This window comes from Streptomyces sp. NPDC003635, assembly GCF_053587635.1.
The window spans coordinates 57,672-114,484 of record NZ_JBSFOK010000009.1 but is presented as its reverse complement, the minus strand read 5'-3'; the positions used below and the strand labels follow the sequence as shown (position 1 = coordinate 114,484).

Genomic DNA, 56,813 nt, shown 5'->3' with positions numbered 1-56,813 from the left:
GCGCCGCAGGAAGCCGCGGTACGCCGGGGGCGTGGACCGCCCCGTGCGCCGGCTGCTGCCGCAGGCGCTGGTCGTCGCGTTCCTCGCGGGCGGCACCTCCGCCTTCGTCGCCAAGGACAAGGCGATCGAGCTCAGTGTCGACGGCCGGCCGCGCACCCTGCACACCTTCGCCGACGACGTGACCGAGCTGCTCGCGCAGGAAGGCGTGGAGGTGGGGGCGCACGACGTGGTCACGCCCGCCCCCGGTACGGAGCTCACCAGCGGCGACGAGATCGAGGTGCGGTACGGGCGCCCGGTCCGGCTCACCCTCGACGGTCAGCGCCACGAGGTGTGGACGACGGGGCGCACGGTGGAGGAGGCGCTCGCGCAGTGGGGGGTGCGCGCGGAGGGGGCGTACCTGTCCGCCGCGCGCTCCCTGCGGATCGGGCGCGCCGGTATCGCGCTGGACGTGCGGACCGAGCGCTCGGTGACGGTCATGGCGGACGGCAGGGCCCGCACCGTGCGCACGAACGCGGCGACCGTGGGAGAGGTGGTCGAGGAGGCCGGGATCACCCTGCGCGGGCAGGACACCACCTCCGTCCCGGCCGACAGCTTCCCGCGGGACGGACAGACGGTCACCGTGCTGCGGATCACCGGCACCGAGGAGGTCCGCGAGGAGGAGATCCCCTTCGACGTCTCGCGCACCGAGGATCCCTCGCTGTTCCGGGGCACGGAGGTCGTCGAGCGCGCCGGACAGTCCGGGCTGCGCCGGATCACCTACTCCCTGGTCACGGTCAACGGCGTCCGGCAGAAGCCGCGGCGGATCCGGACGGAGGTCGTGCGCGAGCCGCGCGCCCAGGTGGTGAAGGTGGGCACGAAGCCCATGCCGACCTCCGTGCAGGGCGCCGACCATCTGGACTGGCAGGGGCTCGCGGCATGCGAGTCGGGCGGCCGCCCCGGCGCGGTGGACCCCTCGGGGACGTACGGCGGCCTCTACCAGTTCGACACGCAGACCTGGCGGAGCCTCGGCGGAAGCGGTCGCCCCCAGGACGCCCCGCCCGCGGAGCAGACCCTCCGCGCGAAGAAGCTGTACGTGCAGCGGGGAGCGAGCCCCTGGCCGCACTGCGGGACGCGGCTGGACGGGTGAGGGGCGCCCGCCCGCGGCCCGTACCCTTGTCCCGTGAGCACCAGCCCCGCCCCCGACGCCCTTCTGGGCCCCGCCGACGTCCGTGAGCTCGCGGAGGTGCTCGGTGTACGGCCCACCAAGCAGCGCGGCCAGAACTTCGTGATCGACGCGAACACCGTGCGGCGCATCGTCCGTACCGCTGACGTGCGGCCCGAGGACGTCGTCGTGGAGGTCGGACCTGGGCTCGGCTCGCTCACCCTCGCGCTGCTGGAGGTGGCCGACCGGGTCACCGCCGTCGAGATCGATGACGTCCTGGCGGGCGCCCTGCCCGCCACCGTCGCGGCCCGGATGCCGGAGCGCGCCGAGCGGTTCGCGCTGGTCCACTCCGACGCCATGCACGTGACCGAGCTGCCGGGCCCCGCCCCGACCGCCCTGGTGGCGAACCTGCCGTACAACGTCGCCGTACCGGTGCTGCTGCACATGCTCGCCACCTTCCCCAGCATCGAGCGCACGCTCGTGATGGTGCAGGCCGAGGTCGCCGACCGGCTCGCCGCTGCGCCCGGCTCGAAGGTGTACGGCGTGCCGTCCGTGAAGGCGAACTGGTACGCCGAGGTCAAGCGGGCCGGCGCCATCGGCCGCAATGTCTTCTGGCCGGCGCCGAACGTCGACAGCGGTCTGGTGTCCCTGGTCCGCCGGACCGAGCCGATCAACACCACCGCCTCCAAGCAGGAGGTGTTCGCCGTCGTCGACGCCGCGTTCGCGCAGCGGCGCAAGACGCTCAGGGCCGCGCTCGCCGGGTGGGCCGGTTCCGCCCCGGCCGCCGAGGCGGCGCTCGTCGCGGCGGGCGTCTCGCCGCAGGCACGCGGGGAGTCCCTGACGGTCGAGGAGTTCGCGCGGATCGCGGAGCACAAGGAGACCGGTCAGTGAGCGTCACCGTACGCGTCCCCGCCAAGGTGAACGTCCAGCTCGGGGTGGGCGCGGCCCGCCCCGACGGCTTCCACGACCTGGCCAACGTCTTCCTCGCGGTCGGCCTGTACGACGAGGTCACCGCGACCACGTCGGCGGGCGGCCCGCGGGTCACCTGCGAGGGGCCCGACGCCGCCCAGGTCCCCCTCGACGGCACGAACCTCGCCGTGCGCGCCGCCGAGGCGCTCGCCGCGCGGTACGGCATCAGCGCGGACGTGCATCTGCACATCAGCAAGGACATCCCCGTCGCCGGCGGCATGGCGGGCGGCAGCGCGGACGGCGCGGGCGCCCTGCTCGCCTGCGACACGCTGTGGGGCACACGGGCCTCCCGAGAGGAACTGCTCGACATCTGTGCCGAGCTGGGCAGCGACGTGCCGTTCAGCCTGGTGGGCGGGGCCGCGCTCGGCACCGGGCGGGGCGAGAAGCTGCGCGCGCTGGAGACCGGCGGGGCCTTCCACTGGGTGTTCGCGATGGCCTCCCGCGGGCTGTCGACGCCCGCCGTGTTCCGTGAGTTCGACCGGCTGGCCGAGGGGCTGGACATCCCCGAACCCGTCGCCTCCGAGGAACTCCTCGGGGCGCTGGCCGAGGGCGACCCGGACGCGCTCGCCGCGGCCGTCTCCAACGACCTCCAGCCCGCCGCGCTCTCCCTCTTCCCCGAGCTGGCCGACACCCTCGCCGCCGGGCGGGCGGCCGGGGCGCTCGCCGGACTGGTCTCCGGTTCCGGACCGACGACGGCGTTCCTGGCGCGGGACCCGGAGTCGGCGGCCAAGGTGGCCGAGGCGCTGCGCTCGTCCGGCACCTGCCGTGCCGTACGCGTGGCCACGGGGCCCGCGCCGGGCGCCACCGTGATCTCCGCCTGAGGGCGTCGCCGGACACCGCGTCCGCGGCCCGCGCCCGCCGACTACCCTGGAGGGTCGATCGATCCCCCTGGGCAGGAGAGAAATGGCCGTCAATCTGGTCAATGTCGAGAACGTCAGCAAGGTGTACGGCACCCGTGCCCTGCTCGACGGTGTCTCCCTCGGCGTCTCCGAAGGGGATCGGATCGGGGTGGTCGGCCGCAACGGCGACGGCAAGACGACCCTGATCCGGATGCTCGCCAAGCAGGAGGAGGCCGACACCGGCCGGGTCACGCACTCCGGCGGACTGCGCCTCGGCGTCCTCACCCAGCACGACTCCCTGGACCCGGCCGCGACCGTGCGGCACGAGGTCATCCGGGACATGGCCGACCACGAGTGGGCGGGCAACGCCAAGATCAGGGATGTGCTGACCGGCCTCTTCGGCGGCCTCGACCTGCCCGGCTTCCCGCAGGGCCTGGACACCGTCATCGCCCCGCTCTCCGGCGGTGAGCGCCGCCGTATCGCGCTCGCCAAGCTGCTCATCGAGGAGCAGGACCTGATCGTCCTCGACGAGCCGACCAACCACCTCGACGTCGAGGGCATCTCCTGGCTCGCCCAGCACCTGCGCGAGCGCCGCTCCGCGCTGGTCTGCGTGACCCACGACCGCTGGTTCCTGGACCAGGTCTGCACGCGGATGTGGGACGTGCAGAAGGGCGACGTCTACGAATACGAGGGCGGTTACTCCGACTACGTCTTCGCCCGCGCGGAGCGGGAGCGGATCGCGGCCACCGAGGAGACCAAGCGGCAGAACCTCGTCCGCAAGGAGCTGGCCTGGCTGCGCCGCGGCGCCCCCGCGCGGACGTCGAAGCCGCGCTTCCGCGTGGAGGCCGCCAACGAGCTGATCAAGGACGTGCCGCCGCCCCGGGACAGCAGCGAGCTGATGAAGTTCGCCTCGTCCCGGCTCGGCAAGACGGTCTTCGACCTGGAGGACGTGACCGTCCAGGCGGGGCCCAAGGTGCTGCTCAAGCACGTCACCTGGCAGCTCGGCCCGGGCGACCGCATCGGCCTCGTCGGCGTCAACGGCGCGGGCAAGACCTCCCTGCTGCGGGCGATGGCCGAGGCGGCGCGTACGGAGGGCGAGGCGCAGCCCGTGGGGGGCCGGATCGGTGTGGGCAGGACCGTCAAGCTCGCCTATCTCTCCCAGGAGGTCGGCGAACTCGACCCGAACCTGCGGGTCCTGGAGGCCGTGCAGCGGGTGCGGGAGCGCGTCGACCTCGGCAAGGGGCGCGAGATGACGGCCGGACAGCTGTGCGAGACGTTCGGCTTCAACAAGGAGAAGCAGTGGACGCCGGTCGGTGACCTGTCCGGTGGTGAGCGCCGCCGGCTCCAGCTGCTGCGTCTGCTCATGGACGAGCCGAACGTGCTCTTCCTCGACGAGCCCACCAACGACCTCGACATCGAGACCCTGACCCAGCTGGAGGACCTGCTCGACGGCTGGCCCGGCTCGATGATCGTGATCTCCCACGACCGGTTCTTCGTGGAGCGGACGACGGACCGGGTCTTCGCCCTGCTCGGCGACGCCACCCTGCGGATGCTCCCGCGCGGGATCGACGAGTACATCGAGCGGCGCCACCGCATGGAGGAGGCGGCGGCCGCCGCCGCGGCCCCGGCCGTCGACAAGACCTCCGAGCGGACCGAGAAGAGCGCCGCCGACCAGCGCGCCGCCAAGAAGGAGCTGCAGAAGATCGAGCGTCAGCTGGACAAGGTCTCCGAGAAGGAGACCAAGCTGCACGCCCAAATCGCCGAGAACGCCACAGACTTCGCGAAGGTCGCGGAACTGGACGCGGAGCTGCGCGAGTTGGCGGGCCAGCGCGAGGAACTGGAGCTGCGCTGGCTGGAACTGGCGGAGGACGCGTAAGCGGTGGTGAAGGGCGCGTGAAGGCGCGTAACAGCGGTATCACGGGCCGGTCGTCCCTTGGGAACAGGGGTTGACCGGCCCGGTGGGTTGTCGGCCCCGAGTGATAGAAAGGGCCGTCTGAGAACCGTCTGAGAACAACGGGTGTGGCGGAAACGCAGCGCCACCGAGCGCGGCGCCACATCGGTCACAAGGGGGAAACCGCTGATGAGCCAGCCGCCCAACCAGCCGCCGAACGGCGGCTTCGGCGCGCCGCAGGACCCGCCGCCGCAGGGAGGTTTCGGCGCACCGCAGCCGCCGCAACAGCCCCCGGCCCAGCCGCCTCAGGCACCCCCACAGCCCCCACAGACCCCGCCGGCCGGCGCCCCGCAGCCCGGGTACGGCTACCCGCAGCAGCAGCCGGGCCCGTACGCCCAGCCCGGCCCGTACGGTGCCCAGCCCGGCCCCTACGGCGCACCGGCCGCCCCCGGCCCCTACGGCCAGACCCCGCAGCCCGGCCCGTACGGCCAGCAGCCCGGTTATGGATACCCGACGCAGCCGCAGTACCCCGGCCAGCCCCAGTACCCGGGCGCGCCCACCCCGCCGTCCGGTTCGCGCAACCCCTTCAAGGGCAAGCCCGCGCTGGTCATCGGTGCCGCGGTGGCGGCGCTGCTCGTCATAGGCGGCACGGTGTTCGCGGTGGCCGGCGGTGACGACGACGGCGGCAAGAAGAAGAAGCCGGTCGCGCAGAAGAGCGACGACCCCAAGGCCTCCGACGACCCGGTCAACCCCGGCGACGGCAGCGGCGACGGCGGCGAGGACCCGGAGAACCTCAACGAGGGCCGCAAGGCCGGCGAGGCGAAGGTGCTCTGGTACAAGTCGGCGCCCGACGCGCCCGGTTCCGGCGCCGACGCACCCGGCATGTGGATCACCGACAAGACGGCGGTGAAGGCGGCGTACAAGCAGGTCTTCGCCTACAGCGTCGGCGACGGCACCCCGGCCTGGGACGCGCTCACGCTCCCGCAGAAGATCTGCGCGGTCACCCCGCAGAAGACGGCCGACGACAAGGTCGTCATCGCGTACATGAGCGGCAGCAGCGACCGCGCCGAGTGCAACCAGCTCCAGGAACTCGACCTGAACACGGGCGAGAAGGGCTGGACGGCCGAGGTCGCCGACGGCGAACTCTTCGACTCCACGCTCCAGATCGAACTGTCCATCACGGGCGACACGCTGATGGTGGGCCGCTCGCAGTCCGGGACGGCGTACGACGTCGGCACCGGCAAGAAGAAGTGGGACAAGAAGAAGTACGGCGACTCCTGCTTCCCGGCCGGATTCGCGGGCGGCGAGAAGCTGGTCGCCGTGTCGTCCTGCGGCGCGGGCGGCAACAACGAGCACGACGAGGTCCAGGAACTCGACCCGAAGACCGGCAAGGTCAAGTGGACCTGGAAGCCCGACAAGGGCTGGCGGGTCGGGAAGATCTACTCCCTGAACCCGGTCGTGGTCTACAGCACCAACGAGGACAAGAACGCGTGGAACATCTCCACGCTGGGCTCCGGCGGCACCATCGCCTCGCAGGTCGACGTCGACGAGAGCTTCTCCCCGGAGTGCGGTTGGGCCGTCCTCCAGCGTGACCTCCGGGGCTGCACCGGCGTGGCCTCCGACGGCAAGACGCTCTACCTGCCCACCGAGGCCACCACCGGCGCCAACGAGATCGTCGCGATCAGCCTGGCGAACGGCAAGGAGAAGTGGCGGGTGAAGTCGCCGCTCGAGGAGTCGATGATGCCGCTGAAGGTCGAGGGCGGAAAGCTCATCGCCTACGTCAAGCCGGGCTGGGAGACGGGCGGCCAGGTCGTGTCGATCGCGACCACGGGCAGCGACCACAAGCCGGTGAAGCTCCTTCAGAACCCGGCGGGCACCGCCGACATCGAGGACAGCTTCTACTCCGGGGCCTACGACTGGGTCGACGGCCGCTTCTACCTGTCGACCACGCGGCTGTCCGGCAGCGACGAGACGAAGGAGAAGCTGATGCTCGCCTTCGGCAAGTAGCCGGCCAAGTGAGCCACTCCCCGGTCCCGTTCGTCCCGAGCCGTCCCCCCTCCGAGGTATTCACTCCATGACCACCCCTCCGCCTCCGCCCAACCAGCCCCCGCCCGGGGGAGGTTTCGGCCCGCCTCCGGGCCAGCCGCAGGACCAGCCCCAGCAGCCGCCCCAGCAGCCCGGCTTCGGCGCGCCCCAGCCGCCCGCCCAGCAGGGAGGTTTCGGCGCCCCCCAGGCACCGCAGCAGCCCCCGCAGCCCCCACAGGGCTACGGCTACCCGCAGACGCCCCCGCAGCAGCCCGCGGGCTACGGCTACCCCCAGGCGCCGCAGCCGCCCCAGCCGCCGCAGGGCTACGGCTACCCGGGTCAGCCGCCCACGCTGCCGTACGGCCAGCAGCCCGGCTACGGCTACCCGCAGCAGCCCCAGTACCCCGGTCAGCCGCAGGCGGGTCAGCCCGGCGGAGGCCGGAAGATCAACGCCCAGCTGGCGATCATCGTGGCGGCCGTCGTGGCCATCGCCCTGATCGTCGGCGGCGGCATCTGGTACGCCGGTTCCAGTGACGACGGCGGCAAGGACGACACCGCGAACTCCAGCGGCGGCACCGGCGGCGACAAGGGCGGCGACACCGGGGGCACCGGCGGCGGCACCGGCGGCACCACCTCCGGCAAGGCCGTGGAGAAGGCGCCCGCCGACCCCAACTCCGAGGTCCTCTTCCAGGTCCCGGCGCCCAAGGTCAAGGACGGCACGACCGTCCCCACGGTCGGCTCCTGGCTCACGGACAAGGTGTACGCCAAGACCGGCGTCGCCGAGATCGTCGGCTACGACGTCGACAAGGGCACCGAGCTGTGGACGATCAAGCTCCCCGGCCCGGTCTGCCAGGGCAGCAACCACGCCACCGCCGACGGCAGGACGGCGGTCACGTACCAGCCGAAGATGCCCACGAAGGCCAACCCCTCCTACGGCTGCAGCCAGGTCGCGGGGATCGACCTCGCGACGGGCAAGAAGCTGTGGACCAAGACCGTCGACAGCGGCACCCAGCCGATCAGCTTCGACAACGTCACCGTCAGCGCGAACACCGTGGCCGTCGGCAGCACCAGCGGCGGCGCCGCGTTCGACATCGCCTCCGGCAAGCAGCTGTGGGCGCCGAAGCCGACCGACACCTGCTACGACGCCGGCTACGGCGGCGGCCCCAAGCTGGTCGCGGTGCGCAAGTGCGGTCAGTACGGCGAGCGCCAGCTGCACATCCAGACCATCGACCCGAAGTCCGGGAAGGTGATCTCGGAGTACAAGATGGGCAGCGGCATCGAGTACGCCAGCGTGATCTCCACCGAGCCGCTGGTCGTGGCCGCCGACGTCGGTGACTCCGCCGGGGACGGCAGCGGGGTCTCCGACTTCTTCTCCATCGACAACAAGACCGGCAAGCTGCGCACCCGGATCTCCGCCCCGGGCGAGCAGTACGGCGCGACCTGCGACGGCATCACCAAGGTCGAGGAGTGCCGGCTGATCGCGGTGGGCAACGACCGGATCTACCTGCCCACCGAGAAGCACGAGGGCACCGGCGAGTACAGCGACACCAACGAGATCATCGCCATCGACCTGGCCACCGGCAAGCAGACCGGCCAGCGGGCCGACGCGGGCGACGACTACCAGCTCGTGCCGCTGCGCATGGACGGCCCGAACCTGATCGCGTACAAGCGCGGACCCTACGACAAGGGCGGCCAGGTCGTGTCCATCGACGGGAGCTCCTTCAAGGAGACGAAGCTGATGGAGAACCCCGCCACGGAGTCCGTCATGGACGTGGAGCGGAGCATGCTGCCGGAGTACGCGGAGATCCTGTACGGCCAGGGCCGGCTGTTCATGTCCGACGTCTACGCAAGCGAGATCGGCAGCCTCGGCGAGGAGGAGTACCTCGTGATCGCCTTCGGCGCGAAGTAGCCGTTCGAACGCCTGTGGCCACGGCCCCGTCCCTGTTCAGGGGCGGGGCCGTGCACTTACCGCTCATCACCCTCGAATGAGAGGATTTTCGGTGATCCGGGGCAGTTCTCTCCTGTAGGGGGAGCGCAACGTCGAACAAGCGTGTAGCTTCCGGGGGCATCCACGGGGTGCGCCTCGGTGATGTTGTGGGGATCCATTGGGGGGACTGGGGGGTTGCTCGATGGGAGTGCGGCTCATGGTGGTCGACGACCACCGATTGCTCGCCGAGGCGTTGGCCTCGGCGCTGAAGCTGAGGGGGCACCGGGTGCTGGCCGCGGCGGCACCGGCCGCGGGGGCGGCCGAGCTGGTGATCACGAGGGCGCCGGAGGTGTGTCTGCTGGGGACGGCGACACCGGCCGAGCCGGGGATGTTCGACCCGGTGGTGAAGATCAAGCGGGAGCGTCCGCAGGTGGCGGTGCTGGTGCTCGGTCCCGTGCCGAGCCCGCGGGGGATCGCGGCGGCGTTCGCGGCGGGGGCGTCCGGCTATGTCCGGCACGACGAGCGCATCGAGGGGGTGGAGCGCGCGATCATGAAGGCGCGGGCGGGCGAGGCGGCGGTGGCCCCGCAACTGCTCCAGGGGGCCTTCAGCGAACTGCTCAACCCGGCGGCCCAGCCGGACGACGAGGGCCAGCGGTTGCTGCACATGCTGACGCCCCGGGAGGTGGAGGTCCTGGTCCGGGTCGCCGACGGGGAGGACACCCGGCTGATCGCGGCCGGCATGGGCATCGCCCCCTCCACGGCCCGGACCCATGTGCAGCGGGTGCTGATGAAGCTGGGCGTCGGCTCCCGCCTGGAGGCGGCGGCCCTGGCGGCGCGCACCGGCCTGCTGGACCGGGCGGGACCGGTTCCGCAGGAGCCGCGCGGGCCGGAGTCCTGAACCGGGTCAGCCCAGGACGGCCATGCCCGCGTAGAAGAGCAGGCCGAAGGCCGTGAACCCGGCCGCGACGAGCAGGAAGAGGAACACCACGATCGTGAGGAGCAGCCACGAGCACCCCTTGCCCGGCGGCCGCTCCTCCGCGTCCCAGTCCTCGCCGATCACGCGCCCTCCCCGGCGTCGCCCCGCCGGCCCCGCTCGGCCAGCCGGAGGCCGAGGTCGCTGACCTCGTCCACGTGGCCGAGCTTGTCGGGGTTGACGACGGAGTGGATCGCCCGGACGCGGCCGTCGACGATGTCGAGGGCCATGACGCCGACCAGGCGGCCCTCGGCGTCGTAGGCCATGGCGCCAGGCTGGCCGTTGACCTCGGCGCGTCGGAGCCGCACGCCGAGCCGGGCGGTGGTGGACATGCCGTGCGCGAAGGTGCGGGCCACCTGTGCCGCGCCGCTGATCACACGGCCCCAGGCCGGCACCCGGCCGCCGCCGTCGCCGTGCAGCGTGACGTCCTCGGTCAGCAGTGCCTCCAGGGCCGCGAGGTCGCCCCGCTCGGCGGCGGCGAAGAAGCGCTGGGCGAGTTCGTCCCGTCGGCGCTTGGAGGCGTGATAGCGCGGGCGCCGGTCGTGGAGCCGGCCGCGGGCCCGGGAGACCAGGTGCCGGGCGCTGTCCACATCGGTGTCGAGGATCTCGGCGACCTGCGGATACGGGTAGTCGAAGACCTCGCGCAGCAGGAACGCGGCCCGCTGGTGCGGTGACAGACTCTCCAGCAGGAGCAGGAAGGCCAGCGACAGGGAGTCGGCGGTCTCGGCCTTGTCGGCCGGGGTCGGACCGGTGACCAGGGGCTCGGGCAGCCACTCACCGACGTAGCTCTCCCGTCGTACCCGCGCCGAGCGGAGCTGGTCGATGGCGAGCCGGGTGGTGAGGGTGGCGAGGTACGCCCGGGGCGAGGCGATCGGCTCGTGGCGCTGCAGCGTCTGGTGCATCCGCAGGAACGCCTCCTGCACCACGTCCTCGGCCTCGCTGACGCTGCCGAGCATCCGGTAGGCGATCGCGAAGGCGCGCGGGCGCAGCTCGCCGTACAGGTCCGACACAGACATCGCGGGCTAGTCCATTCCCTCGGTGAAACCGGTGCGCCAGCTCGGATACCGAGGGGTCCAGTCCAGCTCGCGCTTGGCCTTCTCGCTGGAGATCCCCGGGGCCCGCGTCATCATATTCACCGCCGCCTTTCCGGCCAGCGCCCCGACCAGCCAGCCCGGGACATGACGGGGCGGCTTCGCGCCGAGTGCGCGGGCCAGGTACGGCAGCCACTCGTGCACGGGGGCCGGGTCGTCGTCGCCGACGTGGTAGATCCCGGGCCTGCCCCGCTCGATCGCCGCGACCGTGGCCGAGGCGGCATCGACGATGTGGATCATCGACCAGACGCCGTTGCCGTTGCCGATGACCGGGAACCTCCGTCCCCGGATCTGCTCGCTCATCACCGCGTCCGGCGCGGAGCTGATGCCGGTGCCGGGCCCGTAGAAGCAGCCGTAGCGCAGGACGATGCCGTCGGCCCAGGTGATGCCGGTGACCGAGTCCTCGACGTGCCGCAGCGCGGCCACCCCGTCCACCACGTCCTTCGGCGGGTTCGGTTCGAGCCCGCAGCTCTCGTCGACGACCATCGGGCCCCCGCGTGCCATCCACAGCGCGTTGCTCTGCGCCACGAACCGGCGGACGCCGACCGCGCGGGCCGCGGCGAGGAGGTGGTCGGTGCCCTCGGTGCGCAGCCGGTTGGTGGCGGCGGCCATGGCCTTGACGTTCTTGAACTTCAGCGGTCCGCTCAGCGCGGTGAGCTGGTGGACGACCACCTCGGGTTCGGCCTTGGCGACCGCGTCGGCCACCGACTCGGGGTCGAGCGCGTCGACGACGGCGGGCTCGGCGCCGAGGGCGCGCAGGGCGTCGGCCCTGGCGGCCGAGCGGGTCGTGCCGACGACCTCGTGGCCGTGCGCGAGGAGCCGGCTGACGAGGTGGGTGCCGATGGCGCCGGACGCCCCGGCGACGAAGATCTTCATGGTGTCTCCCTTCCTCGAGGGCCGCGGGGTGCGGCGCTCACAAGAGAGACGAGGTGCCCCCGCACCGCATGAACGGCTGTGAGTCAGGTCACAGTGCGGGGGCCTGGTTCACTCCCCGCGCTTCTCCTCCGCCAGGGCCTGCGTGGCCGGCGGGGTGGGCGGCGGCGTCGGCCGCAGCTTCAGCCAGACCAGGAAGAAGATGCCGAGCAGCAGCATGCCGATGCCCGTCCACAGGTTGATGTAGACGCCCTCCGCCTTGTCCAGGTCCTCCTCGGAGGGGGAGATGCCGGCGATCGCGACGATCACGCCGTAGACGACGAACAACGCGCCGATGATGCGCCGCAGGTCGAAGATGCGGGCCGCGGTGGCGGACTTGGCCTGTAGTTCGCTGACTTCCCGCTGGACGTCCTCGTCGGAGTATCCGTGGTGTTCAGACATGGTCTCTCCATCCTCCCGCGGCTAGAACGAGAACGGGATGTAGCAGGCGGCGGCCAGGATGATCGCGCCCCAGCCCAGCAGGGCGGGTTTGCGGTACCAGGCCTCGTCGCCGGGGGCCGGTGCCTCGGACATGCCGGGGGAGCGGGTGCCGTAGACCAGGCCCTGGAGCTCCGCGGCCGGCTTCGGCGCGGTGAACATCGACACGGCGAACATGACGACCGCGCCGGCCACGAAGCCCACGATCGCGGAGACGAAGTTGGCGCCCTGGTCGGTGGGGATGTCGATGATGCCCTGCTTGTAGATCCAGAAGTAGTTGAGCATCGCCGCCACCGTGCCCGCGAGCAGGCCCCAGAAGCCGGACACCGCCGAGGCCCGCTTCCAGAACATGCCGATGATGAAGACGACGAACATCGGCACGTTGAAGAAGGAGAACAGCGTCTGGAGGTAGCTCATGATGTTCGAGAAGCTCGACGCCAGGAACGCCGTGCCCACCGAGGCGCAGACGCCGATCACGGTGATCAGGCGGCCGAACCGCACGTAGTACTCGTCCTCGCGGCCCTTGACGACGTACCGCCCCCAGATGTCGTTGGTGAACACGGTGTTGAAGGACGAGACGTTGGCCGCCATGCCGGCCATGAAGGCCGCGAGCAGACCGGTGACCGCGATGCCGAGGACGCCGTTGGGCAGCAGTTGCTCCATCAGGTACGGGATGGCGTCGTTGTACTGGTAGCCCGACTCCTCGGTGCCGAAGCCGGGAATCAGCGCCGCGGCCGTCAGGCCCGGGATCATCACCAGGAAGACGATGAAGATCTTCGGGTACGCGGCGATCAGCGGGGTGCGCTGGGCGGCGCTGAGGTTCTTCGCCGACAGGGCGCGCTGGACCTCCGCGAAGTTCGTCGTCCAGTACCCGAAGGACAGCACGAAGCCCAGGCCCAGCACGATGGTCAGCCAGTTGGCGCCGAGCGGGTTGTCGCTGCCGATGCCCGTACCGCCCCAGGCGGTGGTGAAGTCGGCACCCTGTGTCTTCGTGAGCGAGTCTGTGAGGCCGTCCCAGCCGCCGACCTTCTTCAGGCCGAGCACCACGATCGGGATGAGGGCGGCGAGGATCACGAAGAACTGCAGGACCTCGTTGTAGATCGCGGAGGACAGGCCGCCGAGGGTGATGTACGCCAGCACGAAGGCGCCCGCCACCACGATCGCCACCCACTGCGGCCAGCCCAGCAGCGCCTCGACGACGATCGCGAGGGCGTACAGGTTCACCCCGGAGATCAGGATGGCCGCGAAGGCGAACAGCGCCGAACTCAGCAGGTGCGCCCCCTTGTCGAAGCGCAGCAGCAGCATCTCGGGGACCGAGCGCACCTTCGACGAGTAGTAGAAGGGCATCATCACCAGGCCCAGGAAGACCATCGCCGGGATGGCGCCGATCCAGTACCAGTGCACGGTGTAGACGCCGTACTGCGCGCTGTTGGCGGCCATGCCGAGGATCTCGGTGGCGGCCAGGTTGGCGGAGATGAACGCGAGGCCGGTGATCCAGGCCGGCAGCGACCGCCCCGAGAGGAAGAAGTCCAGGCTCGTCTTCACCGAGCGGCGCGCGGCGAAGCCGATGCCCAGGACGACGACGAAGTAGATGCCCAGGATCGTGTAGTCGAGCCAGTTGGTGGGGAGCCGTAGCTCGGCGGCCAGGAATGCGCCGTTCGTGGGGGTTTGCATTCCGTCATTGAACCCTTCTGGTGATGGGCTTTGTTGGATTCCGGTGTTGACTTGCTCTGTCGAGTTATGGTTACTTGTGTTTGGTTATGTTTGAGTGAAGGAGCCTGGCGTGAAGAAGACCTCGACCCGGCTCGCCGACGGTCGCGAGCTGATCTACTTCGACCTGCGCGACGACGGCGTGCGGGACGCGGTCGACCGGCGGCCGCTGGAGCCCACCGTCACCACCTCCGAGGTCCGTCGGGATCCACTGCTCGGCGACTCGGTCGCCATCGCCTCGCACCGGCAGGGGCGCACCTACCACCCCCCGGCCGACGAGTGCCCGCTGTGCCCCTCGCGGGGCGAGCGGCTGAGCGAGGTCCCGGACTCCTCCTACGACGTCGTGGTCTTCGAGAACCGTTTCCCCTCGCTGGCCGGTGGCTCCGGGCGCTGCGAGGTGGTCTGCTTCACCTCCGACCACGACGCCTCCTTCGCCGATCTGACCGAGGAACAGGCCCGGCTGGTGCTGGACGCCTGGACCGACCGCACCTCCGAGCTCTCCCATCTGCCCTCCGTGGAGCAGGTGTTCTGCTTCGAGAACCGCGGCGCCGAGATCGGTGTGACCCTCGGACATCCGCACGGGCAGATCTACGCCTACCCCTTCACCACCCCGCGCACCGCGCTGATGCTGCGGCAACTCGCGCAACACAAGGAGGCCACCGGCGGCGGGAACCTCTTCGACGCCGTCCTGGAGCGTGAACTCGCCGATGAGCGGGTCGTCCTCGCGAGTGAACACTGGGTCGCGTTCGTTCCCCACGCCGCGCACTGGCCGTACGAGGTCCACCTGTACCCGCGCCGCCGGGTGCCGGATCTGCTCGCCCTCGACGAGGACGCGCGCTCAGAATTCCCCCAGGTTTATCTGGAACTCTTGAAGCGCTTCGACCGGATCTTCGGTGAAGGGGAACCGCCCACGCCCTACATCGCCGCCTGGCACCAGGCGCCGTTCGGGGCGCTGGAGGAGTTCGACGGCGTGGTCCGGGACGACTTCGCGCTCCACCTCGAGCTTTTCACCATTCGCCGCACCTCCGGCAAGCTGAAGTTTCTCGCGGGTTCCGAGTCCGGCATGAGCGTGTTCATCAACGACGTGCCGCCGGAGCGCGCGGCCGAGCGACTGCGAGAGGTAGCGAGTTCATGAAGTACCTGGTGACAGGCGGGGCGGGTTACGTCGGCAGTGTGGTCGCCCAGCATCTGCTGGAGGCGGGGCACGAGGTCACCGTGCTCGACAACCTCTCCACCGGCTTCCGCGAGGGCGTCCCCACGGGCGCGGTCCTCGTCGAGGGCGACATCCGCGACGCGGCGAAGTGGCTGGACTCCTCCTACGAGGCCGTGCTGCACTTCGCCGCCTCCTCCCAGGTCGGCGAGTCGGTGGTCAACCCCGAGAAGTACTGGGACAACAACGTCGGCGGCACGATGGCGCTGCTCGCCGCCATGCGCGAGGCGGGCGTGCGCAGGCTGGTCTTCTCCTCCACGGCGGCCACCTACGGCGAGCCCGAGCAGGTCCCGATCAAGGAGAGCGCGCCGACCCGGCCCACCAACCCCTACGGCGCCTCCAAGCTCGCCGTCGACCACATGATCACCGGCGAGGCGAAGGCCCACGGCCTGGGCGCGGTGTCGCTGCGCTACTTCAACGTGGCCGGCGCCTACGGCGAGTTCGGTGAGCGCCACGACCCCGAGTCGCACCTCATCCCGCTGGTCCTCCAGGTCGCGCAGGGCCGCCGGGACGCCATCTCGGTGTTCGGTGACGACTACCCGACGCCGGACGGCACCTGCGTCCGCGACTACATCCACGTCGCGGACCTGGCCGAGGCCCACCTGCTCGCGGTCCGGGCGGCCACGCCGGGCGAGCACCTGATCTGCAACCTCGGCAACGGCAACGGCTTCTCGGTGCGCGAGGTCGTCGAGACGGTCCGCGAGGTGACGGGGCATCCGATCCCCGAGGTCGTGGCCCCGCGCCGGGGCGGCGATCCGGCGGTCCTGGTGGCCTCCGCCGACGCGGCCCGCGAGAAGCTGGGCTGGAACCCGTCGCGCGCCGACCTCGCGGGGATCGTCGCGGACGCCTGGGAGTTCGCGCAGCGGCGCGACAAGTAGCACGCAGAAAGGTCAGGGTCAGGGGATGAGCGAGGCTGTCGCCGAGCGGTTCGAGGAGCTGTACGGGGTGGAGCCGGACGGGGTGTGGGCGGCTCCCGGCCGGGTCAACCTCATCGGTGAGCACACCGACTACAACGACGGCTTCGTCATGCCCTTCGCGCTGCCGCACACCGCGGTCGCCGCGGTGGCGCGGCGCGCCGACGGCGTGCTGCGGCTGCACTCGGCCGACGTCGGGGGCGGGGTCGCCGAACTGCGCCTGGACGAGCTGGCCCCCGAGACGGCCAAGGGCTGGACGGCGTACCCGGCGGGCGTGGTGTGGGCGCTGCGCGAGGCCGGGCACCCGGTGACCGGCGCCGACATCCACCTGGCCTCGACGGTCCCGGCGGGCGCGGGTCTGTCCTCCTCGGCCGCGCTGGAGGTCGTCGTCGCTCTCGCCCTGAACGACCTGTTCGACCTGGGTCTCAAGCGCTGGCAGCTGGCCCGGCTGTGCCAGCGCGCGGAGAACGTCTACGTCGGCGCGCCCGTCGGCATCATGGACCAGACCGCCTCCGCCTGCTGCGAGGAGGGCCACGCGCTCTTCCTCGACACCCGGGACCTGTCCCAGAAGCAGATCCCCTTCGACCTCGCCGCCGAGGGCATGCGCCTGCTCGTCGTCGACACACAGGTCAAGCACTCGCACAGCGAGGGCGAGTACGGCAAGCGCCGCGCGGGCTGCGAGAAGGGCGCCGCCCTGCTGGGCGTGGACGCGCTGCGCGATATCGCCTACGACGACCTGGACGCCGCCCTCGAACGGCTCGGGGACGAGGAGGAGGTGCGCCGTCTGGTGCGCCACGTCGTCACCGAGGGCCAGCGCGTCGAGCGGGTCGTGGCCCTGCTGGAGTCGGGCGAGACGCGGGCGATCGGCCCGGTCCTGGTGGAGGGGCACACCTCCCTGCGCGACGACTTCCGCGTCTCCTGCCCCGAACTGGACCTGGTCGTCGACACCGCCCTCGCGGCCGGCGCCCTGGGCGCCCGGATGACCGGCGGAGGCTTCGGCGGCTCGGCGATCGTGCTCGCGGAGGCGTCCGACGTGGACACCGTCACCAAGGCCGTCCAGGAGGCCTTCGCCGCGGCCGGGTTCACCGCGCCGCGCGTCTTCGAGGCGGTCCCGGCGCCGGGCGCCCGCCGCCTCAGCTGAACCGCTTGACGAGCGTGAACTCCGTGATCCCCGGCGGATAGTCGGGGATCACGCACACCACGTCGTACCCCTGCCGCCGGTAGAAGTCCGGCGCCTGGAAGTCCCACGTCTCCAGGCGTACGGCGGCACACCCCCGTTCCTCGCGCGCCACCCGCTCCGCCTCGCCCAGCAGCCGCGAACCGAGCCCGGCGCCGCGGTGACGCTCGTCGACCCAGAGGTACGTCACCTGGAGCCAGGTCGCCCAGGTGTACCCGACGAGCCCGCCCGCCAGGGCGCCCGCGCCGTCCAGCATCCAGACGTGCAGGGGGAGTTCGCGTTCACCCGGGGTTCCGCGCAGCGCGCTGAGTACGGGGGAGGCCGCGGTGTTCGTGTCCCGCAGCCGGGCACGAAGAAGATCGCGCCGCTCTTTGTCGACTTCTGTCTCCATTCGGAACATGCGGCACACGATAAACGCGTCAATGGGCCAGTTCTGCAAATTGCCTTCCGCTCCGGGCCCCCGCCCGTACTCTGATGAGCAGTGCCGGTGGGGGCCGGTGCTGATCAGGGGGCGAGACAGAGCGGGTACGACGCCCGCGGTGGGGGTACCAGTTTCTGCACGGCGGCGGCCGTGCGGCGGCGGCCACCCCTGGGCGTCGTACCCGCGCAGGTCGTCGTTCACCGGACCAGTGGGGGTTTCAGTGGTTCGCATCCGAGTCCTGGTCGTCGACGACCACCGCATCTTCGCCGAGTCGCTCGCCGCCGCACTGGCGGCCGAGCCCGACGTCGACGTCTCCGCCGCGGGCAGCGGCCCGGCCGCCCTGCGCAGCCTGGAGCGCGCCGCCGCCGAGGGACGCCGGTACGACGTGCTGCTCGTCGACGCCGACCTGGGGGGCGGGGTGCCGGGCATACGGCCGGCCGTGCCGGTGCAGGAAGTGGGGGAGGACGGTCTGGTCGACGGCATCTCCCTGGTCACCGGAGTGCGTTCGGCGCAGCCCGGCGTGCGGATCGTGGTGCTCGCCGAGAAGGACGACCCGCGGCGGGCGGCGCTGGCGCTGCAGGCCGGCGCGTCGGGCTGGGTGGCCAAGGACTGCTCGCTGTCCCGGCTGCTCACCGTCATCCGCGGGGTGCTGCGCGAGGAGACGCATCTGCCGCCGGCCCTGCTCACCGGCGTCCTGCGCGAGTTGACGGCGGCGCGCAAGCACCGCACCGAGAGCGAGCGGCTCGTGGAGTCGCTGACCCCGCGCGAGCGGGAGGTCCTGCGCTGCATGGTGGCGGGCCTGGGCCGCAAGGCGGTGGCCGAGCGCCTCTTTCTCTCCCCGCACACCGTCCGCACCCACATGCAGAACGTCCTCGGCAAACTGGGCGTCCACTCCACCCTGGCCGCGGTGGCGCTCGCGCGCCGGGCGGGCGTGGGGCCGGTCGACCTGGCCGGGGATGTGGTCGCACGGGGCGGCCAGCTGGCGTAACTGTCCGGCGGGCGGTTCAGTCGCGCCCCGAAAGGGGCGCAGGGGCGCGACCAGCCATGACGGCGCCGCACACAACGTGGCCGGCAGAGGCCTCAGCCGGGGATGTTGTCGAACGGCGCCGTCAACTGGCGTAGCAGGCCCGCCAGTTCACCGCGTTGCGCTCGGGAGAGCTCCGCGAGGATGGCGCGTTCCTGGTCCAGCAGGCCGGCCAGGGCCTGGTCCGCCCGGTCGCGGCCCTCGTCGGTGAGGCGGACGAGCACGCCCCGCCGGTCGCTGGGGTCGGGGAGCCGCTCCACCAGGCCCTTCTTGGCCAGCCGGTCGATGCGGTTGGTCATCGTGCCGGAGGTGACCAGGGTCTGCGTCAGCAACTGCCCGGGGGAGAGCTGATACGGCGTGCCCGCGCGCCGGAGCGCGGTGAGCACGTCGAACTCCCAGGGCTCCAGACTGTGCTCGGCGAAGGCGAGCCGGCGCGCGCGGTCCAGGTGCCGGGCCAGCCTGCTGACGCGGCTGAGCACTTCCAGTGGTTCCACGTCGAGGTCCGGGCGCTCCCGACGCCACGCCGCGACCAGCCGATCGACCTCGTCCTCCATGACGATCAGTGTAGTGGTTGTGTCGATGTGAAGTCTCTTGATGTCGAGCATCTTGATATGAAGGTAAATCTGCGGGAAGGTGGCAGTCATGACGACTCCCACCTGGGACCCGGCCCAGTACCTGCGTCACGCCGGCCACCGCGCCCGCCCCTTCACCGACCTCCTGGCCCGGATCCCCGAACTCCCCAGTGACCGGCCCCGCATCGCCGACCTGGGTTGCGGCCCCGGCAACGCCACCGCGCTCCTCGCCGACCGCTGGCCCACGGCACGCGTCACGGGCTACGACAACTCCCCCGAGATGCTCGCCCGCGCCTCGGCGCACGCCGGTGCCCACCTCGACTTCGCCCACGCCGACGTCCGCACCTGGGCGCCCGCGGAGCCGTACGACCTGATCGTCAGCAACGCCACGCTGCAGTGGGTCCCGGGCCACGCGGACCGCTTCGCGACCTGGATCGAGGGCCTCGCCCCCGGCGGCACCCTCGCCTTCCAGGTACCCGGCAACTTCGACTCCCCGAGCCACCGCCTGATGCGCGAGCTCGCCCAGGCGTACGGCATCACCGAGGTCCTCCGTCACGACGGCGCGATCCTCACCCCGCAGGCCTATCTGGAGCGCCTGACCGGCCTGGGCTGCGCGGCGGACGTCTGGGAGACCACGTACATCCATCTGCTGACCGGCGAGGACCCGGTCCTGGACTGGGTGCAGGGCACGGGACTGCGGCCGGTGCTGACCGCACTGGCGGACGACCCGAAGGCCAGGGACGCATTCGTGGAGGAGTACCGCGAGGCCCTGCGCGCGGCCTACCCGCCCGGCCCGCACGGCACCCCGTTCCCCTTCCGCCGCGTCTTCGCCGTGGCCCGCCTGGAGGCCTGATGATCACCGCGCTCGACCACGTCCAGCTCGCCGCGCCGCCCGGCTCCGAGGACCGGCTGAGGACGTACTACGTCGATGTCCTCGGCATGACCGAGACGCCCAAGCCGCCGCGTCTGGCCGCGCGCGGCGGCTGCTGGTTCCAGGCCGGGGGCGTGCGGCTGCATCTGGGGATCGAGAAGGACTTCCGGCCCGCGAGGAAGGCCCACCCCGGGCTGCGGGTGACGGGCATCGAGGCCTACGCGGCCCGCCTGGAGGCCGGGGGAGTGACGGTGACCTGGGACACGGAGCTGCCGGGACACCGCCGGTTCTACGCGCAGGACCCGGTCGGCAACCGCATCGAGTTCCTCGAACCTAGCTCTTGCGGCGCCCTATGAGGTGCGGCTTGGCCTCCAGGCCGTCCAGGCCGTGCCAGGCCAGGTTCACCAGGTGGGCGGCGACCTCGGCCTTCTTCGGCTTGCGGACGTCCAGCCACCACTGACCGGTCAGGGCGACCATGCCGACCAGGGCCTGGGCGTAGAGGGGGGCCAGCTTGGGGTCGAAGCCCCGGCTCTTGAACTCCCGGCCCAGGATGTCCTCCACCTGGGTGGCGATGTCCGAGATCAGCGAGGCGAAGGAGCCCGTGGACTGGGGGATGGGGGAGTCGCGGACCAGGATCCGGAAGCCGTCCGTGTTCTCCTCGATGTAGTCCAGGAGGGCGAAGGCGGCCTGCTCGCACAGCTCGCGAGGATGGCCCGCCGTCAGGGAACTCGTCACCATGTCCAGCAGGCGCCGCATCTCGCGGTCCACCACCACCGCGTACAGGCCCTCCTTGCCACCGAAGTGCTCGTACACCACCGGCTTCGACACGCCCGCCTTCGCGGCGATCTCCTCCACCGAGGTGCCCTCGAAGCCCTTCGCGGCGAAGAGGGTGCGACCGATCTCCAGCAGTTGCTGGCGGCGCTCCGCACCGGTCATCCGGGTGCGACGCGCGCGCCGCGGCTTCTCGTTGCTCGGGGTACTGCTGGAGTCGGTCGCCACGGCGTCAATCATGCCGCCTTCGCGGCCTTCGCCCCCCGCCGGGAGCCGTCTTCCCCGGTGTTCCGGCGGGAATCGATACGCGAGCGTGACGGCCAGCGCACGTCGTACGCCCAGCCGAGCTGCTCGCACCAGCGAATGATCCGCGCCGAGGAGTCGATCTGACCGCGCTCCACACCGTGCCGCGCCGAGGTCGGGTCGGCGTGGTGCAGGTTGTGCCAGGACTCGCCGCAGGACAGCACCGCCAGCCACCACACGTTGCCGGACATGTCCCGCGACTTGAACGGGCGCTTGCCGACCGCGTGGCAGATGGAGTTGATCGACCAGGTGACGTGGTGCAGCAGGGCCACCCGGACCAGGGAGCCCCAGAAGAAGCCCGTGAAGGCCCCCCACCAGGACATCGTCACCAGACCGCCGATCAGCGCGGGCAGCGCCAGCGACAGCATCGTCCAGTAGATGAACTGACGGGAGATCGTCCGGATCGCGTTGTCCTTGATCAGGTCCGGCGCGTACTTGTCCTGCGGGGTGCGCTCCTCGTCGAACATCCAGCCGATGTGCGCCCACCACAGGCCCTTCATCAGCGCCGGAACGCTCTCCCCGTAGCGCCACGGGGAGTGCGGGTCGCCCTCCGCGTCCGAGAACTTGTGGTGCTTGCGGTGGTCGGCGACCCAGCGGACCAGCGGGCCCTCGACCGCCATGGAGCCCGCGACCGCGAGCGCGATCCGCAGCGGGCGCTTCGCCTTGAAGGAGCCGTGGGTGAAGTAACGGTGGTAGCCGATCGTGACGCCGTGGCAGGCGAAGAAGTAGAAGAGGACCAGCAGGCCTAGGTCGAGCCAGCTCACACCCCAGCCCCAGGCCAGCGGCACCGCGGCGGCGAGCGCCACGAACGGGACGACGATGAAGAGCAGGAGCGCGAACTGTTCGAGCGTCCCCTTCTTCTCGCCGCCGAGCGTGGCGGAGGGGGTCGTGGTGTCGTCGTTCGCCTGCGGGGCGTCTTCGATCACATCGGAGCTCGTGGTCATGGGCGTCCCCTGTGGGGTCGTGGGTGGTGAGACGAGTGCCGGGTGGCTTGGGGAACCGTGCCCCGGTTCCGCCACAACGGTTCCTACGGTTCCGTAACCTACGGCGTCGTAAGTATGGCAGCGCGTTGCCCGGCGGCAAGAGCCCGTGAGCCTGCGCGTCCGCACGGACACCTATCCTTGTGTCGGTCGGACAGCGCGGTCCGCTCTGAATACTTCCCGGATGTCCGGCCCGTATGCGGCAGCCGCCGCGCGAGACGTGCCTTCGGGTTCCCCTCCCGGACGAGCTTCAACACTGCAAGGAGCCGCACCTGTGAGCAGTGCCGACGACCTGACTACGAGCACCACGTCGACCAGCAGTGAGCTGCGCGCCGACATCAGGCGCCTGGGCGACCTCCTCGGCGAGACCCTCGTCCGCCAGGAGGGTCCAGAGCTCCTCGAGCTGGTCGAGAGGGTGCGCCGACTCACCCGCGAGGACGGTGAGGCCGCCGCCGAGCTGCTGCGCGGAACCGAACTCGACACCGCGGCCAAGCTGGTCCGCGCCTTCTCCACCTACTTCCACCTCGCCAACGTCACCGAACAGGTGCACCGAGGCCGCGAGCTGCGCGCCAAGCGCGCCGCCGAGGGGGGTCTGCTCTCCCGTACGGCCGACCGGCTGAAGGACGCCGACCCCGAGCACCTGCGCGCGACGGTGAAGAACCTCAACGTCCGCCCGGTCTTCACCGCCCACCCCACCGAGGCCGCGCGCCGGTCGGTGCTCAACAAGCTCCGGCGCATCGCCGCGCTGCTGGAGACCCCGGTCATCGAGTCCGACCGCCGCCGCTACGACACCCGGCTGGCGGAGAACATCGACCTCGTCTGGCAGACCGACGAACTGCGCGTCGTCCGCCCCGAGCCCGCCGACGAGGCCCGCAACGCCATCTACTACCTGGACGAGCTGCACGCGGGCGCGGTCGGCGACGTCCTGGAGGACCTCACCGCCGAGCTGGAGCGGGTCGGCTTCAAGCTGCCCGACGACACCCGGCCGCTCACCTTCGGCACCTGGATCGGCGGCGACCGCGACGGCAACCCGAACGTCACCCCGCAGGTCACCTGGGACGTGCTGATCCTCCAGCACGAGCACGGCATCAACGACGCCCTGGAGATGATCGACGAGCTGCGCGGCTTCCTGTCGAACTCCATCCGCTACTCCGGGGCGACCGAGGAACTGCTCGACTCCCTGAAGGCGGACCTGGAGCGGCTGCCCGAGATCAGCCCCCGCTACAAGCGCCTCAACGCCGAGGAGCCCTACCGGCTCAAGGCCACCTGCATCCGGCAGAAGCTGGAGAACACCAAGACGCGGCTGGCCAAGGGCATCCCGCACGAGGACGGCCGCGACTACCTCGGCACCTCCGAACTGCTCGCCGACCTCACCCTGATCCAGACCTCCCTCAGGGAGCACCGGGGCGGGCTGTTCGCCGAGGGCCGGATGAACCGCACCATCCGCACGCTGGCCGCCTTCGGCCTCCAGCTCGCCACCATGGACGTCCGCGAGCACGCCGACGCCCACCACCACGCCCTCGGCCAGCTCTTCGACCGGCTCGGCGAGGAGTCGTGGCGGTACGCCGACATGCCGCGCGACTACCGGGGCAAGCTGCTCGCCAAGGAGCTGCGCTCCCGGCGGCCGCTGGCCCCGTCGCCGGCCCCGGTGGACGCGGCCGGGGAGAAGACCCTCGGCGTCTTCCAGACCGTCAAGCGGGCGCTGGAGGTCTTCGGGCCCGAGGTGATCGAGTCGTACATCATCTCGATGTGCCAGGGCGCCGACGACGTGTTCGCCGCCGCCGTGCTGGCGCGCGAGGCGGGCCTGATCGACCTGCACGCGGGCTGGGCGAAGATCGGCATCGTGCCGCTGCTGGAGACGACGGACGAGCTGAAGGCCGCCGACACGATCCTGGAGGACATGCTCGCGGACCCGTCCTACCGGCGCCTGGTGGCGCTGCGGGGCGATGTCCAGGAGGTCATGCTCGGCTACTCCGACTCCTCCAAGTTCGGCGGCATCACCACCTCGCAGTGGGAGATCCACCGGGCGCAGCGGCGGCTGCGTGACGTGGCGCACCGCTACGGCGTACGGCTGCGGCTCTTCCACGGCCGCGGCGGCACCGTCGGCCGCGGTGGCGGCCCCTCGCACGACGCGATCCTCGCCCAGCCCTGGGGCACCCTGGAGGGCGAGATCAAGGTGACCGAGCAGGGCGAGGTCATCTCCGACAAGTACCTGGTGCCGTCGCTGGCCCGGGAGAACCTGGAACTGACGGTCGCGGCCACGCTCCAGGCCTCCGCCCTGCACACCGCGCCCCGCCAGTCCGACGAGGCCCTGGCCCGCTGGGACGCGGCGATGGACGTGGTCTCCGACGCGGCCCACGCCGCCTACCGCAGACTGGTCGAGGACCCGGACCTACCGACGTACTTCCTCGCCTCGACGCCGGTGGACCAGCTCGCCGACCTGCACCTGGGCTCGCGGCCCGCCCGCCGTCCCGGCTCGGGTGTCTCCCTCGACGGCCTGCGCGCCATCCCGTGGGTGTTCGGCTGGACCCAGTCGCGGCAGATCGTCCCGGGCTGGTTCGGCGTCGGCTCCGGTCTGAAGGCCCTGCGCGAGGCGGGTCTGGACACCGTGCTCGACGAGATGCACGAGCAGTGGCACTTCTTCCGCAACTTCGTCTCCAACGTCGAGATGACCCTCGCCAAGACGGACCTGCGGATCGCCCAGCACTACGTCGACACCCTCGTCCCGGACGAGCTCAAGCACGTGTTCGACACCATCAAGGCCGAGCACGAGCTGACCGTGCGGGAGGTCCTGAGGGTGACGGGCGAGGCGGAGCTGCTGGACGCCGCTCCGGTGCTGAAGCAGACCTTCTCCATCCGGGACGCCTACCTGGACCCGATCTCCTACCTCCAGGTCGCCCTGCTCAAGCGCCAGCGCGACGCGGCCGCCGCGGGCGAGCAGCCGGATCCGCTGCTGTCCCGCGCGCTGCTGCTGACGGTGAACGGCGTCGCGGCGGGCCTGCGCAACACCGGCTGACGGGTTCCCGCCGTACGGCGGTACTTCCCACGTCGATGCCCCCGAGCCGCACCACGGCTCGGGGGCATCGACGTGTCGCCCAGGTCAGGCCTTGCGGCGGCGGTACAGCAGGTAGCCGCCGGCGCCGACCAAGGCGGCCGCGACCGCGCTCAGCAGGCCGACGGGGGCGCCGTTGCCGGTCTCGGCGAGGTCGCCCCCGGGGGTGTCGCCCTGGGCCGAGGGGGCCGAGGACGGGGACGTGGCGGGGGCGCCCTCCGAGGCGCTCGGGCCGGCGCTCGGCTCGGTGGACGGGGTCGCGGAGGTGCTCGGGGCGGGGCTGCCGGTCTCCTCGGAGTCCTCGCAGTCCGTCCAGAACACCTTGTGCTTGGCGGAGCCCTTCTCGCCCTCGAAGTTCCAGAAGAGCTTGTAGTGGCCGTCCGGCAGCGTCATGTCGTTCGTACGGCCATGGCCCTCGGCGTCGAGGGTGAGGGCGCCGGACTTCACGGTCTCGCCCTTGACGTCGGCCGTCGGGGCCCAGGCCTCGATGTGCCAGTCGACCTGCTGGCCGCCGTCGAAGCCGAAGGCGTCCAGGTAGAACTCGCAGACATGGGGCTCGTTGTGGCGGAGCTCCTCGTCGGTGGTGGCGTCGTGGATCTTCACGGTGCCGTTGTCCCCGGGCGGGGTGGCGTGGGCTGCGGGGGCCAGCGACAGGGCCGCGGCGGCGGACACGGCGCCGGCGCGAGTGAGGGTACGCATGGGCAGTCCATCTTCGTGACTCGGACGGGAAGATGTGGAGGGGGCGGCTCAGCTTCCAGCCGCGCCTGACTCCAGGTCAATCACGAAGACACAACACTCGGTTTCTTCACAGCGTCACGGTCACATCGTCAGGAACGCGGCCGTGAGCAGCGCGAACCCGGTACCCGCCAGCGCCCACGCGGGGCGCGCGCGCCGGAGCCCGCCCGCCACCACGACCGCGGCCAGCAGCAGCGCGCCGCCCAGGGGGACCCAGGCGTAGAGGATCCCGGCGGGCCCGGAGCGGACCACGTCGTCGCTGCCCGGCTTGATGACGATCGTGTACGTCCGACCCTCGCGGACCGCCGCCGTGTGCTCGATGGAGACGCGGTCGCGGGGCTGCGAGCCCTGGGAGAGGGGCGTGTAGGGGCCGGTGCAGGTGTCCCCGGCACAGCGGGTCACCGCGACGGTACCGCTCTCGCGCCCCTTGGTCAGCATCACGTGCTGGGCGGTGCCCCAGGACGCCCAGACACCGGCGATCAGGATCAGCGCCGCGACCGTGCCCATCACCGCGACGCGGCCGAACCGCAGCGCGGTCACGGCGCCCTGGCTGGACATGACGGCTGTAGGCATGGCCGAGATCTTTGGCCATTGCCTCGCGGAAAGTCAATGCAGGGCTCGACCACCACCGCCGCACCGTCCGCTTCAAGGACGGCGCGCACCACACCGAGGGCCCCGACGCTACGAGTTGTACGTCCCCTGCGCCCGCTCCAAGCCCTCGATGACCAGGCACTCCACCGCGTCCGCCGCCCGGTCCACGAAGTAGTCCAGCTCCTTGCGCTCGGCGCCGGAGAAGTCCCTCAGCACGAAGTCGGCCACCGGCATCCGCCCCGGCGGCCGGCCGATCCCGAACCGCACCCGGTGATAGTCCTGGCCCATCGCCTTCGTCATCGACTTCAGACCGTTGTGCCCGTTGTCCCCGCCGCCCAGCTTCAGCCGCAGGGTGCCGTAGTCGATGTCCAGCTCGTCGTGCACGGCGACGATGTTGCCGAGCGGCACCTTGTAGAAGTCCCGCAGCGCGTTCACCGGCCCACCGGACAGGTTCATGAACGACATCGGCTTCACGAGGATCACCCGCCGGTTCAGCGGCCCGGGCGGCCCGATCCGCCCCTCCACGACCTGCGCCTGCGCCTTGCCGGCCCGCTTGAACCTCCCCCCGATCCGCTCGGCCAGCAGATCCACCACCATGAACCCCACGTTGTGCCGGTTCATCGCGTACTCGGGTCCGGGATTACCGAGCCCGGCGACGAGCCAGGGGGCACTCGGATCGGAAGTCACGTCCATGTCTCCTTGATATGCCACAGCCGCCGCTTCCGGACCGGAAGCGGCGGCTGGGTCGAGAACAACCACCACCGGGGCGTTCGCCCCGACAGCTCAGGCTCAGGCCTCGGCGACCTCTTCGGTCGCGGTCTCCTCGCCCTCCGGGGCCTCCTCGGCCTGCGCGGCCAGGACCTGGAGAACCACCGCGTCCTCCTCGACGGCCAGCGTGGTGCCCTTCGGCAGCTCGATGTCCTTGGCGAGGACCGAGGCACCGGCCTCCAGGCCCTCCACGGACACCGTGACGGACTCGGGGATGTGCGTGGCCTCGGCCTCGACCGGCAGCGCGTTCAGCACGTGCTCGAGCAGGTTGCCACCCGCGGCCAGCTCGCCCTCGGCGACGACCGGGACCTCGACCGTGACCTTCTCGCCACGCTTGACCAGCAGCAGGTCGACGTGCTCCAGGAAGCCCTTCAGCGGGTCACGCTGCACGGCCTTCGGGATCGCCAGCTCGTTGGTCTTGCCGTCGATGTCCAGGGCGATCAGGACGTTCGGCGTACGCAGCGCGAGCAGCAGGTCGTGGCCCGGGAGGGTCAGGTGCAGCGGGTCCGAGCCGTGGCCGTAGAGGACACCGGGAACCTTGCTGTCACGACGGATACGGCGCGCGGCACCCTTGCCGAACTCGGTGCGCGTCTCGGCGGAGATCTTCACCTCGGACATATTGATCACTCCTCGTATGGGTGAGAAACGGACAAGGTCACCCGGCCACGAACGGCCTGCTACGAAGAGCGCGTCGATAACGGATCGCCGTACCAAAGAAGTACGGCCTCCCTCGCCGAGCAACTTCAGCAGTTTACTCGGCAGCGGAGGCCGCACCAAAAGGATCTTCGAGCGGCTCCCGCCGCCCCTCGACCCGGCTCGTCTACTGCTCGTCGAACAGGCTCGTCACCGAACCGTCCTCGAACACCTCACGCACCGCGCTCGCGATCGTCGGCGCGATCGACAACACCGTGATCTTGTCCAGGTCGCCCGCCAGCTCACCCGGCGTCGGCAGGGTGTCCGTGAACACGAACTCGCTCACCCGCGAGTTCTTCAGCCGGTCCGCCGCCGGACCCGACAGCACACCGTGCGTGGCGGTCACGATGACGTCCTCCGCGCCGTGCGCGAACAGCGCGTCCGCGGCCGCGCAGATCGTGCCACCGGTGTCGATCATGTCGTCCACCAGCACACACACGCGGCCCTTGACCTCACCCACGACCTCGTGGACCGTCACCTGGTTCGCCACGTCCTTGTCACGCCGCTTGTGCACGATCGCCAGCGGCGCACCGAGCCGGTCGCACCAGCGGTCGGCGACCCGCACCCGGCCCGCGTCCGGCGACACCACGGTCAGCTTCTCGCGGTCGACCTTCTTGCCCACGTAGTCCGCCAGCAGCGGCAGCGCGAACAGGTGGTCCACCGGACCGTCGAAGAAACCCTGGATCTGGTCCGTGTGCAGATCGACCGTCAGAATGCGGTCGGCACCGGCCGTCTTCATCAGGTCCGCGATCAGACGCGCCGAGATCGGTTCACGACCGCGGTGCTTCTTGTCCTGCCGCGCGTAACCGTAGAACGGCACGATGACCGTGATGGAGCGGGCCGACGCGCGCTTCAAGGCGTCGATCATGATCAACTGCTCCATGATCCACTGGTTGATCGGAGCCGTGTGGCTCTGGATCACGAAGCAGTCCGCACCACGCGCCGACTCCTGATACCGCACATAGATCTCGCCATTGGCGAAGTCGAAGGCCTTCGTCGGGACGACCCCGACACCCAGCTGGTGGGCGACCTCCTCGGCAAGCTCGGGGTGGGCGCGGCCGGAGAAGAACATCATCTTCTTCTCGCCGGTCGTCTTGATCCCGGTCACAGCACTGTCTCCTCAGAGGTGTCTCAGCTGGCCACCGAACCGACCCGGCCACTGGGCATGACCGATCGGCTCACTGGTGGGTGCGGATGTGCACTTATCACGGTACGCCGTCCCGGACGCACCTGTTTCCAGTCAGCTTTCGCCTTCCGGCTCCCGGGACGCCACCTCGGCCGCCTTCGCCGCGGCGCTCCCCGGACGCTTACGGGCCACCCAGCCCTCGATATTCCGCTGCTGACCGCGGGCCACGGCCAGCGAACCGGGCGGCACATCCTTCGTGATCACGGACCCGGCGGCGGTGTACGCGCCGTCCCCGACCGTGACAGGAGCCACAAACATGTTGTCCGAACCCGTCCGGCAGTGCGACCCGACGGTCGTGTGGTGTTTGTCCTGTCCGTCATAGTTCACGAAGACACTCGCGGCCCCGATGTTCGTGTACTCACCGATGGTCGCGTCACCGACGTACGAGAGATGCGGAATCTTCGTCCCCTCGCCGATCGAGGCGTTCTTCGTCTCGACGTACGTCCCGATCTTGCCCTTCGCCCCCAGCCGCGTCCCCGGCCGCAGATAGGCATACGGACCCACCGTCGCGTCCGCGCCGACCTGGGCGCCGTCCGCGACCGTGTTGTCCACCCGCGCCCCGGCACCGACCACCGTGTCCTTCAGCCGGCTGTTCGGCCCCACCTCGGCACCCTCACCGAGATGCGTCGCCCCGAGAAGCTGCGTCCCCGGCAGCACGACGGCGTCCTGCTCGAACGTCACGGTGACATCCACCCAGGTGGTAGCCGGGTCCACGACAGTGACACCCGCCAGCATCGCCTCGGTGAGCAGCCGGTCGTTGAGAATCCGCCGCGCCTCGGCCAGCTGCACGCGATTGTTGATCCCGGCGATCTCCCGGTGATCGGCGGCCACCGAGGCCCCGACCCGATGCCCCGCCTCCCGCAGAATCCCGAGAACGTCGGTGAGGTACTCCTCGCCCTGGCTGTTGTCGGTCCGGACCTTCCCCAGCGCGTCCGCCAGCAGCTGCCCGTCGAACGCGAACACCCCGGAGTTGATCTCCCGGATCGCCCGCTGGGACTCGCTCGCGTCCTTGTGCTCCACGATCGCGGTCACGGCCCCGGAGGCCCCGTCCCGCACGATCCGCCCGTACCCGGTCGCGTCCGGCACCTCGGCCGTCAGCACCGTCACGGCGTTGCCGTCGGCGGAGTGGGTCTCGGTGAGGACACGCAGCGTCTCACCGGTGAGGAGGGGCGTGTCGCCACAGACGACCACCACGGTCCCGTCGACGGCACCGCCGAGCTCCTCCAACCCCATCCGCACGGCGTGCCCGGTGCCGTTCTGCTGCGCCTGCACGGCGGTACGGGTGTCCGGGTCGATCGCGTTCAGGTGGGCGGTGACCTTCTCCCGGGCGTGCCCGACGACCACGACGAGATGCTCGGGCCGCAACTCACGCGCGGCGGCGAGCACATGACCGACGAGGCTGCGGCCGCAGATCTCGTGCAGAACCTTGGGTGTGGCCGACTTCATACGGGTGCCCTCACCCGCTGCGAGAACGACGACGGCTGCCGGGCGAATGGCGCTCACGGGGTTGCCCTTCGGCTTTTGGGATGGGGTGGGGGGACATCCGCAGGATACCGGGGCGTTTCGTGGGGGTTATGAGAGCGGGCCCTGACTGAGCTGTTGGCAGTCAGGACCCGAACCGAGTAATTGCTCCCGGGGGAGGACTCGAACCCCCATGATCAGAACCAAAATCTGACGTCTTGCCCTTAGACGACCCGGGATTACCGCTATGTCCGATATTGCCGATCGGGTGCGGTGGCAGCCCCTACTATGCCGTACCACCAGCCTTCGATGCGACGGTACAGCTCGGCGCTTTGTCGCACCGTGAGCGCAAGGCAGCCTCGATACTCGGCGCCCGTGTTCTTACGCACGGTCTTCGGGTTGTGCCGCTTCAAGGTCGTCTTGCCGAAGGAGCTGCAGTCCGAGCCGACCAGGTCTGCCCAGTAGTTCTCGGCGGCCACCACGTCGGCCGACTCGTGAATCATCACGTGGAACCGGATCTGCTCGCGCTCAACCCCGAGCATGGTGAGCCAAGCCAGGTACAGGCGGATGACGTGGGGGTCGCTATTGACGAAGGTGACTCGCTCGCGTCGCGCGTGGGGCTTGTCCTTGGTGCCCTCGGCCCAGTAGAGCGCAATTCCGGCGATGAACAGTTCGCGGTCGGTTAACTCTCCGATTTCCTCTGCGGCTGACGCCTTTGTGTGCTGGCGCTCCACTTCGCGCCGCTGCAGGGTGACCTCCCAGCCGCGCCTGGCGGCGGACGACGCCTCCTCGGGGCTGCGTTTGCGCTCCGGCTTCGGCAGATCCCGTACCCACAGCGAGATCGAGCTCTTCGAGCACCCCAGCTCCGCCTCGATCCGGTCGTACGTCCAGCCCTGCAGCCGTAGCTCCCGTGCCTTGGCCCGTAGGTCGTCCTTGGCGTTCGGTCGCTTTGTCCATTGCGGTGGCGGTTCTCCTTTCACGAGTCGGTTGAGGAGGTCGTTGTTGAAGATCTTCAACTCGTCGCGGATCTGCCGAAGGCTGTAGCCCGCCCGCCGGAGCGCCACCGCCCGCTCCCGCAGCTCCTCGAAGTCCGCGTATTTGCCGTGTGGATGTGCCATAGGCATACCGTCGGGGCGGAATCTGATCTTCCGGGGTCGAACGGTGAGCGATTCAGCAGTTCGAGGGATTTCGGGCGGATTCGCGCTCGGTCCGTCACACGGGGTGGTGTAGGCCAGTCCCGGAAACTCACCGGAAAAGCCGCGTCCCACGCCCGTAGGCTGGAGGCATGACCACGACGGGGGAAGACCACGCCGGGGCCCAGGCAGGGCCGTGGTGGTGGGCGAGGTGGCGTAGTGCGGCGTTGGACATAGGCCTGGCGGTCGTCTCCGCGCTGGAGTGCGGGGCGAAGGGGTTCGGCTTCGCGGAGGACGCGGGGATCCCGCGCGCCGTGGGTGTGCTGTTCGGGGTGCTGGCCGGTTCGGTGCTGGTCGTGCGGCGGCGGTGGCCCATCGCCGTCGTGCTCGTGTCGATCGCCGTGATGCCGGCCCAGATGGGCTTTTTGATGATCGTCGTCGGCCTGTACACGCTGGCCGCCTCGGAGCTGCCCCGGAGGATCATCGGGGCGCTGGCGGGCATGGCGACGGTCGGGATGCTGATCGTGACGTTCGTGTGGCTGCGCCAGGGCGTGGATCAGGGCGATCTGCAGTTCGGGGACTGGTTCGTGCCGTTCGGCGCGATCACCATCTCGTTGGGGATGACCGCGCCTCCGCTGCTGCTCGGGCTGTACGTGGGGGCCAGGCGGCGGCTGATGGAGTCGCTCAGGGAGCGGGCGGACAGTCTGGAGCGGGAGCTGCAGCTGCTCGCGGAGCGCGCGGAGGAGCGGGCCGAGTGGGCGCGGGGCGAGGAGCGGACGCGGATCGCGCGGGAGATGCATGACGTGGTCGCGCACCGGGTGAGTCTGATGGTCGTTCACGCGGCGGCTCTGCAGGCGGTGGCGCGCAAGGATCCGGAGAAGGCCGTCAAGAACGCCGCGCTGGTCGGTGACATGGGGCGGCAGGCGTTGACGGAGCTGCGGCAGATGCTCGGGGTGCTGCGGTCCGACGGTCCGGCCGAGCGGCGTCCGGCGGTGCCGCTGGCGGCGGTGGGCGCGGCGGCCGCGGCGGCCGCGGCGGTGGCCTCGCGGGCGGCGGAGGACGGCGAGGGTCCGTGTCTTTCGGAGCTGGACGAGCTGATCGGGCAGTCCGCGGCGGCGGGCATGGTGGTGGATCTGTCGGTCGAGGGCGACGTACGCGGTTATGCGCCCGAGGTGGAGCAGACGGCGTATCGGGTGGTGCAGGAGGCGCTGACGAACGTGCACAAGCACGCGGCGGGCGCCAAGACGCACGTACGGCTGGCCCATCGGGTGTCGGAGATCGCGATGCAGGTGGAGAACGAGCCGCCGCCGGAGGTGGCGTCGGCGTCCTCGGCGCGGTTGCCGTCGGGGGGCAACGGCCTGGTGGGGATGAAGGAGCGGGTCTCCGCGCTGGGTGGGGTGTTCGTGTCGGGGCCGACGGATGCCGGGGGGTTCCGGGTGTCGGCGGTGATTCCGGCGGCGTGAGCGCGCGGGTTGCGGCGTGAGCGCGCGGGTTGCGGGCCGTGAGTCCTGGGTGCGGGCCCTGCGGCCCTACGGCGCTGTGAGGCGTACTGGTGCCGTGCCCGCGACGAGGGTGGTGAGGGCCGTGTCGATGTCGTGGCCGAGGTACCAGTCGCCGGTGTGGTCGAGGGTGTAGACGCGGCCGTCGGTGTCGATGGCGAGCAGGGCGTGGCTGTCGGTCTCGGTGCCGAGGGGGCAGACCTCGGTGTCGAGGGCGCGGCCGAGGTCGCCGAGGGTGCGGGCCATGTGGAGTCCGTGCAGCGGGTCGAGGTGGACGGCGGCGGGGGCGACCTGGCGGCCCGGTCCGGGTGGGGTGATGTGCAGTCCGCCGAACTCGGCCCAGGCCTCCACGGCTGCGGGGAAGACGGTGTGCCGGTGGCCGGCGGGGGAGGTGTGCTCGCGCAGGGTGTCGGCCCAGATCTCGGCCTGCTTGATGTCCCAGCGTCCGGGCTGCCAGCCGGCGGTGCGCAGGGCGGCGTCGACGGGCACGGGGAAGCGGGTGGTGGAGGTGCGGTCCGGGTGCATCTGCCCTCGTTCGTGCGGGTGTCTGGGAGGCGCGGTCGCCGTAGGTCTTGGGCGGTGGTGGGTGGTGTGCCGCCGGCCTGGGGGCCCGGTGTCAGTCGTCGGCGGTGGCGGGGTCGACGACCCGGACGCCGAAGTGCGCGCTGAGGGCGGTGCAGGCACGGCAGGGGGTGGCGAAGCTGCCGTGCAGCGGGTCGCCGTCCTCGCGGATGCGGCGGGCGGTGAGCTTGGCCTGCTTGAGGGCCTTGCGGGCCTCGCCGTTGGTCATCGGTTTGCGGGCGGCACGTTTGCTGCGGGCGGCCTCGGCGTTGGTGAGGTGCCGGGAGATGAGGATCGTCTCGGCGCAGCGGCCGGTGAAGCGGTCGCGCTGGGCGCTGGTGAGGGTGTCCAGGAAGTCCTGGACGAGGGGGTGCAGCGCGGGCGGCTGGTCGCCGCGGGCGGCGGTGCCGGTGAGGGTGGCGCCGCGGACCGAGAGGGCGGCCGCGACGGTGGGGAGTATGCCGTCGCGGCGGTGGCGCAGGGTGGGGGCGGGCGGGGCCTCGGTGGCGCTCCAGCCGACGCGGGGGTCGCCGGACAAGCCGGGTCCGGACGGGCCGGTTTTCGGGCCCCCGTGTGGTCCCGTCTGTGTCGCGTTCATGATCGTCATCCCCTCCCGAGCATCCCCCCGGACGACACAGAGTGCCAAATGGCGTGGCTCGTGCGGAAGCTGGGGCGGTGCGACACGCCCGGGTTTGGGCGCCCTGTCACGGTGGGGTGACGGCTGGTCACGGAAGCGGAAGGGCCCTGACCGCCGCCCGGTGACCGGTGTCGTCGTACCGCATAGGCTGTCGGCACCGCGATCCATGCGGTTGACGCGTGGAGAGAAGTCGATACGGGACGTAAGGGCCGAGGAGGGTCATTGCGTGCCGTCCAGAACGCCGCAGGGGGCAACCGCCATGACGACAGGTCGGCTCGGGCAGCAAGCCGCGCCGCCGAACGCGGCCTATGCCGGGCAGGTCGTGCATTTCCCGGACCCGGTCCGGGCCGCCCGTCACCCCAGGGGGGTGCGGGTCGACGAGCACGGCTATCCCGACTTCTCGCCGTACGCGCGGGCGGCCGCGGAGATCGCGGAGCCGCCGGAGGGGTTCGGTGTCGACGAACTGCGCCTGACGGACTACGTGTCGGCGAACGCGGCGCTGGCGGCCACCGGGCACGAGTTGTGGGACACGGTGCCGTCGGTGGCGACGCCGCACGGCTGGACCTGGCATCACGTGGTGGGCTCGCGCCGGCTCGAGCTGGTCCCGGTCGAGGTGAAGGCGCTGTTGCGGCATCATGGCGGGATCGCCACGTCGGCGGTGGACCAGAACAAGCGGGGCACGCGTCCGTTGCAGGAGACGCGTCCGGCGCATGTGGGTCTGCCGAAGTCGGGTGTGGCGGTGAGCGAGTCGCAGGTGCTGGGGGTCGAGGAGGACCTCGGGTACCGGCTGCCGGGCGCGTACCGGTCGTTCCTGAAGGCGGCGGGTGGCTGTGCGCCGGTGGGGACGGCGCTGGACGCGGAGTTGGGGCTGCTGATCGACCAGCCGTTCTTCACGGTGCGGGACGAGGCGGCGGTCAATGACCTGGTGTACGTCAACAAGTGCCTGCGTGACCATCTGACCAAGGACTATCTGTGCGTCGGCTTCGTGCAGGGCGGTCTGCTGGCCGTGAAGGTGAAGGGCGACCGGGTCGGCTCGGTGTGGTTCTGCGCGTACGACGACGCGCGGGACGTCGATCCGGCGTGGTCTCCGGCTGAGCGGGTGGAGCGGCTGTTGCTGCCTTGCGGGGAGGACTTCGACGCGTTCCTGTCCCGTCTCGCCGGTTCTCCGCCGGAGTTGGAGACGGTGGCGAACCTGATGGTCGACGGTGGCTTCGCGCATGCCGTGCCGGTGTCCGATTCCGTGTCGGGGGAGTGAGTTTCGCGATGGTGACGTTCGCTCAGGCGCAGGAGCGCGCGGAGGAGTGGGTCAACGGCGATGTGCCGTCGTATCAGCATCGCGAGGTGCGGGTGCGGGAGTTCGAGCTCGGTTTCGTGGTGTGGGCCGAGGACCGGCCGGACGGGCCGCGTTCGGACGGTGGCGGGCAGCGGCTGGTCATCGCCCGGGACAGTGGCGAGGCGACGCTGTGGCCGTCGCTGCCGGTGGGCGAGGTGATCCGCCGGTACGAGGAGGAGTACGGCCTTCCCGACGCGGCGCCCGAACCGGCGCCGGCGGCTCCGGCGCGGGTGGATCTGAACCAGACGTCGTTCTTGCTGACGCCGCCGGAGTGGTTGCAGGAGGCGGCGGATCAGCTGGGGATTCCCGGGCGCCGGGGTGGGGACACCTCGGGGGGCGCGGCGGGTTCGGGCTCGGTGGGCTCTGCGGCGGGGGCGCTTCCGGAGACGCAGGCCGGGGTGCCGGGTTCGGGTGTCTCTGCTTCCGGTGCCGGCGCGGGTGCCGGTGCCGGTGTTGGGGCTGCGGCCGGTGGTGGTGCGCCGACTCCCGCGCCGGGGGCGCCTGTTGCCGGGGGGAACGCGGCTTGGCCGGACGCCGGCGGGAGTCGTGACGGTGGTGGTGCCGGGGTGCAGGAGGGCGCTGGGGCTTCCGTGGGGGCGCCCGGTGTCTCGGGTGCGCCGGGGGTTCCGGGGGCTCCGGCGGGGGCGACGCCGTGGGCCGGTACGGATACGAACGGGGACGCCGGTGACGACCGTTCCGTTCCGTTGCCCGCGACCGTGTTCGCGCCGCCGTTGAGCGAGGTCGACGACAGCACGCCGCCGCCTGCCGCGCCGGACGCGAAGACGGCGCTGATGTCGGGGGGCAGCCAGCTTCCGCGGACGACGGTCGCGCCGGCGCTCGGCGATCCGAACGCGCCGGGTGCGTCCGCCGGTACGCCGGCGTCCGGAGTGCCGGGCGCGCCTGGTGGGACGGCCACTCCGTCGCCCGGGGTTCCTGGTGCGCCGAGTGCGCCGGCTGCCCACGGGGTGCCGGGCGGTACGCCCGCGCCGGGTGTGTCGGCGTACGGGTATCCGCAGGGCGGCGCCGGTGGTGCGGGTGTGCCGGGCACGCCCCCTCCGGGTGCCCCTGTGCCGGGTGCCACGCCTCCGCCCGCGGGGGCAGGGCCTTCCTACGGTCACCCGGGCGGCCCGGGTGCCGCCGACGGGGCGCCGGGCGCGCCGGGTCGGCCGCTCGCGCCGAACGCCGGGGACATCGCCGACGCCGCGACGAGCAAGGCGGCGCCTCCGCCGCGTCGGGGCGGGGCGACCCCGCCGCCTCCGCCGGGCGCCCCGGGAGCGCCGGGCGCGCGACCGGGTGGTGCGACGCCGCCGCCCGCGCCGTCCGGGCCGGGCGCGCCGGGAACTCCGGCGGGCGGGTACGTGCCCACGCAACTGGTCTCGGCGCTCGGCCCCGACGGGCCCGAGGGGCCTGCCGGTCCGGGCGCCCCGACGCCCCCCGGCGCACCGACTCCGCCGGGCGCCCCCCAGCCGCCTGGTGCGCCGGGCGCGCCCGGCGGCACGCCTCCGGGCGGTGTCCACCATGCCGCGACGATGCTGGCGGACCCGAGCCAGCTGGGAGGCGCGCCGCAGCCTCCGGGCGCGCCTGGAATGCCTGGCGCCCCGGGCGTACCGAACCCGCCTGGCGCACCACACCCTCCGGGCGCACCTGGCGCTCCCGGCGCGCCGCAGCCCCCTGGCGCCCCGGGTGCCCCGGGCGCGCCCGGGGTTCCCGGTGGGAGGCGCGGTGCCGTGCACCACGCGGAGACCGTGCTGTCCGCGCCCCCGGTGGGCGGCCCCGGCACGCCTGCGCCACCGCACGCCCCGGGCGCACCCGGTGTTCCGGGCGCCCCCGGTACGGCGCCGGGCGCTCCCCAGCCGCCGATGCCGCCCGGCGCGATGCCGCCGCCCGGGCAGCCGATGCCCGGTCAGCAGCCTCCGGCGTACGGCTATCCGCAGCAGCCCACCGGTCTGCCGACCGTGGGCCCGGGCTACCAGGCCGTGCTGCGCTACCGCGCGCAGGACGGGTCGGAGCAGCAGCTGATCCGGCGTTCGGCGCCGGGCACGCCCCACCCGGAGTGGCAGATCTTCCACGAGCTGCGCGCCATGAACGTGCCGCCGGACCAGGTCCTGGAGCTGCACACCGAGCTGGAGTCGTGCGAGCTGCCGGGCGCCTACTGCGCGCGGATGATCCGGGAGCAGTGGCCGCAGGCGCGGATCGCGAGCATCGCGCCGTACGGCACGGACCACGCGAGCCGGCAGCAGGGCATGAGCCAGCTGCTGGCGCACCAGGGTGAGCTGCACCAGGTGGCGGACGGGCCCGCTCGGCCCGCGCCGGTGCGGGCGCCGCTGCCGCAGGTGCAGCCCGCGCCGCCGCTGCCGCCGGAGGGGATCGCTCAGGAGCTGGCGGGGGCGTTCGGGCCGGGGATCTTCCGGTTCGAGCAGGCCGCGGTGTCCCGGCAGGGCGTTCCGCCGGTCGTGGCGCACTCGTTGGTCGCGGCGGGGCTGCCGATGGACATGGGCCCCTTCTTCTGGGCGCAGGCCCAGCCGGGGCGGCCGGTGCCGACGCTGGCGGAGCTGGCGGCCGAGCGCGGGGTGCAGCCGGCCCCGGACGCGGGGTCGTACCTGGTGATGGGCAGCGACTTCGGCCGGGCGATCTGTGTGCAGTACGGGACGGCGAACATCGTCGCCGTACCGGTGGAGGCCGGTCCGGGTGGTGCTCCGGTGCCGCCGCAGTTCGTGAACACCGGGCTGCCCGAGTTCCAGCGCTGCCTGGCGCTGCTCGGCCGGATGTGGCGGCTCAGGTTCGGGCTGAACCAGGAGCAGGCGGGTCGCTGGACCGTCGACTTCCAGGCCCAGCTGGCCTCCCTGGACCCGGCGGCGCTCGGTTCGGCGGAGAGCTGGTGGTCGGTCCTGCTGGAGCAGATGTGGGACGGACTGCTGTGACGCACCGCCGCTGAGCGGCGGGCACGCACGCGTGGAGCCGGGTTCGGTCAGGTGACCGGGCCCGGCTTCTGCGTGCGCGGACCGGGCCTCCTGGGTACCGCCGAAGAGTGGCGCGCGTGACCTTGGCCCGGAGTGTCGCGTTATGAACCTTTCTTCTCGATCCATCAAGATGTCCGCGAAATCATGATTGTGCGTCCGTCTGATGGAGAGGGGTTCCCGCATGAGCGGCACACCGGTCCCGCCCTACGGCTTCACGGCCGTACGAGGGCGTGGCTACCGTCCCGAACAGGTCGACGCGTACGCCGCCGCACTCTCCCAGGACCGCGACGCCGCCTGGGAGCGCGCCGCCCGGCTGACCGTGCTCGCCAAGGAGATGGAGGCGGAGGCGGTTCGGCTGCGCGAGACCGTGGCGGGGCTCGCGCCGCAGACGTACGACGCGCTCGGGGAGCGCGCGCGGCGCATCTTCCAGCTGGGCGTCGAGGAGGCGGCCGCCCTGCGCGAGGGCGCCCGCCAGGAGGCGCGGCGGCTCGCGGAGGAGGCGCAGGCGCACGCGGACCACGTGCGCGACGCGGCACAGGCGCACGCCGACGAGGTACGGGCCGAGGTGGAGGAACGCGCCCGCCAGCGCCTGCTCGCGGCGCGCGCCGAGGCGGACGAGATCCGGATCGCGGCCCGCCGTGAGGTCAAGGAGAGCCGGGGCGAGGCGCTCGCCGCCCTGCGCGAGATGCGCCAGCGCACCACGGGCATGCTCGCCGAACAGGCCAAGGAGCTCGCCGAGCGGTGGGAGGGGTTCGAGCGGGAGGCCGAGGCGCGCGCGATCGCCGCCGAGGCTCGGCACACCGAACAGGTAGCCCGCGCGGAGGCCGCGCTCTCGGACGCCAAGCAGGCACTGGCCGACGCCGAGGGGGCCGCGCGGCGGCGCCAGGAGGAGGCACGGGCGCGGGCCGCGGAGGTGATCGCCGGGGCGCGCGTGCACGAGGAACGGATCGCGCGCGAGACCGAGCGCGTGCTGCGCGAGCACGGGGAGCGCTGGGACGACGTACGCGCCCATATGGACCACGTGCGCAACAGTCTCATCACCCTGACGGGGCGGGCGGCGGCGGAGTAGGCCGAGCAGACGACGCAATGGTGGCGGGGGCGTGCCCGAGCGCCGGGCGCGCCCCTTCGACGTTCCTCACCCCCGTCGCCGTACCGCCCCCGCCAGGATCCACCCCTCCACGGCCTCGTACTGACGACGCTGCTCCTCCGCCTTGTGGCGGCCCGACGCCACGGTGCCGAGCCAGCCGAACAGGAACCCGGCCGGGACGGAGACCAGAGCGGTCGTGGTGAACGGGAACCAGTTGAAGTCCGCCTCGGGGAAGGCGGAGAAGGGCGACCCGGAGACCAGATTGGTGCCCGGCATCAGCAGCAGCACCACCAGCGTGCCGCCGATGAGCGTGCCGAGCAGGCCCGTTCGGGTGTAGCGGCGCCAGAAGAGGCTGTAGACGAGGGCGGGCGCGATGGCCGAGGCGCCGATGCACACCGACAGCGTCACCAGGGGCTGGAGGCTGCGGTGCTGGACCATCGTGGCCAGCAGGATCGTCGGCACCCCCACCGCCAGCGCGCACAGCCGCGCCAGCATCATCTCGCGGCGGCCCGACAGCTCCCGCAGCCGTGTGGCGAACACGTCGTGGGCGAGGGAGTTGGCGCAGGCGAGGATCATTCCGGCGACCGAGGCGAGCACGGTGAGGAAGATCGCCGTGGTGACCGTCGTGAACAGGAAGGTCTCCGCCGTGGACACCTCGGCCCCGAACGCGGCCCGCGAGCCGAGCAGATAGGCGGTGTTGCCCTGCGGGTCGGCCTCGGCGATCACCGACCGCCCGATCAGCGCGGTCGCGCCGAAGCCGACGACGGTGATGACCAGCACGAACAGCACCACCGTCGAGACCGCCCAGGACATGGAGCGGCGCACCTGGCGGGCGCTGGCGGCGGTGTAGGTGCGCATGGTGACGTGCGGCAGCACGGCACCGCCGAGGACGACGGCGAGCTGCGAGCTGACCATGTCCAGGCCACCGTGGGGGCCGCCCGAGAACTGGAGGCCGGAGTTGAGGAAGGCGGAGCCCACCCCGCTGTGTTCGGCGGCCGCGTCGAACAGGGCGCCCGGGTCCCAGTCGAACCGGCTGAGCACCAGTGCGGCGACGACGGCGCCCGAGCCGAGCAGCATGACCATCTTCAGGATCTGGATGAGCGCGGTGCCCTTCATGCCGCCGATCGCCGCGTAGCTGATCATCAGCGCGCCGAGCCCGATGATGCAGCCCGTCTTCAGGGAGTCGCTGGAGAAGCCGAGCAGGAACGCCATCAGCTGGCCGGTGCCGGCCAGTTGGACGAGCATCAGCGGCAGCAGCGCGGCGATCGTCACGGCGCAGGCCGCGATCCGCACGCCGCGGCCGGGCATCCGGCGGGCGAGCGCGTCGCCCATGGTGAACCGGCCGGCGTTGCGCAGGGGTTCGGCCAGCAGGAACATCAGCAGCATCAGCGACAGGGCGGTACTGAGGGCGAGGACGACGCCGTCGTAGCCGTACAGGGCGATGACGCCGGTCGTGCCGAGCACCGTCGCGGCGGATATGTAGTCGCCGCCTATGGCCAGGCCGTTGCGCATGGGGGACAGGGACCCGTAGCCGGTGTAGAACTCGTCCAGGTCGTCCCGGTCGGGGCCGGTCATCACGCACAGCAGCAGGGTGATCGTGACGACGGCGGAGAACGCCACCAGGGACATGGTCTGGGTGTCGCCGCTGAACTGGGAGGTCATCGGCCCACCGCTTCCCCGCGCCGGGCGTCCACCTCGGCCTGCCGGCGGATGCGGTCCGCGAGCGGGTCGACGTAACGGCGCGCGGTGTGCTCGTACAGGGCGATCGCCAGCCAGGTCACGGGGAGCTGGACCAGAGCGAGGAGCAGCCCGGTGGGCAGACCGCTGGTGACCGTGCTCGTCATGAAGGACGGCGCGGCGGCCGACAGGACGAGGAACAGCACGAAGTAGCCGAGCGCGGTGAGCGTGGCGGTGCGCCGCTGCCAGCGGTAGGCGCTGCGCAGGATCCGCAGATCGCTGTGGTGCCCGAGCGGGGGATGGCGTGGTGCGCGGTGCGGGGGCGGTTCGGCGGGCGCGGGTGGCTGCCAGGGGTAGGTGAACGGATCGTGGGCGGACGGATGGTGGGGGGACGGATGGTGCGACATCCCGTGCTCCTTGCATGGCGGCTCGGGTCCGGTGGCGGACCGCAGGGAGGTGGGGGGCGGTTGAGCGGGTGACGCACGTTACTTGTTGGTAGCCACCTGCGCGAGGGTTTCGGCGAACTGAGTGGTCGGTATGCGCTTACTTTCGTTCCGCCCGCTCTGACCTCGGGTGTTACCCCCGTTAACTCCGACTTTTCACAGCTGTGGAGAGGGCGCCAGCGCGCGGTGAAAGGCGATGCCCGGGCGTCCGCCGACGACGAGTTCACCCGTCGGCGCGAAGGCGTTGCGCTCCAGGACGGTCCGCGAGGCGTGGTTGTCCAGCGTCGTGCGCGCGGTGAGGGCCGTGAGACCGTACGCCGTGGCCGCCAGCCGGCACATCTCCCCGACGGCCGCCGTCGCCACGCCCCTGCCCGCCGCGCTCTCCCCCACGCGGTAGCCGAGCTCCGCGCAGCCGTCCTCGACGTCCACGAGGTTGATACGGCCGATCAGCCGGTCCTCGTCGTCGAACAGGACGTGGAAATGGCAGAGGCCGGTGGCCTGCTCGGCCAGCCGGTCGGCGTGCAGGGCGGCGAAGTCCGCGAAGTAGTCGTCCCCGCGGTCCGGGATCGACCGGGCGAAGTACGCGCGGTTCTCCCGCTCGAACGCGAGCAGCACGCGCGCGTGGTCGTCCCGCAGCCGTTCCAGCCTCACCATGGGGCACAGGGTAGGCGGGCTCAGTCCGCCAGCACCGGGAATTTCCGCGGCGCCAGGAACAGCAGCACCAGGAACGCCAGCGCCGCCGCGCAGGCCGCGCCGAGGTACACCGCGTGCACCGCGTCCGCGATGGCGTGCCGGGTCGCCTCCGTCGCCGTACCGGAGTCCGCCGTACCGGAGTCGAGGGCGCGCGTGACCGAGTCCAGGTCGCCCGCCCCGCCGAGACGTGCCGCGAGCACGCCGTTGGCGATGGCGCCGAACACCGCGGCGCCCATGGTCTGCCCGGTCTGCCGGCAGAACAGCACCGATGCCGTGGTGGTCCCGCGCTCCGACCAGCCAACCGTCGACTGCACGCCCACGATCAGCGGGAGCTGGAAGAGCCCGAGCGCCCCGCCGAGCAGCAGCATCAGCAGCGCCGGCTGCCACGCCTGCCCCGGGTACGGCAGGAAGGGGAAGGCGAACAGGATCAGCGCCGCCATTCCCATGCCGAGCATCGCGGTGTCACGGAAGCCGATCCTGCGGTACACGTGCTGGCTGAACGCGGCCGACACCGGCCAGCTGAGCGTCCACACGGACAGCACGAATCCGGCGGCCACGGGACCGAGGCCCAGGACGGACTGGGCGTAGGTGGGCAGGAAGACGGTCGGGGCGACCATCAGCAGGCCCAGCGCGCCGAGTGCGAGGTTCACCGCGGCGATCGTGCGGCGGCGCCACACCCAGCCCGGGATGATCGGCTCCGCCGCCCGGCGCTCCACCAGCACCACGACTGCCGCGAGAGCGAGTCCCGCGCTCAACAGGGCGATCGAGGGCGCGGACAGCCAGGGCCAGGCCACCCCGCCCTGCACCAGCGCCGTCAGCAGGACGCCGCCGCAGGCGAACACCGCGAGGGCGCCCGCCCAGTCGACGCTCCCGCGCGTGGGAGGCGTTTCCCGCTCCGGCTCGTGCAGATGACGCACGATCAGCCACAACGCCACCGCCCCGACCGGCAGGTTGACCAGGAAGATCCACCGCCAGTCCGCGTACGCCGCCAGCAGGCCGCCCACACCGGGCCCCGCGACCGCGGACAGCGCCCACACCGTGGACAGCTTGGACTGGATCCTGGGGCGCTCCTTCAGCGGGTACAGGTCGGCGGCGAGCGTCTGCACCGTGCCCTGGAGCGCGCCGCCGCCGAGGCCCTGCACGATCCGGAAGGCGATCAGCGCCCCCATGTTCCACGCGAGAGCGCACAGCAGCGAGCCCAGCAGGAACACCGCCGCGCCCGCCACCAGCACCGGCTTGCGCCCGAAGGTGTCGGAGAGCTTGCCGTAGACGGGGAGTGTGACCGTCACGGCCAGCAGATAGCCGGAGAAGAGCCAGGAGAAGTAGGAGAAGCCGCCGAGGTCCCCGACGATCTGCGGGACCGCGGTGGAGACGATCGTGGAGTCCAGCGCGGCCAGCGCCATCGACAGCATCAGGGCGGCGACGACGGCACCGCGGTGCCCGGTCCCGGTGTGCTGTGCGGAGTCGCGGGTCGCAGGTCTCGTATCGCCGCCCACCGGATGCCTTCCCCTTGCACCTATCTGCCGCCCGACAGCATCCCACTTGAACCTCACGTGGTGGCAGGGATGAGGCTTCGGGAGGAGGCGACCCCGAGACGGACTCCGCCGAAAGGTGCACTGCCCCTAGGGGTACCTCCGTACCAGGGGTCGGGGAGGGTTCGTACCGGCGGAGGACGAGACGGCCCAGGTGCCGTCCTTAACCTGGCTTTACGCCGCTGGGGGGCGGTCAACCGGCCTCACGGGGGTGGGGTTTTCCCCCGCAAAAGACTGCGCTGGGCACCAGCGCGCCGAGACCCCCGCCGAGGCCAGACTCAACGTCGTACCGCTTCGAACGAACAGCTGAGCACGACCACCCGCTGACCGAGCACGACACCAGCTGGTGACCGAACACGATCATCTGCTGACCGAAATAGGAGATATGCCATGACATCGGCCGTGACCATTCCCAGGCACGGGGGCACTGGAGGGCGTACGGCCGTTGCCGCGCGGGCGCGGCAGGTCGTCAAGGCGTACGGGTCCGGGGAGACCCGGGTCGTCGCCCTGGACCATGTGGACGTGGACATCGCGCGCGGGCAGTTCACCGCGATCATGGGCCCCTCGGGCTCCGGCAAGTCCACTCTCATGCACTGCCTCGCCGGTCTCGACACCGTCACCGGCGGACAGATCTACCTGGACGAGACCGAGATCACCGGCCTGAAGGACAAGAAGCTCACCCAACTGCGCCGGGACCGGATCGGGTTCATCTTCCAGGCGTTCAACCTGCTGCCGACGCTGAACGCGCTCGAGAACATCACGCTGCCCATGGACATCGCCGGCCGCAAGCCGGACAGGCAGTGGCTCTCCCGCGTGGTGGACACCGTCGGGCTTTCGGACCGACTCAAGCACCGCCCCACCCAGCTCTCCGGCGGCCAGCAGCAGCGCGTCGCCGTGGCCCGCGCCCTGGCGGCCCGGCCGGAGATCATCTTCGGTGACGAGCCGACCGGAAACCTCGACTCCCGCGCGGGCGCCGAAGTACTGGGCTTCCTGCGCCGTTCGGTCGACGAGCTCGGGCAGACCATCGTGATGGTCACCCACGACCCGGTCGCCGCCTCCTACGCGGACCGCGTGCTGTACCTCGCCGACGGACGCATCGTCGATGAGATGTACAAGCCGACCGCCGAGGCCGTCCTGGACCGCATGAAGGACTTCGACGCCCGGGGGCGTACGTCATGACCGTTCTGAGAACCTCGATGCGCAACTTCTTCGCGCACAAGGGGCGCATGGCCCTCTCGGCCGTGGCCGTGCTGCTGTCGGTCGCCTTCGTCTGCGGCACGCTGGTGTTCACCGACACCATGAGCACGACCTTCGACAAGCTCTTCGCCGCCACCTCCGCCGATGTGACGGTGAGCTCGAAGGCGGCCTCCGACACCGGCGAGACCACCGACGACACCGGCAAGCCGCCGGTCATGCCGGCCTCGGTGGTGGCGACGGTGAAGGGCGCGCCGGGCGTGAAGTCGGCGGAAGGGACCGTCTTCTCGACCGCGGTGACCGTCGTCGACGGCGACAAGGACAACCTCTCGCCCTCCAGCGGCGCCCCGACCATCGTCGGCAACTGGAACAGCAACGACGCCCGCACCATGAAGATCACCTCCGGTACGGCGCCCAAGGGGCCCGACCAGGTCATGGTGGACGCGGACACCGTCGACAAGCACGACCTGGAGCTCGGTGACGAGATCGGCGTGATCAGCGTGGTCGGCACGCACACGGCGAAGATCTCGGGCATCGCCGAGTTCGAGGTCACCAACCCCGGTGCGGCGATCTTCTTCCTGGACACGAAGACCGCCCAGCGGACGCTGGTGGGCGAGCCGGACGTCTACACGAACGTCAACGTCACGGCGGCGAGCGGGGTCACCGACGCCCAGCTGAAGAAGAACGTGCTCGCCGCGACCGGCGGCGACTACAAGGTGCTGACGGCCAAGGAGAGCGCCGACGCCAACCAGAAGGACGTCGCGAGCTTCATGAACGTCATGAAGTACGCGATGCTCGGCTTCGCCGGAATCGCCTTCCTCGTCGGCATCTTCCTGATCATCAACACCTTCTCCATGCTGGTCGCCCAGCGCACCCGGGAGATCGGCCTGATGCGGGCCATCGGCTCCAGCCGGAAGCAGGTCAACCGGTCGGTGCTCGTGGAGGCGCTGCTCCTCGGCGTCGTCGGCTCGCTGCTGGGCGTCGGCGCGGGCGTCGGTCTCGCCATCGGCCTGATGAAGCTCATGGGCTCCATGGGCATGGAGCTGTCCACCTCCGACCTGACGATCGTCTGGACCACCCCGGCCATCGGCCTGGTGCTGGGCGTGGTCGTCACCGTCCTCGCCGCCTATCTGCCGGCCCGCCGCGCGGGCAAGGTCTCCCCGATGGCCGCCCTGCGCGACGCGGGCGCCCCGGCGGACGCCAGGGCGGGCGTGGTGCGGGCCGTGCTGGGCACGCTGCTCACGGCGGGCGGCGGCTACGGCCTCTACCTGGCCGCGTCGGCGGACAAGGCCAAGGAGGGCTCGCTCTGGCTCGGCCTCGGCATCGTGCTCTCCCTGATCGGCTTCGTCGTCATCGGCCCGCTGCTCGCCTCCGGCGTGGTGCGCGTCCTGGGCGCCCTGATCCTTCGGATCTTCGGCCCCGTGGGCCGCATGGCCGAGCGCAACGCGCTGCGCAACCCGCGCCGCACGGGCGCCACGGGCGCCGCCCTGATGATCGGCCTCGCGCTGGTCGCCTGTCTGTCGGTCGTCGGCTCCTCCATGGTCGCCTCGGCCACGGACCAGCTCGACCAGACCGTCGGCACGGACTTCATCATCCAGTCCGACAGCGGGCAGCTGGTCACCCCGGAGGCGGTCGCGGCGGTCAAGGCGACGCCGGGTCTCGACCATGTCACCGAGTACAAGATCGCCGAGGCGGACTACACCACGCCCGACGGCAAGACGCTCAAGGACACCGACATCACGGCCGCCGATCCCACCTACGCGCGGGACCTGCGCACCAAGACGGTCGCGGGCGACCTCGCCGACGCCTACAAGCCCGACTCGATGTCCGTCCACGAGAAGTTCGCCAAGGACCACGGCATCAAGCTCGGCTCGAAGATCGAGGTCGCCTTCAAGGGCGGCGAGACGGCCGAGCTGACGGTCCGGGCCATCACCAGCAGTGACGTCGTCATCGACGCGGGCTCCAAGTACATCTCGATCGCCACGCTCGCCAAGTACGTGCCGGCCGACAGGATGCCGCTGGACCAGCTGGTCTTCGCCTCGGCCAAGGACGGGCAGCAGGCCGCGGCGTACAAGGCGCTCAAGGCGGAGCTGCACGACTACCCGCAGTACACCGTGCGCGACCAGACCGACTACAAGGAGGCGCTGAAGGACCAGATCGGCCAGCTCCTGAACATGATCTACGGCCTGCTCGCCCTCGCGATCATCGTCGCGATCCTGGGCGTGGTGAACACCCTCGCCCTGTCGGTGGTGGAGCGGACCCGGGAGATCGGCCTGATGCGCGCCATCGGCCTCTCACGGCGGCAGCTGCGCCGCATGATCCGCATGGAGTCGGTGGTCATCGCCCTCTTCGGCGCCCTGCTCGGCCTGGGGCTCGGCATGGGCTGGGGCGCGACCGCCCAGCAGCTGCTCGCCCTGGAGGGCCTGAAGGTCCTGGAGATCCCCTGGGTCACCATCGGCGGCGTCTTCATCGGCTCGGCCTTCGTGGGCCTGTTCGCCGCACTGATCCCGGCGTTCCGGGCGGGCCGGATGAACGTCCTGAACGCCATCGCGACGGAGTAGGTACGGCCGTACAGCCACCGCACACGGGGGTTGCGGGGGATCCGGCGCCGGGAAGCCTTGGGGGGCTTCCCGGCGCCGGGGTGTTTGTCGTATGTCAGCCCGTCCGGCGTTCGAGGACGAGGCCGTCCAGGCCGAAGGGGGGTCTGGGGGCGCAGCCCTCAGGGCTGGGACGGGTCGGCGGGGGCGACAACATCGCGGCGCCCGCCCCCGCGACACGGCGCCAAGACAACCCAGCGTTGTCCACAGCCCCCGCGCCTGTCGGCGCCCCGTCGTACGCTGGAGACCCCCGGCCCGTGCGACGAGTCGGGCCCTTCGCGATGCCCGCCCCCCGGACGAAAGCCGCCCCGAATGAGCCTGCACGGTCTGCTCGACGCCGTCGTCAAGGACGCCGCCCTCGCGGAAGCGATCACCGCGGCCGCCGACGGCAACCGCATGCACGTCGACCTCGTCGGCCCCCCGGCGGCCCGCCCCTTCGCGATCGCCGCCCTGGCCCGCGAGGCCTCCCGCCCCGTGCTCGCGGTGACGGCCACCGGCCGGGAGGCCGAGGACCTGGCGGCCGCCCTGCGCTCCCTCCTCCCCCCGGAGGGCGTCGTGGAGTACCCCTCGTGGGAGACCCTCCCGCACGAGCGCCTCAGCCCCCGCAGCGACACCGTCGGCCGCCGCCTCGCCGTCCTGCGCCGCCTCGCCCACCCCCGCCCCGACGACCCCGAGACCGGCCCGGTCTCCGTCGTCGTCGCGCCGGTCCGCTCGGTCCTCCAGCCCCAGGTCAAGGGCCTGGGCGACCTCGAGCCGGTCGCCCTGCGCACCGGCGAGACCGCCGACCTGAACGAGATCGTCGAGGCCCTCGCCGCCGCCGCGTACTCCCGCGTCGAGCTGGTCGAGAAGCGCGGCGAGTTCGCCGTACGAGGCGGCATCCTCGACGTGTTCCCGCCCACCGAGGAACACCCCCTGCGCATCGAGTTCTGGGGCGACGACGTCGAGGAGATCCGCTACTTCAAGGTCGCCGACCAGCGCTCCCTGGAGGTCGCCGAGCACGGCCTGTGGGCGCCGCCCTGCCGGGAGCTGCTGCTCACCGAGGACGTCCGCGCACGCGCGCGTGCCCTCGCCGAACAACACCCGGAGCTCGGCGAGCTGCTCGGCAAGATCGCCGAGGGGATCGCCGTGGAGGGGATGGAGTCCCTGGCGCCGGTCCTGGTCGACGACATGGAGCTGCTGCTCGACGTCCTGCCCAAGGGCGCGATGGCACTCGTGTGCGATCCGGAGCGGGTCCGCACGCGTGCCGCCGATCTCGTCGCCACCTCGCAGGAGTTCCTCCAGGCGTCCTGGGCCGCCACCGCGGGCGGCGGCGAGGCGCCCATCGACGTCGGCGCGGCCTCCCTGTGGTCCATCGCGGACGTCCGTGACCGCGCGCGCGAGCTGGACATGATGTGGTGGTCGGTGTCGCCGTTCGCGGCCGATCTCGAACTGGAGGCGGACACCCTCCAGCTCGGCATGCACGCGCCCGAGACCTACCGCGGCGACACCGCGAAGGCGCTCGCCGACACCAAGGGCTGGTTGGCGGACGGCTGGCGCACGGTGTTCGTGACCGAGGCGCACGGCCCGGCGGCCCGCACCGTCGAGGTGCTCGGCGGCGAGGGCATCGCCGCCCGCCTGGACGCGGACCTCGCGGCCCTGAGCCCGTCGGTCGTGCACGTGGCGTGCGGCTCCATCGACTACGGCTTCGTCGACCCGGTGCTCAAGCTCGCCGTGCTGACCGAGACCGACCTGTCCGGCCAGAAGGCGGCCGGCAAGGACGGCGCCCGCATGCCCGCGCGGCGCCGCAAGACCATCGACCCGCTGACCCTCGAATCCGGCGACTACATCGTCCACGAGCAGCACGGCGTCGGCCGCTACATCGAGATGGTCCAGCGCACGGTCCAGGGCGCCACGCGCGAGTACCTGGTCGTCGAGTACGCCCCCGCCAAGCGCGGGCAGCCCGGGGACCGGCTCTACATCCCCACCGACCAGCTGGAGCAGATCACCAAGTACGTCGGCGGCGAGGCGCCCACGCTGCACCGGCTGGGCGGCGCGGACTGGACGAAGACGAAGGCGCGCGCGAAGAAGGCCGTCAAGGAGATCGCGGCCGACCTGATCAAGCTGTACAGCGCGCGGATGGCGGCCCCCGGCCACACCTTCGCACCCGACACCCCCTGGCAGCGCGAGCTGGAGGACGCGTTCCCCTACGCGGAGACCCCGGACCAGCTCACCACCATCGCCGAGGTCAAGGAGGACATGGAGAAGTCGGTCCCGATGGACCGCCTGATCTGCGGAGACGTCGGCTACGGCAAGACGGAGATCGCGGTCCGGGCCGCCTTCAAGGCCGTACAGGACGGCAAGCAGGTGGCGGTGCTGGTGCCGACGACGCTGCTGGTGCAGCAGCACTTCGGGACGTTCTCCGAGCGGTACTCCCAGTTCCCGGTCAACGTGCGCGCGCTCAGCCGCTTCCAGACCGACACCGAGGCGAAGGCGGTCCTGGAGGGCCTTCGCGAGGGCTCCGTGGACGTCGTCATCGGCACCCACCGGCTGTTCTCCTCGGAGACGAAGTTCAAGGACCTCGGCCTGGTCATCGTCGACGAGGAGCAGCGCTTCGGCGTCGAGCACAAGGAGCAGCTGAAGAAGCTGCGCGCCAACGTGGACGTCCTGACGATGTCGGCGACGCCGATCCCGAGGACCCTGGAGATGGCGGTGACGGGCATCCGCGAGATGTCCACGATCACCACGCCCCCGGAGGAGCGGCACCCGGTGCTGACCTTCGTCGGCCCGTACGAGGAGAGGCAGATCGGCGCGGCGATCCGCCGTGAACTCCTGCGCGAGGGTCAGGTCTTCTACATCCACAACCGGGTCGAGTCGATCGACCGCGCGGCCGCGAGACTCCGCGAGATCGTCCCCGAGGCGCGGATCGCCACGGCCCACGGCCAGATGTCGGAGACGACGCTGGAGCAGGTGGTGGTGGACTTCTGGGAGAAGAAGTTCGACGTCCTGGTGTCGACGACGATCGTCGAGTCCGGCATCGACATCTCCAACGCCAACACGCTGATCGTGGAGCGCGGCGACAACTTCGGCCTCTCCCAGCTGCACCAGCTGCGCGGCCGGGTGGGCCGAGGCCGGGAACGGGGCTACGCCTACTTCCTGTACCCGCCGGAGAAGCCGCTGACGGAGACGGCCCACGAGCGCCTCGCCACGATCGCCCAGCACACGGAGATGGGCGCGGGCATGTACGTGGCGATGAAGGACCTGGAGATCCGCGGCGCGGGCAACCTCCTGGGCGGCGAGCAGTCCGGCCACATCGCGGGCGTCGGCTTCGATCTTTACGTCCGTATGGTCGGCGAGGCGGTCGCGGACTACCGCGCCTCGCTCGAAGGCGGCGTGGAGGAGGAGCCGCCGCTGGAGGTCAAGATCGAGCTCCCGGTCGACGCGCACGTCCCGCACGACTACGCGCCGGGCGAGCGGCTCAGGTTGCAGGCCTACCGTTCGATCGCCTCCGCCAACACGGAGGAGGACATCAAGGCCGTACGCGAGGAACTCGTCGACCGCTACGGCAAGTTGCCCGAGCCGGTGGAGAACCTCCTGCTGGTGGCGGGCCTGCGCATGCTGGCACGCGCGTGCGGCGTCGGTGAGATCGTCCTCCAGGGCAACAACATCCGCTTCGCGCCGGTGGAGTTGCGCGAGTCGCAGGAACTGAGGCTCAAGCGGCTGTACCCCGGGACGGTCATCAAGCCGGCGGTCCACCAGCTCCTGGTGCCCCGGCCGAAGACGGCGAAGGTGGGCGGCAAGCCACTGGTCGGGCGGGAACTGCTGGGCTGGGTCGGGGAGTTCCTGGCGTCGATTCTGGGGGCGTAGGGCGTGCGGGGCCGCTCCTCCGGCAAGATGTCGGCGGTGTGAGCCGGGGGACGGGGGCGGTCGATGGCACGTCGGTGGACACTGGGGCTCGGGGGCGGTGTGCTGCTCGCGGCCGGGCTCCTGTGGGCGCTGTCGGCCAAGGACGGCGCGCTGGAACTGTCCGAGCGCACCGACCTTATGGCGATGGCGTGCGCGGTCATCGGGCTGGTCGGCATGTTCGCCACGTTCTGGCGGCCGCGCGGCGCCGGCGAGGACGTCGCCGCGGCGGTGGCCCGGCTGGCGCATGCGGTGCGCGAGGTGGGCGAGCCGCAGTGGCGGCAGAGCCTCGGCGGCGACCTCACACCGATCGACGTGACCTTCCGCTTCCGCCCCCAGGCGAGCGCCCGGGCCGCGGTCCTCCCGGCCGCCCCGGCGCTCCAACTGGCCAAGGTCGTCGAGGATTTCCGGGAGATCAGACCGAGCCGTCTGGTCATCACGGGAGAGCCGGGTGCCGGCAAGACGGTGCTGGCGCGCAAGCTCGTCATGGAACTCAACCGGGTGCGCACCGAGCAGGAGCCGGTACCGGTGATGATCGCGCTCGCCGACTGGGACGAGGACGAGGCGCTGGCCGAGTGGATCGCCCGCCACCTGGAGCGCGACTACGGCGTCTCCCGGTCCGTGGCGCGCCAGGTGCTGCGCGCCCGCATGGTGCTGCCGGTGCTGGACGGCCTGGACGAGATGGACGCGGCCACGGCTCCGGCGCACCGGCACCGGGCCATGGCCGCGCTGGAGGCCCTGGACCGCTACCAGGACGGCACCGACGCGGCTCCGCTGGTCCTGACCTGTCGTACGGACGAGTACGACGCCTTCGAGGCAGAGGGAAGGCACATCCTCGACTCGGCCCGCATCGAGATCGACCCGGTCACCCCGGAACGGGCCCATCTGTTCCTGTCCCAACGCGGAGCCGCCCGCAGGCCGGCCCCCTGGCAGCCGGTACTGGACCGCTTGTCGGCCGACCCGACGGGAGTGCTGGCCCAGTCCCTGTCCACACCATGGCGGCTCACGCTGGCGGCGACGGTGTACGAACCGCACGGGGACCCGGCCGAGTTGCTCACGACGACGACTTCGGACGGCGTGGCCGATCTCTTGCTGGCGCGGTATGTCGCTGCGGCGACGCGGGCGGTGGGTGGGCGCTACGAGAGCGATGACGTGCATCGGTGGCTCGCTGTGCTGGCACGGTATCTAGGGGTTGGCAGTGCTGCCGAGACGGACTTGGCCCTGCAGGATCTCGGGCGACGGCTGCGCCGACAGCAACTCGCGGTGGTGTGGTGGGGCTTGGCGCTTTCGCTGTTCCTGGCGAGTTCGGCTGTCTATGCCGCCGCGGAGGGATTCAACGCCGTTCTCGTGGCGGGGCTCATCCCCCTTGTCGTAGTGCTGTCGCGGTACCGGCTGGCCATGGAGGGTCGGACGCTTGGGATCCCGTCGTTCGGCAGCCCTTTGTGGCGACTGGGCTTCCGGCTCATGCTGCGCAGTCCGCGGAGCGCTGACTGGTTCCCGCTGCTGATCGTGGCCGGTCTGTTGGTGTTCGTGTGGGCGGGAACCACGGAGCCGCAGTACGGGAGCGAATGGCACGTGACCGCCGTGGCCGCCGTAGCTGTGGTGCTCTGGCTTCTCCAGGAGGCAGGCGAGTGGGTGGAGACCGCGGCAAGTGGGCCCACCAGCGTTTTACGCCACGCGATTCTCGGCGGGGCCTTTCTCACGATGCTCGCCGCACTGGTGATGCTGTGCATGGGCTTGTCGGCCGCGCCTGTCGCCTTCGCGCTCGTGGTCGTCTTCATGAGCCAGCACGGCGGACAGATCGGCTATGCCACCTTCGTCCTGTGGAACTGCCGCCGCCTCCCCCTCCGGCTCGCCCGCTTCCTGGACTGGTGCGTGACCGCAGGCCTCGGGCGCTGCCTATCAGTTCCGGCACCGCGAGTTCCAGGAGTGGTTGGTGCGGAATCCGGCTCCGTGAGTACGGCTCAGGGTTCCCGTCGGAACAGCATCGCCGCCAGCGTCCGGAACACCTCCTCGGGGTCCCGGTCGCCCACGGGACCGTCCAGGTTGTGGCCCAGGAGCAGCGTGGCGAAGCCGTGGGCCAGCGACCAGGCGGCGACTCCGGCCAGGCGGGGGTCGAGGCCGAGTTCGTCGGGGCGTACGGTCGCGACGGCTCCGCGCAGGGCGTCGCCGGCCAGGGCGCGGGCGGTGGTGAGCTCCAGGTCGTCGGCGCGCAGCAGGTCGGGCGAGAACATCACCTGGAAGTGCGCCGGGTGCTCGCGGGCGAAGCGTACGTAGCGCACGCCCGCGTCCTTCAGGTCCGAGGCCTCTGTGAGGGCGGCCGCCAGAAGCCCGAAGCCCTCCGCGGCGATCGACGTCAGCAGGCCCGTGCGGTCCTTGAAATGGTGCGCGGGCGCCGCGTGCGAGACGCCGGCGCGGCGGGCCAGATCGCGCAGGCTCAGCCCGGACGGCCCGTCGACGGCGATGGCGTCGAGCGCGGCGGTGACGATGGCGCGCCGCAGATCGCCGTGGTGGTACGGGCGTTCGGCGGACTTCTTGGCCGGAGCGGGGGTCATGCTCAGCAGCGTACGCGGAATCTAGGCATTGACAAGTTCGCGCGGCCCAGGCAATCTTGTCAGTGTCAAGTTGCGAGGCCGGAGCAGGCTCCGCCCTTCACGGCCTGAGGTGACAGGGGGAATCGGCATGTCGATGTACGAGGAGAGTGCGGGCGGAATCGAACCGACCCGCGTCCGTCAGCTCTGGCATCTGCTGGAGCCGCTGCACGCGGTGCTGTACTACGCGCCGGAGGTCTTCGAGGAGGCCGCCGCGCTCGGGTACGGCACGAAGGAGCGCTGGCCGGGCTACTTCCCGCTGCGCGCGGCGCCGTTGGGCGCGGTCGGCAGCGAGCGGGTGGCCTCCGCCTTCTACAGCTTCAGCCCGCGCATGGTCGCCGAGCACATCGACCCGGCATGGCGGACCGCGCGTGCCGAGGACGTACTGGCGGCGAGACTGCGCGGCATGGACCGGGCCTACCGCGCGATATTCGGCGACCGTACCGACAGTGCGGAGCTGGCGGAGGCCGCCGCCCTCGCCCGGCGCGCGGCCGAGTCGGCGAACACGGCGGGCCGTCCGCTCGCCGCGGCCAACGCCGAACTGGCCTGGCCCGAACCGCCCCACCTCCAGCTGTGGCACGCGGCGACGATCCTGCGCGAGCACCGCGGAGACGGACACCTGGCCGCCCTGCTCGTGGCTGGCCTCGACCCGGTCGAGTCGCTCGTCTCCTTCGCCGCGATCGGCGCCGCCTCCGTCGAGCGCTTCGAGAGCCGCGGCTGGAGCGCGGGGGAGTGGGCGGCGGCTCGCGAACGCCTGGTAGCGCGCGGGCTGTTGGAGGCGGACGGCACGGCGACGGAGGCGGGCCGCGACCTGCGCCGTGGCGTGGAGGAGCACACCGACCGCCTCGCCGCCGACCCCTGGCGCGCCCTCACACCCCAGGACCTCGACCGGCTCACCCACCTGCTGGGCGAGTTCTGGGTCACGGTGATCTCCTCGGGGCTGCTGCCCTCGGAGACGACGCTGGGGATAGGCAAGGTCTGAGCTCCCGACGGGACCTCGTCCGAGCGCCGACGGGACGTTGCGCGAGCGAGGCGCTGCAGGGGGCAGGACCCGCCACTTGGGCAAACGAAGCCGCCCGCGGGTGGTGGGTCTCCGCGGACGGCCTCTGTTCCCAGGATGGTTCAGGGGGCCCGGCCGGTGCGGCCCAGAAGGGGTGGGCCGCGTGACGGGCCTCAGGACCTCCGTCGGTCTCGGGCCTTATGGCCGGTCGGGCCGGTCACGGTCCATGCCGAGCGCGCCCTCGGTCCTCTGCTGCGCGTCGTCGACCTGGCTCTCGTACTTGTTGCCCGTCCTCTCGTTGACCTTCCTTTCCGCGGTGTCGGACATGTCCTTGCTCTTGTCCTGCATTCCGCGGTGGCTCTTGAACCTGTCGAAGATGCCCATCCAGAGCTCCTTCCGAGGCGACTCAGGATCGACGATACGCCCGCTGTGCGTGTAATGCGCATTTTCAGCCGATGTGGTCTGGACCTCTCGGCCGCTACCGTGGGACGAGGGAAAACGGCACGCAGGGGAGGGGCGCATCGTGACGCGTCGGAGGGGCGGGACGGCGGTCTGCGCCGCGGTGCTCGGCACGATGCTCGTACTCACGGGCTGCGACGACATGGGCGACCTGCCCCTGGACGACGCCGCCTCGGGCGCCGCCCCGGAGGCAGGGGAGGGCCGGGCCGTCAGCCCCCTGGACAACCCCGACGGCACCGAGCCGGGCCTGGCGGCCATCACCTCGGACGCCGACCGGGCCGAGGCGCGGGCCCTGATCGAGAAGGTGGCGACGAAGGGCCGCGGCCCCAGGACCGGATACGACCGGGACGAGTTCGGCTACGCCTGGATGGACTCCGCGCCGGGCGGCATCCCCTACGCCCGCAACGGCTGCGACACCCGCAACGACCTCCTGCGCCGGGACGGCGAGGACCTGCGCTTCCGGTCCGGCTCGGACTGCGTCGTCATGGCGATGCGGCTGCACGACCCGTACACGGGCCGGACCATCGACTGGGCCAAGTCCCGCGCCACGGAGGTCCAGATCGACCACGTCATGCCGCTCTCCTACGACTGGCAGATGGGCGCCTCCCGCTGGAGCGAGGGAAAGCGCCAGGACATCGCCAACGACCCGCTCAACCTGATGCCGGTCGACGGGCCGACCAACAGCTCCAAGGGCGATTCGGGGCCCGCCTCCTGGCTCCCCCCGAACAAGCGGATCCGCTGCTCCTACGCGGTGCGTTTCGCGCAGGTCTCCTTGAAGTACGAACTGCCCGTGACGCCGCCGGACAAGCAGATGATGCTGCGCCAGTGCGGTGGCTGAACCCGGCGTGAACGGCCCGGCGCGAACGGGCCGGTCTGAACCGGCCGGCGTGCAC

Annotated in this window: 47 protein-coding genes, 1 tRNA gene and 1 pseudogene (1 of these 49 only partly in view); 24 read left to right on the top strand and 25 right to left on the bottom strand. The window is 71.4% G+C overall.

What is annotated here, in order from left to right; genetic code table 11:
* From ACWDRW_RS11700 to ACWDRW_RS11670, 7 genes are all read left to right on the top strand, one after another.
* Positions 1-1,126: the 3' portion of a ubiquitin-like domain-containing protein gene (locus tag ACWDRW_RS11700; RefSeq protein ID WP_451722279.1), read on the top strand. Its footprint begins 233 nt before the window's first position; only the last 1,126 of its 1,359 coding nucleotides appear in the window; its start codon lies off the left edge, out of view; its stop codon occupies positions 1,124-1,126.
* Between the two features lie 33 nt (positions 1,127-1,159).
* On the top strand, positions 1,160-2,032 hold the full coding sequence (gene rsmA / locus ACWDRW_RS11695; protein WP_451722278.1) for a 16S rRNA (adenine(1518)-N(6)/adenine(1519)-N(6))-dimethyltransferase RsmA: 873 nt from the start codon (positions 1,160-1,162) through the stop codon (positions 2,030-2,032).
* Positions 2,029-2,931: a 4-(cytidine 5'-diphospho)-2-C-methyl-D-erythritol kinase gene (locus ACWDRW_RS11690; protein WP_451722276.1), complete on the top strand. Its 903-nt coding sequence runs from the start codon at positions 2,029-2,031 to the stop codon at positions 2,929-2,931. The genes rsmA and ACWDRW_RS11690 overlap by 4 nt, the downstream gene beginning before the upstream one ends.
* Positions 2,932-3,013: 82 nt before the next feature.
* Positions 3,014-4,825 carry an ABC-F family ATP-binding cassette domain-containing protein gene (locus ACWDRW_RS11685; RefSeq protein ID WP_451722274.1) on the top strand — a complete coding sequence of 604 codons (1,812 nt, stop codon included), beginning with the start codon at positions 3,014-3,016 and terminating at the stop codon, positions 4,823-4,825.
* 204 nt (positions 4,826-5,029) lie between these two features.
* On the top strand, positions 5,030-6,847 hold the full coding sequence (locus tag ACWDRW_RS11680) for an outer membrane protein assembly factor BamB family protein (RefSeq protein WP_451722272.1): 1,818 nt from the start codon (positions 5,030-5,032) through the stop codon (positions 6,845-6,847).
* Positions 6,848-6,914: 67 nt separating this feature from the next.
* Positions 6,915-8,774, top strand: coding sequence for an outer membrane protein assembly factor BamB family protein (locus tag ACWDRW_RS11675; protein ID WP_451722271.1), 1,860 nt, complete (start codon positions 6,915-6,917; stop codon positions 8,772-8,774).
* A 220-nt stretch (positions 8,775-8,994) separates the two neighbouring features.
* Positions 8,995-9,690, top strand: coding sequence for a helix-turn-helix transcriptional regulator (locus tag ACWDRW_RS11670; protein ID WP_451722270.1), 696 nt, complete (start codon positions 8,995-8,997; stop codon positions 9,688-9,690).
* A gap of 6 nt (positions 9,691-9,696) precedes the next feature.
* On the opposite strand, the gene ACWDRW_RS11665 is transcribed toward ACWDRW_RS11670, so the two are convergent.
* The 5 genes from ACWDRW_RS11665 to ACWDRW_RS11645 all read right to left on the bottom strand — a co-directional run bounded on the left by ACWDRW_RS11665 (position 9,697) and on the right by ACWDRW_RS11645 (position 13,880).
* Positions 9,697-9,852, bottom strand: coding sequence for a hypothetical protein (locus ACWDRW_RS11665; protein ID WP_451722268.1), 156 nt, complete (start codon positions 9,850-9,852; stop codon positions 9,697-9,699).
* Entirely contained in the window at positions 9,849-10,781 is a 933-nt protein-coding gene (locus ACWDRW_RS11660; RefSeq protein WP_451722266.1) for an RNA polymerase sigma-70 factor, read from the bottom strand. The genes ACWDRW_RS11665 and ACWDRW_RS11660 overlap by 4 nt, the downstream gene beginning before the upstream one ends.
* Positions 10,782-10,787: 6 nt before the next feature.
* Positions 10,788-11,732: an NAD-dependent epimerase/dehydratase family protein gene (locus ACWDRW_RS11655; protein WP_451722265.1), complete on the bottom strand. Its 945-nt coding sequence runs from the start codon at positions 11,730-11,732 to the stop codon at positions 10,788-10,790.
* A gap of 108 nt (positions 11,733-11,840) precedes the next feature.
* A complete protein-coding gene (locus tag ACWDRW_RS11650) occupies positions 11,841-12,170 on the bottom strand; it encodes a hypothetical protein (RefSeq protein WP_451722264.1) in 330 nt (109 codons plus the stop codon).
* 21 nt (positions 12,171-12,191) lie between these two features.
* Positions 12,192-13,880 (bottom strand): sodium:solute symporter family protein, encoded by a 1,689-nt coding sequence (locus ACWDRW_RS11645; RefSeq protein ID WP_451722262.1) that lies wholly within the window; start codon positions 13,878-13,880, stop codon positions 12,192-12,194.
* A gap of 109 nt (positions 13,881-13,989) precedes the next feature.
* Here ACWDRW_RS11645 and galT point away from each other — a divergent pair, with 109 nt between their 5' ends.
* The 3 genes from galT to galK are packed head-to-tail and all read left to right on the top strand — an operon-like array spanning position 13,990 to position 17,181.
* Positions 13,990-15,051 carry a galactose-1-phosphate uridylyltransferase gene (galT, locus tag ACWDRW_RS11640; RefSeq protein WP_451722260.1) on the top strand — a complete coding sequence of 354 codons (1,062 nt, stop codon included), beginning with the start codon at positions 13,990-13,992 and terminating at the stop codon, positions 15,049-15,051.
* Positions 15,048-16,004 (top strand): UDP-glucose 4-epimerase GalE, encoded by a 957-nt coding sequence (galE, locus tag ACWDRW_RS11635; protein ID WP_451722259.1) that lies wholly within the window; start codon positions 15,048-15,050, stop codon positions 16,002-16,004. Before galT ends, galE begins: the two co-directional genes overlap by 4 nt.
* Before the next feature lie 25 nt (positions 16,005-16,029).
* Positions 16,030-17,181, top strand: a complete 1,152-nt coding sequence (galK, locus tag ACWDRW_RS11630; protein WP_451722258.1) for a galactokinase — start codon at positions 16,030-16,032, stop codon at positions 17,179-17,181.
* On the opposite strand, the gene ACWDRW_RS11625 is transcribed toward galK, so the two are convergent.
* Positions 17,174-17,617, bottom strand: coding sequence for a GNAT family N-acetyltransferase (locus ACWDRW_RS11625; protein WP_451722257.1), 444 nt, complete (start codon positions 17,615-17,617; stop codon positions 17,174-17,176). The genes galK and ACWDRW_RS11625 overlap by 8 nt on opposite strands.
* A gap of 241 nt (positions 17,618-17,858) precedes the next feature.
* Between ACWDRW_RS11625 and ACWDRW_RS11620 the strand changes: the two genes are divergently transcribed.
* Positions 17,859-18,626: a LuxR C-terminal-related transcriptional regulator gene (locus tag ACWDRW_RS11620; RefSeq protein ID WP_451722256.1), complete on the top strand. Its 768-nt coding sequence runs from the start codon at positions 17,859-17,861 to the stop codon at positions 18,624-18,626.
* A 92-nt stretch (positions 18,627-18,718) separates the two neighbouring features.
* Here the strand turns inward: ACWDRW_RS11620 and tamR are convergent, their stop codons facing one another.
* Positions 18,719-19,216: a MarR family transcriptional regulator TamR gene (gene tamR / locus ACWDRW_RS11615; RefSeq protein WP_030941878.1), complete on the bottom strand. Its 498-nt coding sequence runs from the start codon at positions 19,214-19,216 to the stop codon at positions 18,719-18,721.
* 88 nt (positions 19,217-19,304) lie between these two features.
* On the opposite strand from tamR, the gene ACWDRW_RS11610 reads away from it, so the two are divergent.
* Both ACWDRW_RS11610 and ACWDRW_RS11605 read left to right on the top strand, forming a co-directional pair.
* A complete protein-coding gene (locus ACWDRW_RS11610) occupies positions 19,305-20,087 on the top strand; it encodes a trans-aconitate 2-methyltransferase (RefSeq protein ID WP_451722254.1) in 783 nt (260 codons plus the stop codon).
* Positions 20,087-20,461, top strand: coding sequence for a VOC family protein (locus ACWDRW_RS11605; protein WP_451722252.1), 375 nt, complete (start codon positions 20,087-20,089; stop codon positions 20,459-20,461). Before ACWDRW_RS11610 ends, ACWDRW_RS11605 begins: the two co-directional genes overlap by 1 nt.
* Here the strand turns inward: ACWDRW_RS11605 and ACWDRW_RS11600 are convergent.
* Together ACWDRW_RS11600 and ACWDRW_RS11595 are read right to left on the bottom strand one after the other, a co-directional pair.
* On the bottom strand, positions 20,439-21,116 hold the full coding sequence (locus ACWDRW_RS11600; RefSeq protein WP_451722251.1) for a TetR family transcriptional regulator: 678 nt from the start codon (positions 21,114-21,116) through the stop codon (positions 20,439-20,441). The two genes, ACWDRW_RS11605 and ACWDRW_RS11600, sit on opposite strands and share 23 nt — an antisense overlap.
* Positions 21,113-22,123 (bottom strand): acyl-CoA desaturase, encoded by a 1,011-nt coding sequence (locus tag ACWDRW_RS11595; RefSeq protein WP_451722250.1) that lies wholly within the window; start codon positions 22,121-22,123, stop codon positions 21,113-21,115. The genes ACWDRW_RS11600 and ACWDRW_RS11595 overlap by 4 nt, the downstream gene beginning before the upstream one ends.
* 310 nt (positions 22,124-22,433) lie before the next feature.
* Here ACWDRW_RS11595 and ppc point away from each other — a divergent pair, with 310 nt between their 5' ends.
* Complete coding sequence (gene ppc, locus ACWDRW_RS11590; RefSeq protein ID WP_451722248.1) at positions 22,434-25,175, top strand: phosphoenolpyruvate carboxylase; 2,742 nt, start codon at positions 22,434-22,436, stop codon at positions 25,173-25,175.
* An 84-nt stretch (positions 25,176-25,259) separates the two neighbouring features.
* Here the strand turns inward: ppc and ACWDRW_RS11585 are convergent, their stop codons facing one another.
* The 8 genes from ACWDRW_RS11585 to ACWDRW_RS11550 form a co-directional block, all read right to left on the bottom strand.
* Positions 25,260-25,910: an LPXTG cell wall anchor domain-containing protein gene (locus ACWDRW_RS11585; RefSeq protein WP_451722247.1), complete on the bottom strand. Its 651-nt coding sequence runs from the start codon at positions 25,908-25,910 to the stop codon at positions 25,260-25,262.
* A 120-nt stretch (positions 25,911-26,030) separates the two neighbouring features.
* Complete coding sequence (locus tag ACWDRW_RS11580; protein WP_451722245.1) at positions 26,031-26,519, bottom strand: hypothetical protein; 489 nt, start codon at positions 26,517-26,519, stop codon at positions 26,031-26,033.
* A 108-nt stretch (positions 26,520-26,627) separates the two neighbouring features.
* Positions 26,628-27,230, bottom strand: coding sequence for an aminoacyl-tRNA hydrolase (pth, locus tag ACWDRW_RS11575; protein ID WP_451722244.1), 603 nt, complete (start codon positions 27,228-27,230; stop codon positions 26,628-26,630).
* A 96-nt stretch (positions 27,231-27,326) separates the two neighbouring features.
* Complete coding sequence (locus ACWDRW_RS11570) at positions 27,327-27,923, bottom strand: 50S ribosomal protein L25/general stress protein Ctc (RefSeq protein WP_451722243.1); 597 nt, start codon at positions 27,921-27,923, stop codon at positions 27,327-27,329.
* Between the two features lie 202 nt (positions 27,924-28,125).
* The gene (locus tag ACWDRW_RS11565; RefSeq protein ID WP_451722241.1) at positions 28,126-29,106 is read right to left on the bottom strand and encodes a ribose-phosphate diphosphokinase; all 981 of its coding nucleotides are present in this window, start codon (positions 29,104-29,106) and stop codon (positions 28,126-28,128) included.
* A 132-nt stretch (positions 29,107-29,238) separates the two neighbouring features.
* Positions 29,239-30,687, bottom strand: a complete 1,449-nt coding sequence (gene glmU, locus ACWDRW_RS11560) for a bifunctional UDP-N-acetylglucosamine diphosphorylase/glucosamine-1-phosphate N-acetyltransferase GlmU (RefSeq protein WP_451722240.1) — start codon at positions 30,685-30,687, stop codon at positions 29,239-29,241.
* A gap of 126 nt (positions 30,688-30,813) precedes the next feature.
* Positions 30,814-30,884 (bottom strand) — tRNA-Gln (locus ACWDRW_RS11555).
* Between the two features lie 6 nt (positions 30,885-30,890).
* Positions 30,891-31,763 carry a hypothetical protein gene (locus ACWDRW_RS11550; RefSeq protein WP_451722238.1) on the bottom strand — a complete coding sequence of 291 codons (873 nt, stop codon included), beginning with the start codon at positions 31,761-31,763 and terminating at the stop codon, positions 30,891-30,893.
* A gap of 167 nt (positions 31,764-31,930) precedes the next feature.
* Between ACWDRW_RS11550 and ACWDRW_RS11545 the strand changes: the two genes are divergently transcribed.
* The gene (locus ACWDRW_RS11545; protein WP_451722237.1) at positions 31,931-33,241 is read left to right on the top strand and encodes a sensor histidine kinase; all 1,311 of its coding nucleotides are present in this window, start codon (positions 31,931-31,933) and stop codon (positions 33,239-33,241) included.
* Between the two features lie 66 nt (positions 33,242-33,307).
* On the opposite strand, the gene ACWDRW_RS11540 is transcribed toward ACWDRW_RS11545, so the two are convergent.
* A complete protein-coding gene (locus tag ACWDRW_RS11540; protein WP_451722235.1) occupies positions 33,308-33,802 on the bottom strand; it encodes an SUKH-3 domain-containing protein in 495 nt (164 codons plus the stop codon).
* Between the two features lie 91 nt (positions 33,803-33,893).
* The gene (locus tag ACWDRW_RS11535) at positions 33,894-34,445 is read right to left on the bottom strand and encodes a YwqJ-related putative deaminase (RefSeq protein WP_451722233.1); all 552 of its coding nucleotides are present in this window, start codon (positions 34,443-34,445) and stop codon (positions 33,894-33,896) included.
* A gap of 289 nt (positions 34,446-34,734) precedes the next feature.
* On the opposite strand from ACWDRW_RS11535, the gene ACWDRW_RS11530 reads away from it, so the two are divergent.
* The 3 genes from ACWDRW_RS11530 to ACWDRW_RS11520 all read left to right on the top strand — a co-directional run bounded on the left by ACWDRW_RS11530 (position 34,735) and on the right by ACWDRW_RS11520 (position 39,837).
* Positions 34,735-35,730, top strand: a complete 996-nt coding sequence (locus tag ACWDRW_RS11530; protein WP_451722232.1) for an SMI1/KNR4 family protein — start codon at positions 34,735-34,737, stop codon at positions 35,728-35,730.
* 8 nt (positions 35,731-35,738) lie between these two features.
* Positions 35,739-38,729, top strand: coding sequence for an SUKH-4 family immunity protein (locus ACWDRW_RS11525; protein WP_451722230.1), 2,991 nt, complete (start codon positions 35,739-35,741; stop codon positions 38,727-38,729).
* 220 nt (positions 38,730-38,949) lie between these two features.
* A complete protein-coding gene (locus tag ACWDRW_RS11520; RefSeq protein WP_451722228.1) occupies positions 38,950-39,837 on the top strand; it encodes a cellulose-binding protein in 888 nt (295 codons plus the stop codon).
* Positions 39,838-39,903: 66 nt separating this feature from the next.
* Here ACWDRW_RS11520 and ACWDRW_RS11515 read toward each other — a convergent pair whose 3' ends face one another.
* From ACWDRW_RS11515 to ACWDRW_RS11500, 4 genes are all read right to left on the bottom strand, one after another.
* Positions 39,904-41,517 (bottom strand): sodium/solute symporter, encoded by a 1,614-nt coding sequence (locus ACWDRW_RS11515; RefSeq protein ID WP_451722227.1) that lies wholly within the window; start codon positions 41,515-41,517, stop codon positions 39,904-39,906.
* A complete protein-coding gene (locus tag ACWDRW_RS11510; protein WP_451722226.1) occupies positions 41,514-41,939 on the bottom strand; it encodes a DUF485 domain-containing protein in 426 nt (141 codons plus the stop codon). The genes ACWDRW_RS11515 and ACWDRW_RS11510 overlap by 4 nt, the downstream gene beginning before the upstream one ends.
* Before the next feature lie 192 nt (positions 41,940-42,131).
* Positions 42,132-42,629 carry a GNAT family N-acetyltransferase gene (locus ACWDRW_RS11505; RefSeq protein WP_451722225.1) on the bottom strand — a complete coding sequence of 166 codons (498 nt, stop codon included), beginning with the start codon at positions 42,627-42,629 and terminating at the stop codon, positions 42,132-42,134.
* Positions 42,630-42,649: 20 nt separating this feature from the next.
* On the bottom strand, positions 42,650-44,164 hold the full coding sequence (locus ACWDRW_RS11500; RefSeq protein ID WP_451722224.1) for an MFS transporter: 1,515 nt from the start codon (positions 44,162-44,164) through the stop codon (positions 42,650-42,652).
* 426 nt (positions 44,165-44,590) lie between these two features.
* Here ACWDRW_RS11500 and ACWDRW_RS11495 point away from each other — a divergent pair, with 426 nt between their 5' ends.
* From ACWDRW_RS11495 to ACWDRW_RS11480, 4 genes and pseudogenes are all read left to right on the top strand, one after another.
* Positions 44,591-45,379 (top strand): ABC transporter ATP-binding protein, encoded by a 789-nt coding sequence (locus tag ACWDRW_RS11495; RefSeq protein WP_451722223.1) that lies wholly within the window; start codon positions 44,591-44,593, stop codon positions 45,377-45,379.
* The gene (locus tag ACWDRW_RS11490) at positions 45,376-47,955 is read left to right on the top strand and encodes an ABC transporter permease (protein ID WP_451722222.1); all 2,580 of its coding nucleotides are present in this window, start codon (positions 45,376-45,378) and stop codon (positions 47,953-47,955) included. Before ACWDRW_RS11495 ends, ACWDRW_RS11490 begins: the two co-directional genes overlap by 4 nt.
* A gap of 348 nt (positions 47,956-48,303) precedes the next feature.
* The gene (gene mfd, locus ACWDRW_RS11485; RefSeq protein ID WP_451722220.1) at positions 48,304-51,834 is read left to right on the top strand and encodes a transcription-repair coupling factor; all 3,531 of its coding nucleotides are present in this window, start codon (positions 48,304-48,306) and stop codon (positions 51,832-51,834) included.
* Between the two features lie 63 nt (positions 51,835-51,897).
* A pseudogene (locus tag ACWDRW_RS11480) lies at positions 51,898-52,749 on the top strand (NACHT domain-containing protein); the annotation flags it as partial.
* Between the two features lie 1,085 nt (positions 52,750-53,834).
* Here the strand turns inward: ACWDRW_RS11480 and ACWDRW_RS11475 are convergent.
* Positions 53,835-54,425 (bottom strand): TetR/AcrR family transcriptional regulator, encoded by a 591-nt coding sequence (locus ACWDRW_RS11475; RefSeq protein WP_451722218.1) that lies wholly within the window; start codon positions 54,423-54,425, stop codon positions 53,835-53,837.
* A gap of 127 nt (positions 54,426-54,552) precedes the next feature.
* Here ACWDRW_RS11475 and ACWDRW_RS11470 point away from each other — a divergent pair, with 127 nt between their 5' ends.
* On the top strand, positions 54,553-55,443 hold the full coding sequence (locus ACWDRW_RS11470) for an SCO6745 family protein (protein WP_451722217.1): 891 nt from the start codon (positions 54,553-54,555) through the stop codon (positions 55,441-55,443).
* A 216-nt stretch (positions 55,444-55,659) separates the two neighbouring features.
* On the opposite strand, the gene ACWDRW_RS11465 is transcribed toward ACWDRW_RS11470, so the two are convergent.
* On the bottom strand, positions 55,660-55,845 hold the full coding sequence (locus ACWDRW_RS11465; RefSeq protein ID WP_451722215.1) for an antitoxin: 186 nt from the start codon (positions 55,843-55,845) through the stop codon (positions 55,660-55,662).
* A gap of 190 nt (positions 55,846-56,035) precedes the next feature.
* Between ACWDRW_RS11465 and ACWDRW_RS11460 the strand changes: the two genes are divergently transcribed.
* Positions 56,036-56,758 (top strand): HNH endonuclease family protein, encoded by a 723-nt coding sequence (locus tag ACWDRW_RS11460; protein ID WP_451722412.1) that lies wholly within the window; start codon positions 56,036-56,038, stop codon positions 56,756-56,758.
* Positions 56,759-56,813: the final 55 nt, after the last annotated feature.

Bases quoted from the DNA above. Each gene is read 5' to 3' on its own strand.
- ACWDRW_RS11470 (WP_451722217.1), top strand. From the start codon at position 54,553: ATGTCGATGTACGAGGAGAGTGCGGGCGGAATCGAACCGACCCGCGTC.
- ACWDRW_RS11675 (WP_451722271.1), top strand. From the start codon at position 6,915: ATGACCACCCCTCCGCCTCCGCCCAACCAGCCCCCGCCCGGGGGAGGT.
- ACWDRW_RS11515 (WP_451722227.1), bottom strand. From the start codon at position 41,517: ATGACCTCCCAGTTCAGCGGCGACACCCAGACCATGTCCCTGGTGGCG.
- ACWDRW_RS11585 (WP_451722247.1), bottom strand. From the start codon at position 25,910: ATGCGTACCCTCACTCGCGCCGGCGCCGTGTCCGCCGCCGCGGCCCTG.
- pth (WP_451722244.1), bottom strand. From the start codon at position 27,230: ATGGACGTGACTTCCGATCCGAGTGCCCCCTGGCTCGTCGCCGGGCTC.
- ACWDRW_RS11475 (WP_451722218.1), bottom strand. From the start codon at position 54,425: ATGACCCCCGCTCCGGCCAAGAAGTCCGCCGAACGCCCGTACCACCAC.
- ACWDRW_RS11570 (WP_451722243.1), bottom strand. From the start codon at position 27,923: ATGTCCGAGGTGAAGATCTCCGCCGAGACGCGCACCGAGTTCGGCAAG.
- ACWDRW_RS11600 (WP_451722251.1), bottom strand. From the start codon at position 21,116: ATGATTGACGCCGTGGCGACCGACTCCAGCAGTACCCCGAGCAACGAG.
- ACWDRW_RS11520 (WP_451722228.1), top strand. From the start codon at position 38,950: ATGAGCGGCACACCGGTCCCGCCCTACGGCTTCACGGCCGTACGAGGG.
- ACWDRW_RS11545 (WP_451722237.1), top strand. From the start codon at position 31,931: ATGACCACGACGGGGGAAGACCACGCCGGGGCCCAGGCAGGGCCGTGG.
- ACWDRW_RS11525 (WP_451722230.1), top strand. From the start codon at position 35,739: ATGGTGACGTTCGCTCAGGCGCAGGAGCGCGCGGAGGAGTGGGTCAAC.
- ACWDRW_RS11495 (WP_451722223.1), top strand. From the start codon at position 44,591: ATGACATCGGCCGTGACCATTCCCAGGCACGGGGGCACTGGAGGGCGT.
- ACWDRW_RS11530 (WP_451722232.1), top strand. From the start codon at position 34,735: ATGACGACAGGTCGGCTCGGGCAGCAAGCCGCGCCGCCGAACGCGGCC.
- ACWDRW_RS11605 (WP_451722252.1), top strand. From the start codon at position 20,087: ATGATCACCGCGCTCGACCACGTCCAGCTCGCCGCGCCGCCCGGCTCC.
- ACWDRW_RS11490 (WP_451722222.1), top strand. From the start codon at position 45,376: ATGACCGTTCTGAGAACCTCGATGCGCAACTTCTTCGCGCACAAGGGG.
- ACWDRW_RS11510 (WP_451722226.1), bottom strand. From the start codon at position 41,939: ATGTCGCACCATCCGTCCCCCCACCATCCGTCCGCCCACGATCCGTTC.
- ACWDRW_RS11595 (WP_451722250.1), bottom strand. From the start codon at position 22,123: ATGACCACGAGCTCCGATGTGATCGAAGACGCCCCGCAGGCGAACGAC.
- ACWDRW_RS11610 (WP_451722254.1), top strand. From the start codon at position 19,305: ATGACGACTCCCACCTGGGACCCGGCCCAGTACCTGCGTCACGCCGGC.
- ACWDRW_RS11645 (WP_451722262.1), bottom strand. From the start codon at position 13,880: ATGCAAACCCCCACGAACGGCGCATTCCTGGCCGCCGAGCTACGGCTC.
- tamR (WP_030941878.1), bottom strand. From the start codon at position 19,216: ATGGAGGACGAGGTCGATCGGCTGGTCGCGGCGTGGCGTCGGGAGCGC.
- ACWDRW_RS11460 (WP_451722412.1), top strand. From the start codon at position 56,036: ATGCTCGTACTCACGGGCTGCGACGACATGGGCGACCTGCCCCTGGAC.
- ACWDRW_RS11535 (WP_451722233.1), bottom strand. From the start codon at position 34,445: ATGACGATCATGAACGCGACACAGACGGGACCACACGGGGGCCCGAAA.
- ACWDRW_RS11625 (WP_451722257.1), bottom strand. From the start codon at position 17,617: ATGTTCCGAATGGAGACAGAAGTCGACAAAGAGCGGCGCGATCTTCTT.
- ACWDRW_RS11580 (WP_451722245.1), bottom strand. From the start codon at position 26,519: ATGCCTACAGCCGTCATGTCCAGCCAGGGCGCCGTGACCGCGCTGCGG.
- ACWDRW_RS11670 (WP_451722270.1), top strand. From the start codon at position 8,995: ATGGGAGTGCGGCTCATGGTGGTCGACGACCACCGATTGCTCGCCGAG.
- galK (WP_451722258.1), top strand. From the start codon at position 16,030: ATGAGCGAGGCTGTCGCCGAGCGGTTCGAGGAGCTGTACGGGGTGGAG.
- mfd (WP_451722220.1), top strand. From the start codon at position 48,304: ATGAGCCTGCACGGTCTGCTCGACGCCGTCGTCAAGGACGCCGCCCTC.
- ACWDRW_RS11505 (WP_451722225.1), bottom strand. From the start codon at position 42,629: ATGGTGAGGCTGGAACGGCTGCGGGACGACCACGCGCGCGTGCTGCTC.
- galE (WP_451722259.1), top strand. From the start codon at position 15,048: ATGAAGTACCTGGTGACAGGCGGGGCGGGTTACGTCGGCAGTGTGGTC.
- ACWDRW_RS11685 (WP_451722274.1), top strand. From the start codon at position 3,014: ATGGCCGTCAATCTGGTCAATGTCGAGAACGTCAGCAAGGTGTACGGC.
- ACWDRW_RS11650 (WP_451722264.1), bottom strand. From the start codon at position 12,170: ATGTCTGAACACCACGGATACTCCGACGAGGACGTCCAGCGGGAAGTC.
- ACWDRW_RS11655 (WP_451722265.1), bottom strand. From the start codon at position 11,732: ATGAAGATCTTCGTCGCCGGGGCGTCCGGCGCCATCGGCACCCACCTC.
- ACWDRW_RS11660 (WP_451722266.1), bottom strand. From the start codon at position 10,781: ATGTCTGTGTCGGACCTGTACGGCGAGCTGCGCCCGCGCGCCTTCGCG.
- ACWDRW_RS11680 (WP_451722272.1), top strand. From the start codon at position 5,030: ATGAGCCAGCCGCCCAACCAGCCGCCGAACGGCGGCTTCGGCGCGCCG.
- ACWDRW_RS11550 (WP_451722238.1), bottom strand. From the start codon at position 31,763: ATGGCACATCCACACGGCAAATACGCGGACTTCGAGGAGCTGCGGGAG.
- ACWDRW_RS11465 (WP_451722215.1), bottom strand. From the start codon at position 55,845: ATGGGCATCTTCGACAGGTTCAAGAGCCACCGCGGAATGCAGGACAAG.
- ACWDRW_RS11540 (WP_451722235.1), bottom strand. From the start codon at position 33,802: ATGCACCCGGACCGCACCTCCACCACCCGCTTCCCCGTGCCCGTCGAC.